Source organism: Candidatus Gorgyraea atricola, assembly GCA_030765235.1.
Classification (GTDB): Bacteria; Omnitrophota; Gorgyraeia; order Gorgyraeales; family Gorgyraeaceae; genus Gorgyraea; species Gorgyraea atricola.
Map to the genome: position 1 here is coordinate 1 of JAVCCW010000030.1, position 57,671 is coordinate 57,671.

60 protein-coding genes, 5 tRNA genes and 1 pseudogene (1 of these 66 running past the window's edge) are annotated in these 57,671 nt (G+C 43.4%); all 66 read right to left on the bottom strand.

The genetic code is table 11. The features are described from left to right. Positions 1-127, bottom strand: a 127-nt coding sequence (locus tag P9L93_07570; protein ID MDP8230940.1) for a GTP-binding protein, incomplete at its 3' end; no start/stop codon positions are given. 31 nt (positions 128-158) lie between these two features. After that, positions 159-231 (bottom strand) — tRNA-Thr (locus tag P9L93_07575). Between the two features lie 111 nt (positions 232-342). Then, a complete protein-coding gene (mgtE, locus tag P9L93_07580) occupies positions 343-1,752 on the bottom strand; it encodes a magnesium transporter (GenBank protein ID MDP8230941.1) in 1,410 nt (469 codons plus the stop codon). A gap of 104 nt (positions 1,753-1,856) precedes the next feature. Next, positions 1,857-1,931 (bottom strand) — tRNA-Thr (locus P9L93_07585). Between the two features lie 130 nt (positions 1,932-2,061). Next, positions 2,062-3,714: a hypothetical protein gene (locus P9L93_07590; protein ID MDP8230942.1), complete on the bottom strand. Its 1,653-nt coding sequence runs from the start codon at positions 3,712-3,714 to the stop codon at positions 2,062-2,064. Positions 3,715-3,887: 173 nt separating this feature from the next. After that, positions 3,888-3,961, bottom strand: a tRNA-Gly gene (locus P9L93_07595). Positions 3,962-4,074: 113 nt separating this feature from the next. Further along, positions 4,075-4,160, bottom strand: a tRNA-Tyr gene (locus tag P9L93_07600). 62 nt (positions 4,161-4,222) lie between these two features. Next, the gene (locus tag P9L93_07605; protein MDP8230943.1) at positions 4,223-5,122 is read right to left on the bottom strand and encodes an NAD(P)H-hydrate dehydratase; all 900 of its coding nucleotides are present in this window, start codon (positions 5,120-5,122) and stop codon (positions 4,223-4,225) included. A gap of 63 nt (positions 5,123-5,185) precedes the next feature. Continuing rightward, the gene (gene acpS, locus P9L93_07610; protein MDP8230944.1) at positions 5,186-5,566 is read right to left on the bottom strand and encodes a holo-ACP synthase; all 381 of its coding nucleotides are present in this window, start codon (positions 5,564-5,566) and stop codon (positions 5,186-5,188) included. Next, positions 5,563-6,273, bottom strand: coding sequence for a pyridoxine 5'-phosphate synthase (locus P9L93_07615; protein MDP8230945.1), 711 nt, complete (start codon positions 6,271-6,273; stop codon positions 5,563-5,565). Before P9L93_07615 ends, acpS begins: the two co-directional genes overlap by 4 nt. A 1-nt stretch (position 6,274) precedes the next feature. Further along, complete coding sequence (locus tag P9L93_07620; protein MDP8230946.1) at positions 6,275-6,454, bottom strand: hypothetical protein; 180 nt, start codon at positions 6,452-6,454, stop codon at positions 6,275-6,277. Then, entirely contained in the window at positions 6,451-7,239 is a 789-nt protein-coding gene (cdaA, locus tag P9L93_07625) for a diadenylate cyclase CdaA (GenBank protein MDP8230947.1), read from the bottom strand. The genes P9L93_07620 and cdaA overlap by 4 nt, the downstream gene beginning before the upstream one ends. Continuing rightward, positions 7,232-8,068, bottom strand: coding sequence for a dihydropteroate synthase (gene folP / locus P9L93_07630; protein ID MDP8230948.1), 837 nt, complete (start codon positions 8,066-8,068; stop codon positions 7,232-7,234). Before folP ends, cdaA begins: the two co-directional genes overlap by 8 nt. After that, on the bottom strand, positions 8,052-9,920 hold the full coding sequence (gene ftsH / locus P9L93_07635) for an ATP-dependent zinc metalloprotease FtsH (protein ID MDP8230949.1): 1,869 nt from the start codon (positions 9,918-9,920) through the stop codon (positions 8,052-8,054). The genes folP and ftsH overlap by 17 nt, the downstream gene beginning before the upstream one ends. Positions 9,921-9,954: 34 nt before the next feature. Next, positions 9,955-10,950 (bottom strand): tRNA lysidine(34) synthetase TilS, encoded by a 996-nt coding sequence (tilS, locus tag P9L93_07640; GenBank protein ID MDP8230950.1) that lies wholly within the window; start codon positions 10,948-10,950, stop codon positions 9,955-9,957. Between the two features lie 113 nt (positions 10,951-11,063). Next, positions 11,064-11,140, bottom strand: a tRNA-Met gene (locus P9L93_07645). Positions 11,141-11,222: 82 nt separating this feature from the next. Beyond that, entirely contained in the window at positions 11,223-12,008 is a 786-nt protein-coding gene (gene larE / locus P9L93_07650) for an ATP-dependent sacrificial sulfur transferase LarE (protein ID MDP8230951.1), read from the bottom strand. After that, a complete protein-coding gene (gene mnmA, locus P9L93_07655) occupies positions 12,001-13,050 on the bottom strand; it encodes a tRNA 2-thiouridine(34) synthase MnmA (protein MDP8230952.1) in 1,050 nt (349 codons plus the stop codon). The genes larE and mnmA overlap by 8 nt, the downstream gene beginning before the upstream one ends. 92 nt (positions 13,051-13,142) lie before the next feature. Further along, positions 13,143-14,576, bottom strand: a complete 1,434-nt coding sequence (gltA, locus tag P9L93_07660) for an NADPH-dependent glutamate synthase (GenBank protein ID MDP8230953.1) — start codon at positions 14,574-14,576, stop codon at positions 13,143-13,145. Next, positions 14,567-15,388, bottom strand: a complete 822-nt coding sequence (locus P9L93_07665) for a sulfide/dihydroorotate dehydrogenase-like FAD/NAD-binding protein (protein MDP8230954.1) — start codon at positions 15,386-15,388, stop codon at positions 14,567-14,569. Before P9L93_07665 ends, gltA begins: the two co-directional genes overlap by 10 nt. Beyond that, on the bottom strand, positions 15,381-16,079 hold the full coding sequence (locus tag P9L93_07670) for a type III pantothenate kinase (protein ID MDP8230955.1): 699 nt from the start codon (positions 16,077-16,079) through the stop codon (positions 15,381-15,383). The genes P9L93_07665 and P9L93_07670 overlap by 8 nt, the downstream gene beginning before the upstream one ends. Positions 16,080-16,081: 2 nt before the next feature. Beyond that, entirely contained in the window at positions 16,082-17,044 is a 963-nt protein-coding gene (locus tag P9L93_07675) for a biotin--[acetyl-CoA-carboxylase] ligase (GenBank protein ID MDP8230956.1), read from the bottom strand. Then, positions 17,041-19,002, bottom strand: coding sequence for an excinuclease ABC subunit UvrB (gene uvrB / locus P9L93_07680; GenBank protein ID MDP8230957.1), 1,962 nt, complete (start codon positions 19,000-19,002; stop codon positions 17,041-17,043). The genes P9L93_07675 and uvrB overlap by 4 nt, the downstream gene beginning before the upstream one ends. Further along, positions 18,995-19,843 (bottom strand): carboxylating nicotinate-nucleotide diphosphorylase, encoded by an 849-nt coding sequence (gene nadC / locus P9L93_07685; protein MDP8230958.1) that lies wholly within the window; start codon positions 19,841-19,843, stop codon positions 18,995-18,997. Before nadC ends, uvrB begins: the two co-directional genes overlap by 8 nt. Then, the gene (locus tag P9L93_07690) at positions 19,840-22,548 is read right to left on the bottom strand and encodes a valine--tRNA ligase (protein MDP8230959.1); all 2,709 of its coding nucleotides are present in this window, start codon (positions 22,546-22,548) and stop codon (positions 19,840-19,842) included. The genes nadC and P9L93_07690 overlap by 4 nt, the downstream gene beginning before the upstream one ends. A 95-nt stretch (positions 22,549-22,643) precedes the next feature. Beyond that, the gene (gene cimA / locus P9L93_07695; GenBank protein MDP8230960.1) at positions 22,644-24,212 is read right to left on the bottom strand and encodes a citramalate synthase; all 1,569 of its coding nucleotides are present in this window, start codon (positions 24,210-24,212) and stop codon (positions 22,644-22,646) included. A gap of 2 nt (positions 24,213-24,214) precedes the next feature. Next, on the bottom strand, positions 24,215-25,441 hold the full coding sequence (locus tag P9L93_07700) for an aspartate kinase (GenBank protein MDP8230961.1): 1,227 nt from the start codon (positions 25,439-25,441) through the stop codon (positions 24,215-24,217). Next, positions 25,426-25,875, bottom strand: coding sequence for a carbon starvation CstA 5TM domain-containing protein (locus P9L93_07705; protein MDP8230962.1), 450 nt, complete (start codon positions 25,873-25,875; stop codon positions 25,426-25,428). The genes P9L93_07700 and P9L93_07705 overlap by 16 nt, the downstream gene beginning before the upstream one ends. Next, positions 25,865-26,140: a carbon starvation CstA family protein gene (locus P9L93_07710; protein MDP8230963.1), complete on the bottom strand. Its 276-nt coding sequence runs from the start codon at positions 26,138-26,140 to the stop codon at positions 25,865-25,867. The genes P9L93_07705 and P9L93_07710 overlap by 11 nt, the downstream gene beginning before the upstream one ends. Further along, positions 26,141-27,349 carry a cofactor-independent phosphoglycerate mutase gene (locus tag P9L93_07715; protein ID MDP8230964.1) on the bottom strand — a complete coding sequence of 403 codons (1,209 nt, stop codon included), beginning with the start codon at positions 27,347-27,349 and terminating at the stop codon, positions 26,141-26,143. Beyond that, entirely contained in the window at positions 27,346-29,526 is a 2,181-nt protein-coding gene (locus P9L93_07720) for a response regulator (protein ID MDP8230965.1), read from the bottom strand. Before P9L93_07720 ends, P9L93_07715 begins: the two co-directional genes overlap by 4 nt. Then, positions 29,523-29,762 (bottom strand): hypothetical protein, encoded by a 240-nt coding sequence (locus P9L93_07725; GenBank protein ID MDP8230966.1) that lies wholly within the window; start codon positions 29,760-29,762, stop codon positions 29,523-29,525. The genes P9L93_07720 and P9L93_07725 overlap by 4 nt, the downstream gene beginning before the upstream one ends. Then, positions 29,763-30,131: a response regulator gene (locus tag P9L93_07730; protein MDP8230967.1), complete on the bottom strand. Its 369-nt coding sequence runs from the start codon at positions 30,129-30,131 to the stop codon at positions 29,763-29,765. Then, positions 30,131-32,341 carry an ATP-binding protein gene (locus tag P9L93_07735; GenBank protein ID MDP8230968.1) on the bottom strand — a complete coding sequence of 737 codons (2,211 nt, stop codon included), beginning with the start codon at positions 32,339-32,341 and terminating at the stop codon, positions 30,131-30,133. Before P9L93_07735 ends, P9L93_07730 begins: the two co-directional genes overlap by 1 nt. Continuing rightward, on the bottom strand, positions 32,338-33,633 hold the full coding sequence (locus tag P9L93_07740; protein ID MDP8230969.1) for a cobalamin-dependent protein: 1,296 nt from the start codon (positions 33,631-33,633) through the stop codon (positions 32,338-32,340). Before P9L93_07740 ends, P9L93_07735 begins: the two co-directional genes overlap by 4 nt. 10 nt (positions 33,634-33,643) lie before the next feature. Then, complete coding sequence (locus P9L93_07745) at positions 33,644-34,735, bottom strand: SDR family oxidoreductase (GenBank protein MDP8230970.1); 1,092 nt, start codon at positions 34,733-34,735, stop codon at positions 33,644-33,646. Beyond that, complete coding sequence (locus P9L93_07750) at positions 34,732-36,123, bottom strand: AMP-binding protein (protein ID MDP8230971.1); 1,392 nt, start codon at positions 36,121-36,123, stop codon at positions 34,732-34,734. The genes P9L93_07745 and P9L93_07750 overlap by 4 nt, the downstream gene beginning before the upstream one ends. A gap of 5 nt (positions 36,124-36,128) precedes the next feature. Then, positions 36,129-36,392: an acyl carrier protein gene (locus tag P9L93_07755; protein ID MDP8230972.1), complete on the bottom strand. Its 264-nt coding sequence runs from the start codon at positions 36,390-36,392 to the stop codon at positions 36,129-36,131. 10 nt (positions 36,393-36,402) lie between these two features. Further along, positions 36,403-37,713: an outer membrane protein transport protein gene (locus tag P9L93_07760; GenBank protein MDP8230973.1), complete on the bottom strand. Its 1,311-nt coding sequence runs from the start codon at positions 37,711-37,713 to the stop codon at positions 36,403-36,405. Continuing rightward, on the bottom strand, positions 37,713-37,907 hold the full coding sequence (locus tag P9L93_07765; protein MDP8230974.1) for a helix-turn-helix domain-containing protein: 195 nt from the start codon (positions 37,905-37,907) through the stop codon (positions 37,713-37,715). Before P9L93_07765 ends, P9L93_07760 begins: the two co-directional genes overlap by 1 nt. 81 nt (positions 37,908-37,988) lie before the next feature. Continuing rightward, complete coding sequence (locus P9L93_07770) at positions 37,989-38,876, bottom strand: histone deacetylase (GenBank protein ID MDP8230975.1); 888 nt, start codon at positions 38,874-38,876, stop codon at positions 37,989-37,991. A gap of 36 nt (positions 38,877-38,912) precedes the next feature. Next, positions 38,913-39,560, bottom strand: a complete 648-nt coding sequence (locus P9L93_07775) for a phosphoribosylanthranilate isomerase (protein ID MDP8230976.1) — start codon at positions 39,558-39,560, stop codon at positions 38,913-38,915. Next, a complete protein-coding gene (gene trpC / locus P9L93_07780; GenBank protein MDP8230977.1) occupies positions 39,547-40,341 on the bottom strand; it encodes an indole-3-glycerol phosphate synthase TrpC in 795 nt (264 codons plus the stop codon). The genes P9L93_07775 and trpC overlap by 14 nt, the downstream gene beginning before the upstream one ends. Before the next feature lie 70 nt (positions 40,342-40,411). Then, positions 40,412-41,422 (bottom strand): anthranilate phosphoribosyltransferase, encoded by a 1,011-nt coding sequence (gene trpD, locus P9L93_07785; protein ID MDP8230978.1) that lies wholly within the window; start codon positions 41,420-41,422, stop codon positions 40,412-40,414. 3 nt (positions 41,423-41,425) lie between these two features. Then, positions 41,426-41,992, bottom strand: a complete 567-nt coding sequence (locus tag P9L93_07790; protein MDP8230979.1) for an aminodeoxychorismate/anthranilate synthase component II — start codon at positions 41,990-41,992, stop codon at positions 41,426-41,428. A 109-nt stretch (positions 41,993-42,101) separates the two neighbouring features. Further along, positions 42,102-43,532: an anthranilate synthase component I gene (trpE, locus tag P9L93_07795; GenBank protein ID MDP8230980.1), complete on the bottom strand. Its 1,431-nt coding sequence runs from the start codon at positions 43,530-43,532 to the stop codon at positions 42,102-42,104. A gap of 10 nt (positions 43,533-43,542) precedes the next feature. Beyond that, positions 43,543-43,848: pseudogene (gene hisI, locus P9L93_07800) on the bottom strand (phosphoribosyl-AMP cyclohydrolase). After that, positions 43,845-44,621, bottom strand: coding sequence for an imidazole glycerol phosphate synthase subunit HisF (gene hisF / locus P9L93_07805; GenBank protein MDP8230981.1), 777 nt, complete (start codon positions 44,619-44,621; stop codon positions 43,845-43,847). The pseudogene hisI and the gene hisF overlap by 4 nt, the downstream one beginning before the upstream one ends. Further along, positions 44,615-45,334, bottom strand: coding sequence for a 1-(5-phosphoribosyl)-5-[(5-phosphoribosylamino)methylideneamino]imidazole-4-carboxamide isomerase (hisA, locus tag P9L93_07810; protein ID MDP8230982.1), 720 nt, complete (start codon positions 45,332-45,334; stop codon positions 44,615-44,617). The genes hisF and hisA overlap by 7 nt, the downstream gene beginning before the upstream one ends. Then, positions 45,331-46,005 (bottom strand): imidazole glycerol phosphate synthase subunit HisH, encoded by a 675-nt coding sequence (gene hisH / locus P9L93_07815; GenBank protein ID MDP8230983.1) that lies wholly within the window; start codon positions 46,003-46,005, stop codon positions 45,331-45,333. Before hisH ends, hisA begins: the two co-directional genes overlap by 4 nt. Next, on the bottom strand, positions 46,002-46,613 hold the full coding sequence (gene hisB, locus P9L93_07820) for an imidazoleglycerol-phosphate dehydratase HisB (protein ID MDP8230984.1): 612 nt from the start codon (positions 46,611-46,613) through the stop codon (positions 46,002-46,004). The genes hisH and hisB overlap by 4 nt, the downstream gene beginning before the upstream one ends. A 94-nt stretch (positions 46,614-46,707) precedes the next feature. Continuing rightward, positions 46,708-48,006, bottom strand: coding sequence for a glutamate-5-semialdehyde dehydrogenase (locus tag P9L93_07825; protein MDP8230985.1), 1,299 nt, complete (start codon positions 48,004-48,006; stop codon positions 46,708-46,710). Then, on the bottom strand, positions 47,948-48,748 hold the full coding sequence (gene proB / locus P9L93_07830; protein MDP8230986.1) for a glutamate 5-kinase: 801 nt from the start codon (positions 48,746-48,748) through the stop codon (positions 47,948-47,950). The genes P9L93_07825 and proB overlap by 59 nt, the downstream gene beginning before the upstream one ends. Before the next feature lie 5 nt (positions 48,749-48,753). Next, positions 48,754-49,713 (bottom strand): GTPase ObgE, encoded by a 960-nt coding sequence (gene obgE / locus P9L93_07835; protein ID MDP8230987.1) that lies wholly within the window; start codon positions 49,711-49,713, stop codon positions 48,754-48,756. Positions 49,714-49,721: 8 nt separating this feature from the next. Continuing rightward, positions 49,722-49,958 carry a 50S ribosomal protein L27 gene (gene rpmA, locus P9L93_07840; GenBank protein ID MDP8230988.1) on the bottom strand — a complete coding sequence of 79 codons (237 nt, stop codon included), beginning with the start codon at positions 49,956-49,958 and terminating at the stop codon, positions 49,722-49,724. 109 nt (positions 49,959-50,067) lie between these two features. Beyond that, positions 50,068-50,382 carry a 50S ribosomal protein L21 gene (gene rplU / locus P9L93_07845; protein MDP8230989.1) on the bottom strand — a complete coding sequence of 105 codons (315 nt, stop codon included), beginning with the start codon at positions 50,380-50,382 and terminating at the stop codon, positions 50,068-50,070. Between the two features lie 42 nt (positions 50,383-50,424). After that, on the bottom strand, positions 50,425-51,918 hold the full coding sequence (locus P9L93_07850) for an Rne/Rng family ribonuclease (protein MDP8230990.1): 1,494 nt from the start codon (positions 51,916-51,918) through the stop codon (positions 50,425-50,427). Beyond that, on the bottom strand, positions 51,900-52,199 hold the full coding sequence (locus P9L93_07855) for a TIGR03936 family radical SAM-associated protein (GenBank protein MDP8230991.1): 300 nt from the start codon (positions 52,197-52,199) through the stop codon (positions 51,900-51,902). Before P9L93_07855 ends, P9L93_07850 begins: the two co-directional genes overlap by 19 nt. Beyond that, positions 52,196-53,602 carry a type IV pilus secretin PilQ gene (gene pilQ, locus P9L93_07860; protein MDP8230992.1) on the bottom strand — a complete coding sequence of 469 codons (1,407 nt, stop codon included), beginning with the start codon at positions 53,600-53,602 and terminating at the stop codon, positions 52,196-52,198. The genes P9L93_07855 and pilQ overlap by 4 nt, the downstream gene beginning before the upstream one ends. Before the next feature lie 14 nt (positions 53,603-53,616). Next, positions 53,617-53,949: a hypothetical protein gene (locus tag P9L93_07865; GenBank protein ID MDP8230993.1), complete on the bottom strand. Its 333-nt coding sequence runs from the start codon at positions 53,947-53,949 to the stop codon at positions 53,617-53,619. Next, positions 53,946-54,503 (bottom strand): type 4a pilus biogenesis protein PilO, encoded by a 558-nt coding sequence (gene pilO / locus P9L93_07870; GenBank protein ID MDP8230994.1) that lies wholly within the window; start codon positions 54,501-54,503, stop codon positions 53,946-53,948. The genes P9L93_07865 and pilO overlap by 4 nt, the downstream gene beginning before the upstream one ends. 14 nt (positions 54,504-54,517) lie before the next feature. Beyond that, positions 54,518-55,096 carry a hypothetical protein gene (locus tag P9L93_07875; protein MDP8230995.1) on the bottom strand — a complete coding sequence of 193 codons (579 nt, stop codon included), beginning with the start codon at positions 55,094-55,096 and terminating at the stop codon, positions 54,518-54,520. 1 nt (position 55,097) lies between these two features. Continuing rightward, positions 55,098-56,069, bottom strand: a complete 972-nt coding sequence (gene pilM / locus P9L93_07880; protein MDP8230996.1) for a type IV pilus assembly protein PilM — start codon at positions 56,067-56,069, stop codon at positions 55,098-55,100. Positions 56,070-56,116: 47 nt separating this feature from the next. Further along, positions 56,117-56,560, bottom strand: a complete 444-nt coding sequence (locus tag P9L93_07885) for a type II secretion system protein (GenBank protein ID MDP8230997.1) — start codon at positions 56,558-56,560, stop codon at positions 56,117-56,119. A gap of 142 nt (positions 56,561-56,702) precedes the next feature. Then, complete coding sequence (locus tag P9L93_07890) at positions 56,703-57,149, bottom strand: type II secretion system protein (GenBank protein MDP8230998.1); 447 nt, start codon at positions 57,147-57,149, stop codon at positions 56,703-56,705. Positions 57,150-57,345: 196 nt separating this feature from the next. After that, on the bottom strand, positions 57,346-57,671 hold the final stretch of the coding sequence (locus P9L93_07895) for a FlgD immunoglobulin-like domain containing protein (protein MDP8230999.1). Its footprint extends 2,863 nt past the window's final position; the window shows 326 of its 3,189 coding nt (coding positions 2,864-3,189); its start codon lies off the right edge, out of view; the stop codon is at positions 57,346-57,348.

Consider the following 57,671-nt stretch of genomic DNA (forward strand, 5'->3'; position numbering starts at 1 on the left):
CTGCAAGGCCCTTTGCTGCCAGGCACATTGTTATAGACGAGGTAAGTGTAGTCTTACCGTGATCAACGTGACCTATAGTACCGATATTTACGTGTGGTTTAGTGCGTTGGAATTTTTCCTTTGCCATGTTACCCTCCGAATTTGCTCCGCCTAAACGGAGCTGCTGATGGGAATTGAACCCATGACCTCTTCCTTACCAAGGAAGTGCTCTGCCGACTGAGCTACAGCAGCAGAACTTACATTTGTATATATAATAATTATTTATGATAACAGATTATATATAGAAATAGAAACGTAATTATATCATATTAAAGTTTCCTGTCAAGAGAAAAATAAAATAATTTAAGGAAGTCCCGTCTGTAATGCGGGGAGCAATGCATGGGCTATCTTGAAGTAAATAATCAGGCCTATGACATCGACAATACTGGTGGTAATCGGACCTGCCAGGACAGCTGGATCAAGCCCGAATCTTTTGGATACGAGCGGGAGAAATATTCCAGTACAGATAGCTAAAAGAACTATTGAAGTCATTGTCACGCCGACCACTACTGCCAATAACGGAGACTGCTGCAGTAAAATCGCCCGGCCAAACGCGACTGTGCCGACTATGGCGCCCATGAATAACGCCGCGATCAACTCGACCTTGACCACTTTCCATGTATTCTTAAGTGTGACATCGCCCGTGCCTAATCCGCGGATAATGGTGATGGATGTCTGGTTCCCAGCGTTGCCGCCTGTATCCAGAAGCATTGGTATGAAGAATGTAAGCGCAACAACTCTACTCAGTGAATGTTCAAATGTCTTAAGGACTGTGCCTGTTAAAAAGTCAAAGACCAAAAGAAACATGAGCCAGCCTGCCCTGCGTTTGACAAGCCCTAAGCTATTCACATGGGCATAGCGTATCTCTTCGCCCTGCTCGGGTGTCATCTTTCCTATTTCATAGATCTCTTTGGTCGTTTCTTTGTGCATCAGATCCACAACGTCATCGACCGTGATTATGCCGACAAGTCGATTTTCTGGATCCACTACAGGCATGTTTAGCAGATCATATTTTTCAAAATTTTTCGCGACCTCTGTATTCGGTGTATCTGTATTGACCTTTATCCAATCAACAGGCGTCATCACATCCTTTATAAGCATATCAGGTGCTGCTATGATAAGTATCTGAAGTGTCACGTCGCCCAAAAGCCTGTGATTATCATCCGTAATATATACTGAATTTATATCCTTGATCTGGCCTGGCCTGTAATTTTCCTGTAGCGACAGAAGCGCCTTCCTTGCAGTCATTGACGGCCGCAGCTCAATAAGTTCTGTTGTCATCAGGCCGCCCGCAGTATCCTCAGGATATTTAAGGAGTCGGTTAAGATCATCCACCTCTTCCTTTTTCATGAGGTTCTTTAATTTTTTTTCAACAGCAGGCCGCAGATCCTTAAAAAGATCTGCTCGTTCATCTGATGCCATCTCATTGAGGATCTGCGAAATCTCTTCGTTCTTGAGATTATTCAAAAGGAATGACTGGTCTTCGAATGGCAGGTTTTCAAAAACCTCGATCGCCATCTTTGGACCAAGGAGTTTAAAGACAAGGACCTTCTCATTTCCCTCAAGAAGCTTGATACCTTCTGCAAGATCCATTGAAGGAATAGTCTTTATTATTTCCTTTAACTGCGCAAAATTCCTGTTCTGAATCCGATCCTTTATCTCAGGAAGAAAAAGCGCAAACACATCGACTTTTTTGGTGATATTATTCTTCATAGCTTATCTGTAACTCTGCCCTTTGACGCGTTCGCTTCGCTCACTTGCTCGGGGTATGGTGAGCAAGCCCTTGACATCAAAGATGTCAAGGGCGCGTCGAACCATGGAGCTGGTGAGAGGAATTGAACCTCCAACCTATGGTTTACAAAACCATTGCTCTGCCTTTGAGCTACACCAGCGAATTTTTCGAAGAAAAATTTATCCTGAGCAAGTCAAATAATGCAAAGTATTATTTGGCGCGTCGAAGGACATCTCTTCATTCTATAAAAGATATACCAAATCCCTTTTAAAGTCAATATCAATTTAATACTAAAGATCTGTTTTGGACCTATCCTGCTGTACCTTGTCGCCAATTCCTTTTCCATCCCACCAGAAAACATTGACCCGCTCGGCAAATTTGCGCTTTAGCGCTTCAAGAGGCCTTGCTCCAAACCTAATGCCCACCAGTTCCCCACCTGTTATGCCATAGGCCTCCTGCCTGCATGATATTTCTTTTTTTAAAATATCGGGCACCTGCGCTAATTTAGATTTGACCCTGCCTGATGAAATAAAATTATAAAGATTTGCACTGCCAACCCATGGGCCAGCGAATAAAACAACAGGTATGCTAACATTATGCTTTGCTGTAAAAAACTTAAGTGCCTCTTCAAAAATATAATATGTGGCTACGTGATCAGGGTGTTTATCTTTGAGCGAAGGAATTGCTATAACTAATTTGCCACTGTTATCTCTGCAGGCATTCTCTATAGCAGCCTTGGTCTTTTCTATTTCATCATTTAAGACATCTTTTCCTATAAGCCTCTCCCCTCCACCACCTATGTAATCATAGAAAGGAAAACGATTAAATATAGTATTTTCTTTCTTAATCCCTATTATAGCATCACTCTTGATTGTCTCCCTTTCCCTGATTTTAATAGAAAGGATTCTCTTAACCAAAATATCATCATCCTCTGACAAAGCAGCCCCTTTCTCAAGATTAATTAATATAGCATCCAAGCCTTCTTTCCATTCTTTCGGCAAATAAAGTTCTTCTACGCTAGCGTCTTTTAAGTCTCCTATCTGCTCTTTGGTAAAATCGCCTGCTTCTTTAAAGTTCTTGTCATCAATCCCATCTATATAAGCCCTGTGACCTGTTGTCATATTAAAATTTATGACATTCCCTTTAAACTTTTGCGCCAAAATAAACAAGGCTAGGGCCAGATCATCCATGTGGGGAATGCCTGCCAATAAACACGTGCCTTTGGAGAAAAGTAATTCTTTTTGTTTATTGTATGCTTTCCACTCGCCATTCTCCATCATACGCACAGTAAATACTTCTCCGTATTGTTTTTTCTCAACGCCGTTAGCCATATTAGAAACTTTTGTTGCCCTGGCAAAGTCAATGCGCTTATTTTGACTTCCATGCGCATGAATGGATTTTTCTTTGCGTGGCCATTCATTTTCAGTATAAAAAATAAGCATCTCATCTCCTTCTATGCTCTTTTTGGTCTCATACTCCATTCCGAGTATTTGTTGTCCTTGTTCTACGGTCCACTTCTCGATAATCTCTCGGATTTCAGTGTCTATTTTGTCAGGAATCATTATAATTGTAGGTTTAAATTTAGACAATATTTTGCTAACGGTGCTCTCTTCTAATGTTTGCATCGCTACATTATTTTTGCACCTTAGTTTTGAAATAAGATCTCCCTGATATACCAAAGCATCGTTTTTCTTTTTTTCAAAAATTAAAATCTGCTCATTTTCAGGACACACAACACTCCTCGTGCCAGGAATAGCCTCTTCTTCTTTCATAACCAGGCGGGTAGCAGAATCAGGATTATCAGCAAGATCACGCATAGATAGCTTAATAGAAGCCTCTGTTTTAGACTCCTCGCCAAACTTAAGCGGCGCGCGAAGCGCATAAGAAGGGCTTGAAAATATTAGCGTAAATATAAATGCTATATAATATGCTTTTTTAATCATAATCGGAATCCAGACATAAAATGGCCGTTTATTTCACGGCCTGCGTATCTATTCTGTTTAATTATAACAGATTATTGAGGCTTGGTCAACAACTTAAAGAGGCCCCTCGACGCGCTCGCTAGAGTTAAGCGTGCGGGCTCGCTTGCTCGGGACAAATTTTGCTTTGCAAAATTTGGAGCGGGTGAACGGGATCGAACCGTCATAGCTAGCTTGGAAGGCTAGTGCTCTGCCATTGAGCTACACCCGCCTACGTTCAAATATAGCGATACTTCGCAGCATACTTCGGCGGGCAAGCCCGCCATCACATATGATTTACCATCCGTAGCATGCTTCGAAGAATAGCCCCATTTGAGCGTAGGATGGTGGGCAGAGAAGGATTCGAACCTTCGTAGGCGCGAGCCATCAGATTTACAGTCTGACCCCTTTGGCCACTCGGGTATCTGCCCTTTTGTCCTGTTAAAACATCGCGTCAGGGACAAGGGACAAGGAACATGTGACAAGGGTGCGATTAAACAGCCTTCCTTGTCCCTTGTCTCTTGCCTGCCCCGTACGAAATCTTTGATTTTCGTATGGGGTCCCTTGTCCCCGACTCTATTGCCTCCGGAACTTTCTCCAGTATGTCGCCTGCTATTAGCCCAGCTTCACCTTTTTCTTTTGCTGCGAGGTCGCCGGCAAGGCCATGTACATGGACTGCCAGTCTTGCAGCATCAAAAGGTTCAAGGCCCTGCGCTAAAAATCCTCCGATAACACCTGTAAGCACATCGCCGCTTCCAGCAGTTGCCATGCCAGGGTTGCCGGTCTTGTTCACGTAAGCTTTATTCTTTTCTGCAACAATTGTTTCAGAGCCTTTTAAAACTACTACAGCATTATGTTGATTTGAGAATTTTTTTGCAATAGTTAATCTGTTTTTTTGTATATAGCGCGTACTTTTGCCAATGAGCCTCGACATCTCGCCTGGATGCGGCGTAACTATGTAAGCTTTTTTTATTTTCTTCAAAATAGATACATCGCTGCAAATTGCATTCAATGCATCAGCGTCGAGAACCAAGGGTTTCTTGATGCTTGCGACGATCTCCCTTATCAATCGCTGTGTATCTTTATTTTGAGAAAGACCAGGGCCTAAAATTACTATGTCTGCATCGTTAGCTTGATGCAATATCTCTTTTTTTGCCTTTAAGGACAGTGTGCCGTACCTTGTCTCGGGCAACGCGCATGTCATGACCTCTGTCAGCTTCCTGGCCATTACAAGGCTCAGGGACGCTGGTATGCCAAGCGTTGCAAGTCCTGCGCCTGAGCGCAAAACCGCGTTCGCGCACAATGCTGCCGCGCCTGTAAGCCCTCGCGAGCCAGCAAGGATAAACACATGGCCATAGTCACCTTTATGGCTATCCTTTTTTCTCTTCTTCATATCCACAGTTCTCCCTCTGTAGGCCAGGTTCAAACCTGGCCTACAGAGGGAGAACTTTAGTCATTAATCATTCCGCCAGAGTATTGCATTGCTCACAGCATAATTGGCTGTGTGAGACATACTTACTATGATATTGTCGAGGCTATTCTTTTCTGCAAACTCCTTTGCCTCTCCGTGCAGGACTATTTCAGGTTTTCCTTTTTTATTGTTGAGGATTTCGATGTTCTTTAACTGTATACCTATCCTTGTATCACCAAATGCCTTTAAAACAGATTCCTTGCACGCGAATCTTGCAGCGAGATTCTCAGAGGGGAATTTCTTGGTATTTACATAATCCATCTCTCTCTGAGTAAACACCCTGTTCAGAAACTTCTCGCCCCATGCATCGAGCGCCTTTTTCACCCGCTCTACTTCGATTATGTCAACTCCTGTCCCAACTATCATATAAGCGCCTTCATGTCGCGCACTGCATTGTAAAGTCCGGTAAACATTGCCCGGGAAATCATTGAATGGCCTATGTTCAGTTCATTCATGCCCTTTATTCTGGCAATCCTTGCTGTATTGGTATAATCAAGGCCATGGCCTGCATTCACCACCATGCCTAAAGAAAGCGCGAAACTTGTTGCCTCTTTTATTTTTTTAAATTCTCTGTCTATGGCCTTTTTTGTTTTGACTAAGCTATATAAACCCGTGTGTATCTCTATAATAGTTGCGCCGATTTCTTTTGCCGCGCCGATTTCTCGCTCATCAGGGTCGATAAAAAGGCTTACGGCAATGCCTTTTTTCGAAAGCGACTCTATTACGCGACCTATCTTTTTTTTATTTTTTGTAACCGACAGGCCGCCCTCAGTTGTAAGCTCCTGCCTTTTTTCTGGGACTAGTGTTGCCTGATCTGGCCGAATCCTCTTTGCGATCTCCACTATCCCTGGATTTATCGACATCTCGAGATTAAATCTTGTACGTATCGTTTTTCTCAGCGCCCTGACATCCGCATCATTTATATGTCGTCGATCTTCTCTAAGATGCGCTACGATACTGTCACACCCGGCCTTTTCGCATAAAAGGGCTGCCTGCACAGGGTCAGGTTCTGTGCCGCCTCTTGTCTGCCTCACTGTAGCGACATGATCCACGTTCACACCGAGCTCAGGCATCTTACTTCCTCTTCTCTGGAATTGATTGGTCTCCGGTGTGTCCTGTATATGAAGATTTATAAAAATCTCCTGAGGCGCGCTTGATCTTACTTAATTCACTATTCACATAAAACCATGTTATAACAGCCAGTATTAAGGCGGCTAATTTTATCCAAAGATTATTAACGATCCAGTTCTTCATGTCTTGCCCCGATTAAAGTTAAAAAATGAGACCTTCTTTTTTCTGTCAGGCCTAAAAAGATTATTTAACACCCTCTCTAACGCGTCCTTGTCAAGATTATGCGTGAGCCTGGCGCCTGTTGCGACTGAGACTTCGCCTGTCTCTTCAGAAATTATAATCACCACAGCGTCGGTCTCTTCGCTCAGGCCCAGTCCTGCCCTGTGCCTTGTCCCAAGCGTCCTCGACACCCGCGGATTTTGCGTAAGTGGAAATAGACACCCTGCGCCCACGACCCTGTTCCCGGAAATCACTACCCCGCCGTCATGAAGCGGCGTATTCGGCATAAATACTGTTATCAAAAGCTCTGTAGAGACCCTGCCATCTATCTCTATGCCACTCTCAATATAATTACTGAGATTCGAATCTCTTTCTATCGCTATAAGCGCGCCTATTTTTCTGCCTGAAAGCGAAAGCGTTGCCTTCATGATCTCTTTTATAACCTCTGACTCCCTGAAAAAAATACCAGACCATTTATGCTGGCCAAGACTGGCTAGTCCGCGCCTCAGCTCAGGCTGAAATATGATTAAAACAGTAATAACAGATATCGCGAACATCTTTGTGAATATCCAGTTTATTGTGTCAAGGCCGAGTTTCTGTGTCACAATAAAAAAGAGCATTATAAAAATTATGCCTTTTAAAACCTGGACACCTCGCGTACCTCGCGCAAAAATGAGGATCACGTAAAAGGCAAACCACAAGATCCCTATCTCAACAAGCATCTTTATTGAACTTAAGTAATCATACATTTACTACCTCTTTTGAGCGCACGATCGAGTCTACGACCATGGCAACCTGTTTCATTTCTCTGACATCATGTACTCGTACAATGTCCGCTCCATTTTTTATAGCTATGGCTGCGGCTGCTGCGGTCCCGAAGATCCTCTGCCTCGGCTCAACACCAAGTATATTGCCTATAAAAGATTTTCTCGACGGACCTACAAGGATCGGTCTACCCAGCGACTTAAAACGCGAAAGGCTTTGCAGAATCTCTAAATTATGCTCGAATGTTTTTCCAAAACCTATACCCGGATCTATTATTATGTTCTCCTTCTTAACGCCTTTATCTTCCGCGTTCCTGATAAGGTCTGCCAGCTTTTCTGTGATCTCAGTCATCAGGTCACTATAGACTGGTTCCTCCTGCATGGTTTGCGGCTCGCCTTTTATGTGCATAATAATGACCTTTGCGTTGTATTGAGCTGCAAGATCTGCCATGCTAGTATCTAATTCGAGTCCTGTTATATCATTGATCATTGAAGCGCCTTTATCCAGTGCCTGATGAGCTACCTCAGACTTTCTTGTATCAATTGAAATCGGGACCCTGACAACCCTGGATAATTTCTCGACGACAGGTATGACCCTTTTTATCTCTTCTTCAATGCTGACTGCTGCGGCGCCTGGCCGCGTTGATTCTCCACCCACATCGATGATATCCGCGCCTTCGCCTATCATCTTTTCTGCCTGCTCGACTGCGCGGCCAACATCTCCATGTATCCCGTCGCCGCTAAATGAATCTGGCGTAAGATTCAATATTCCCATTATATGCGTGCGTGAACCCAACTCAAGCTGGAAGGACAAGATTTTTTACCTCCTCTAAATCCATTACCTCTTTTTCCAATAATTTCTCAGCTAAAAGTTTTAACTTATCTTTATTGCTCGAAAGTTCTTTCTTTGCCCTTGTGTAAGATTCATCAATGATCCTGCGCACCTCTCCATCTATCTCCACCGCGGTCTGTTCGCTGTAATTCTTTTCTTCGGTTATGTCGCGGCCCAGGAATACCTGATGTTCGCGCCTGCCAAAGGTAAGACTGCCTAGCTTCTCGCTCATGCCCCAGCGCATGACCATGTCTCTCGCGATAGCAGTGGTCTTTTCGAGATCGTCCTGCGCGCCAGTTGAAAGCTCTTTAAACACGATTTCCTCGCTGGCCCTGCCTCCAAGTATCCCGACGATCTTCCCAAGAAGCTCTTTTTTAGTAACGATGTGCCTGTCTTCTATGGGGAGTCTCATGGTATAGCCAAGCGCAAGACCCCGCGGTATAATCGAAACCTTATGCAGCGGATCTGCGCCAGGTATAAGAAGCGCCAGAAGCGCGTGGCCTGCCTCATGATACGCGACGATCTTTTTTTCCTCTACATTTATCACACGCGTCTTTTTTTCAGGGCCTGCGATCACCCTTTCTATGGACTCCTGCATATCTTTTATTTCGACACTATTTTTATTTTTCCGCGCAGCTAAAAGCGCTGCCTCATTTACCAGATTTGCCAGGTCTGCGCCTGAAAAACCAGGCGTCTGCCGCGCAATGTCCTTCAGATCAACGGTCTTATCTATCTTTATACTCCTAATATGGACCTTTAGGATCTCTTCTCTGCCAATAATATCAGGACGTGTAATAACAACCATCCTATCAAACCTGCCTGGCCGCAAAAGCGCGGGATCAAGCACATCAGGCCGGTTAGTCGCTGCGATCAATATAACGCCTTCCTGTGTATTAAAGCCGTCCATCTCCACCAGGAGCGCATTCAACGTCTGCTCTCGCTCGTCGTGCCCGCCGCCAATACCCGCGAACCTCTGCCTGCCAACCGCGTCTATCTCATCCATAAAAATGATGGCGCCTTTACCGCCTGTCTTTGCAGCGCGCTTTGCCTGCTCAAAGAGATCCCGAACCCTTGAAGCGCCAACACCGACAAACATCTCTACAAAATCAGAACCGCTGATGCTGAAAAACGGCACGCCTGCCTCGCCGCTAACTGCCTTTGCCAGGAGCGTCTTGCCTGTGCCAGGCGGGCCCATCACCAACACGCCCTTGGGAATTTTTCCGCCAAGCTTCTGAAATTTTTTCGGGTCTTTTAAAAATTCAATGATCTCTTTTAGTTCTTCCTTTGCCTCATCCACACCAGCGACATCCTTGAAGGTGATCTTTGTCTGTCCGCCAGCTATCTGCCTGGCGCGGCTCTTTCCGAATGAAAGGATCTTTCCTCCACCATGCGAAGCGCTTCTATACACAAAGAACCACAAAAATCCTATAAACAAGATCATCGGGCCAAGAGAATAAAAAAGATTTGCCAGTAATGTCCTTGAAGGCCTCACATCAAAATCCTCAACATTCTTTTTCAATAGCCGCAAGAGATCCTGGTCGCTGTCAGGGATATGCACAGCAAAACTCGTGCCACTTGAAAAAACGCCCTTGATCCTAGAGTCAGTCTTAACAGCAGATGCTATGGCGCCTGTATCCATGTTGGTCTCGAGAAGTCTGTAGAATTCGCCGTAGCTTAATTCCTGTGGCACGCCCTGCGCAGAAAAAGAGCCTAGCCTAAGGATGTACGTAAGAAGCAGAAAAAGTCCTACCCACAGAAATATATTCTTGCTCATCTTGTTCTTATCATTGTCAGCCTTCTTAACAGGCTTTTTTACAGGGTTCGTCTTTTGCATAGATAGTATATTTTAGCACCTATGTGTTAAAAAATCAACCCCTCAAACACAAAGATATGCTTTTTTTGTGCTTTACCACATCCACGCCTGAAGGTAGATCGACCTTTGAATTCACTGGCCTTACATAAATCAACTGCTCCAGTTCCTTCCAATGTTGATAGGTAAGTCTCCTCAAGTTCCCTTTGATCTGAAGTAGCGCGGCTCTCAATATCCTCTTTCTTACTGCCTCCGGCTGAGACTTGAATCTCTTAAGATCTATTAGAATGTGGCCGTTGTTAATTTTCGAAGAGCTTTTTAATTTTCTATTCGCGAACTTTTCTAAAAATTCATTTTCAACGCGCAGGTTCTCAGCCATATTAGCCAGGACCTCTTTTATGTTCGCATTAAAATTCTTTTCTAAGTAAGGCATCAATTCACGCCTGATCTTGTTCCTGGTAAAAATGAGTTTTTCATTGGAAGAGTCTTGCCTGAATTGCAAGTCCTCATCTTTTATAAAAGCTTCTATCTCTTGGCGCGAGATCTCGATAAGAGGCCTGATTATTTTAATACCTCGCATCTCTTTTACTGGGTTCATGCCTCCCAGGCCTAACATGCCAGCTCCGCGAATCATCCTCATAAGAACTGTCTCTGCCTGGTCATCTTTATTGTGGGCGACTGCTATTTTTGTTATATCCTTGGCCTTAGCGATCTCTTTGAAAAAATCATACCTCTCTTGCCGGCCAGCCTCTTCAGGAGAAATACCTTTTTCCTTGGCGACCTGCGGGACGTTTATTTCTTTATAAGTTATTTCCAGCTTTAATTTTTTTGCAAGGCCTTCACAAAACTTCCTATCACCCACAGACTCCTCACCCCTAAACATATGATCTAAATGCGCAATATGTATATATAGCGAGAATTCTTTTTTTAATGCCGAAAACGCATGGAGCAGGGCAACAGAATCAGCCCCGCCAGAAAGCCCCACTAAAATCCTGTCGCCTTTCTGCAGCATCTGATACTTTTTAATTGTAGCCCTGATTTTCTCAATAAACATGGTGGTCTCCTACGCTCATGCGTTGCTAATCTCTGTAGCATGCTTCGGAGACTAAAGGTGGTGGCTTGCCATCCAAAGCATGCTTCGAAGATTCGCCCAATTTGAGCGTAGGATGGTAGCGGCGAGTGGATTCGAACCACTGACGCGCCGGGTATGAGCCGACTGCTCTGACCAGCTGAGCTACGCCGCCAATTTTTGCGAAGCAAAAATTGATCCCGAGCAAGTCAAATAATGCGAAGCATTATTTGACGCGTCGAGGGACCTCCTTTGCTTCACAATACCTCATTCAAACTTCCTGTCCTATATCCCTCAAGATCCAGGGCAACATACTTAAAGCCTAGCCCCTTCAAATGCCTTACTATTTTATCACAAAATCTCTGATTAAAAAATTTTTTTACATCTTTTTTCTCAACCTCGAGCCTTGCTGTGTCATTGTGATACCTGACCCTTACCAGATCTACGCCCAGATCCCTGATAAAATTCTCAGCCTTTTCTATTCTTTGCAGTGTTACTTTACTGATCCGCTTACCATAAGGTATCCTTGATGCAAGGCACGGCATTGGAGGCAGATCCCATGTTTTTAGTCCCTGCCTTTTAGAAAATCTGCGTATCTCCTGTTTTGTTATTCCTGCCTCCTGCAAAGGGCTCCGCACCCCCAGCTCTTCTTTTGCCTTAGTTCCCGGGCGATAATCGCTTTTATCGTCGATATTTGACGCGTCAATAACGATACCTTTTGCCATGCGTTTCAGTTTTATAAATAATTCCTTTTTGCAGTAATAACATCTATCCTTTGGGTTCTTGATAAATCTTTTGTCTCTCATCTCATTTGTATAAATTATCTTGTGCCTGATCCCTAATGACTTCGCAAATTTTTTCGCCTGAGCCAATTCTCTCTTCGTATATGTATCTGAAACAGCAGTAACGGCCAGCACATCTTCTTTTGGCAATAGATCTCTCGTCATCTTCAGCAAAAAACTAGAATCCACGCCGCCAGAAAACGCCACCACCACGCTACCCATCTTCCCTAAAACATTTTCTAGCCTCTTAAGCTTATCCAAACACTTTGTCGATCCAGCCGCCGCCAAGCACATACTCACCGTCGTAAAATACTGCTGCCTGGCCCGGTGTAATCGCCTCCTGCTCCTGATTAAACTCCACTTCTAGATCCCCGTCCTTCGTCTCTTTCAAAGATGCCCTTGCTTTTTTATGAGAATATCTTATCTTGACCTCTGCCTCTTCGACCTTAGGCGAAAGCCAATTAACGCCCTTGACCATAAATCTCTTTTTCTTTATCTCGGAGAAATCGCCCACCACTATCTCATTCTCTTCCGGCTTTATCTTTATAACATAAAGAGGGTTTTTGTGAGCTATGCCCAGACCTCTGCGTTGCCCTATTGTGAAATTCCAAAATCCATTGTGAGAGCCCAGTATCTTGTTATTAGAATCGATTATGTCACCCTTCTCAGGCTCTTTTTTTATAAATTTAGCGTAATCATTGTCCAGCACAAAACATATCTCCTGGCTATCTGCCTTTTCGTGAACTTTTAATCCTAGCTCTTTCGCCTTATTCCTCACGCTAAACTTGTCAAAGCCCCCTAAAGGCAGCAAGATCTTATCAATGCTGGGAAGAGAAAATAAAACGTAAGACTGATCCTTGGCTTTATCCGCAGATTCTTTTAATCTTAGCGCTCCATTGCTTTCAATTCTTGCATAGTGGCCCGTGGAAATAAAATCGCATTCCAATTCTCCAGACTTTTTAAGCAGACTTCCAAATTTTATCTTTTCATTGCACACGATACATGGATTAGGGGTCCGGCCCTTGAGGTATTCACTGATGAAATAATCAATGACCTCTTTTTTAAACACCTTTTCAAAATTTAATACATAATGCCTTATACCTAAAACATCACAGACCCTTTTTGCATCTTCTATGTCCTTAAGCGAGCAGCACGACTTATCCCTGTGTTTTCCGCAATACTCCTCTGGCCATATCTTCATGGTCGCGCCTATGACCTCGTAACCCTGCTCCTTTAATATAGCAGCAGCTACAGAACTATCCACACCCCCACTCATTGCAACCAGTACTCGCCTCTTATGCATGCATCTCCTTACCAAATGACCAATGACCAATGACCAATGTCAAATAAATTTCCAATGCCCAATGACCAATTGGAAATTGGATAATTGGGAATTTATTGGGATTTGGTAATTGGGCATTTGTCATTGCGCCTTAGATAGTCATGTATCGCGCGGGCGGCGCGTTTGCCTGCGCCCATTGCTGCGATTACTGTGTCATCACCGTATGTGGCGTCGCCGCCAGCGTACACGCCTTTTAGATTCGTTGCTTGTGTCTCTGGATCCACAACTACCTTATTCCACTTATCGACTTTTAGTTCAGGTGTTGCTTTTAAAAATACTGGATTTGGGCTCTGGCCGACTGCCACTATAACTGTATCGACATCCATAGTAAACTCTGATCCCTCGATTGGGATCGGCCTTCTCCTGCCAGATGCGTCAGGCTCGCCCAGCTTCATCTTCACACACTCCATGCCTTTCACAAAATCCTTTTCATCCCCGAGTATTTTTTTAGGAAGCGTTAATATGTGCAGCTCGATCCCCTCTTCCTTCGCGTTCTCTACCTCTTCTCTTCGCGCAGGCATCTCTTTTTCTGAGCGCCTGTAAACTATATAGACTTTTTCCGCGCCAAGCCTGAGAGAAACGCGGGCCGAGTCCATTGCAGTGTTGCCGCCGCCAATGACTGCCACACGTCTTCCTATATTTATAGGTGTGTCGTATTCTGGAAAAAGATACGCCTTCATTAGATTCGCCCTTGTTAAAAGCTCATTCGACGAGTAAACCCTGTTAAGATTCTCGCCTGGTATTTTCATGAAACTCGGCAGTCCCGCGCCTGTACCAATAAAAACAGCCTTGTACCCCTCTTCGTACAGTTCCTTTAACGTCGAAACCTTCCCTACTATAAAATTCATCTTGATCTCAACACCTAAAGACTTCAAATATTCTACTTCCTTTTTTACAATATCCTTGGGCAAGCGAAACTCAGGAATACCATAGACCAATACTCCTCCTGCAGTATGCAATGCCTCAAATACAGTAACGCGATACCCAAGCCTTGCCAGATCCCCTGCGCAAGTAAGCCCAGCCGGCCCAGAACCAATGACTGCTACTTTAGCCCCACTCGTCCTTGTCCCTTGTCCCTTGTCACTTGCCTGCCCCGTACGAAATCTTTGATTTTCGTATGGGGTCCCTTCTTTAAGCTCCCAGTCTGCAGCAAACCTCTCAAGCCCGCCTATATTTATAGGTGTCTTTTTCGCAGCCAGTACACACACGCCCTCGCATTGATCTTCCTGCGGGCAAACCCTGCCGCACACGCCAGGAAGATTATTTTTCTCTTTGATGATCTTAATGGCATCGTCGAATTTCTTATTTTTTATAGCTTCAATAAAACGCGGTATGTCTATTTCAACAGGGCACTTCGTCGAGCACCTGGGTTTTTTACAAAAAAGGCATCGGCTGGCTTCATTGACAGCCTCCTCCTGAGATAATCCAAACGCCACTTCATTGAAATTCTTGGTCCTATCTTTGGCGTTCTGCTTCTTCACTGTAATATCCCCCTTATCTTGCACGCGTGTTTCTCCTGCTCCTTAAAAAGCCCTTGCCGCGCCATCAGCTCTTTAAAATTCACCTGGTGCGCGTCAAACTCAGGGCCGTCAACACATGCAAACTTTGTCTCGCCGCCCACTTCGATCCTGCATGAACCGCACATGCCAGTCCCATCCACAAGAACTGTGTTTAAAGAGGCAAGTGTCTTTATTTTATGCGGTCGTGTCAGATCCGCAACCACCTTCATCATGATCGCTGGCCCAACAGCATACACTAGATCTATTTTTTTGTCGGAAGCAATAAGTCTCTTCAAGACATCTGAGACAAAACCCTTTTCTCCATCAGAGCCGTCATCAGTAGTAATAAAGATCTTATCGCACGCCTTGCTAAGTTTATCTTTAAATATAACAAGCTCTTTATTTCTCGCGCCCACGATAACGATCACCTCATTACCCGCGGCCTTGTACGCCTTTGCCACAGGATAAAGCTCTGCAATGCCAACACCTCCGCCAATACAACACACGGTTCCTATCTTCTTGTTATCTGTCTTGTGGCCCAATGGTCCAACAACATCCAGCAAAGACTCGCCTTGTTTTTTCTCTGTGAGCCTGTGTGTTGTCACACCAACCACCTGATACACGATAGTGACAGTGTTTTCGCTACGATCAGCTATAGTAAGCGGTATGCGCTCGCCTTTTTCATCGATCCTTACCATGACGAACTGGCCTGCCGCAGCCTTTTTAGCTACTACGCTCGCCTCGAGTTCCATCTTAAAAAGCGCTGGCGCTATTTTCTCATTCGATAAGATCTTATGCATCAGCTTCCTCCCCTATCAATCTCAAGCCTTTTAATGTCAATTCCGGGTCGATTTTATCAACGCTTTTACAATAAGGCGCGATAAGACGCGACATTCCCCCTGTTGCTATAACTTTTTTTCGTCCATATCTCGCGATAATACCATCGCACATGCTGCTAAAACCATACACGGCGCCATTTATCATGCTCTGGCGAGTATCTTTTCCTAAAACACCTCTTGGCTTTCCCAGCTTCACCTTAGGTAAAAGCACGGCCTTGTTTGAGAGCGCTTCAAGTGAGATCTCAACACCAGGCATAATCACGCCTCCGAGATATTCCTTCCTATCGTTTACAACATCTATGGTAATAGCTGTGCCAAAATCTACTATAATACAGCTCCCGCCATACAGCTCGTAAGCTGCCCGAGCATTAACTAATCTATCCTGACCCACTTGTCTCGGGTTCTTATACATATTTTTTACTCCGCTATCAATATCCCTGCCCACAACCATAGCCTTCTTACCCAATGCCTTCTCAACATCCTTGAGCGCCTTTGGCACTACACTTACAGCAATAACAGCGTCGAATCTCTTTTTGTATATTGATCTCAAATTCCTGCTATTAGTAGACACCCTGAAGCTCTCTTTCAAGACCTTGCCCTCAAATATGCCGTTATGAATATACGTATTTCCAATATCTATCGCCAATAACATAATTACCTCAGCATTGTGATATCGCCGGCAAGGACGCGCTCGTTAAAACCAGAATCGAGCCTCAATATAAGGGCCCCATCCCTATCCACATCTATGGCCTGGCCTGATATAAGCCTATTATGATAATTTATCTGGACGCGCCTGTCAAGCACTGCGGATAACTTTTTATATTCGGACAAAATGTCGCCTATCTTGCCTTTATTGAATATTTTATAGTATCTGTCAAGATTGACTAAAACTGTTTTAACAAATTCCAACCTTGAAACCTGACAATGTCTTTCTTCTGCAAGAGATGTAGAGCCTTCAGGCAATAGTTCCTTTTTCGTATTTATATTAATACCTATCCCAGCTATAACAAAATTGATCTTATCTGTTTCGCCATTCAATTCTGTCAATATACCGCACACCTTAAGGCCATTTATAAGAATATCGTTCGGCCACTTAATATATGCGGAAAGTCCTGCTGTTTCCCGCGCTGACTTTGCAACACTAAGCGCTGAGATAAGCGTGATCAAGGACACCTCTCTTGGCAAAATGTCCGGCCTTAATATTATTGAAAAATAAGCACCCTTGCCCCTTGGCGAAACCCATTTTCGCCCGAGTCTGCCGCGACCCTTTGTCTGATACTCTGCCACTACTACTGCGCCCTCTTTTTCGCCAGATATAGCCAGCTCATGCACCGCGTCATTGGTAGAAGATATCTCTTTATAGGAATAGATCTTTTTACCTATTATCTCGGTCTTAAGATCTCGCCTCAACTCGATCGAGCTCAAGATATCTGGAAGCGCCATTAATTTATAACCAAGGTGTGGAGACGCCATGATGTCATACCCTTCTTCACGCAGTTTTTCAATGTGCTTCCATATAGCTGTGCGCGAAACACCAAGCGCCTTGCTCAACTCTTCGCCCGAGGCATATTTATCTTTTCGCTTTTTAAAAAAATCTAATATCTTCTCGTCCATCATGATTTTTTGAGTTGTTTGATCCTGTCCCGCAATTCTGCTGCACGCTCAAACTGCAGGTTTCTCGCGCAGAGTTCCATTTCTCTCTGCATCTCACCGACCAGGCTATCGACCTCATATTCCTCTTCGCTCTGGCCAGTTACATCAACAACAGTGCCCTCTGCTTTTTTGGCGATCTCTATGCCATCTTTAACAGCCTTCTCTATTGACTTTGGTGTAATATTGTTCTTCTTATTAAATTCGAGCTGCTTCTCTCTCCGCCTCTCTGTTTCTTGCATGGCCCTTTCCATGGATTTCGTTACTGTGTCCGCGTACATGATCACCTGGCCGTCGATATTTCGCGCAGCCCTGCCTGCTACCTGAATAAGCGCTGTCTGCGACCTTAGAAATCCCTCCTTATCAGCGTCTAAAATCGCGACCAATGACACCTCAGGAAGATCCAGGCCTTCGCGCAATAGATTTATGCCCACCAGGCAATCGAATTTCTGCTTTCTTAAATCGCGTAATATCTCAACGCGTTCAATCGTCTGTACCTCAGAATGCAGATACCTGACCTTTAATTTCGCATCCTTTAAATACGCTGTAAGATCCTCTGCCATCCTCTTGGTCAAAGTCGTGACCAGCACCCTCTGGCCTTTTTTGGCGCGGTCCCTTATATTTTGCGCAAGATCATCTATCTGGCCATCAGTGGATTTAAGTATGATCTCTGGATCAATAAGTCCTGTCGGCCTTATCAATTGCTCGACGACCTGACTGGATTCCTTTAGCTCATACTCGGACGGTGTAGCTGAAACAAATATCTTTTCATTGATCACGCTGGTAAATTCCTCGAAATTTAGCGGCCGGTTATCCAGCGCGGACGGGAGTCTAAATCCATAATCAACAAGCGTTTTTTTACGCGCCTGGTCGCCATTGTACATGCCCCTTATTTGCGGCACTGAGACATGTGATTCATCAAGAATAGTCAGAAAATCATCTGGAAAATAATCTATAAGACAATACGGCCTTGACCCAGGAGAACGGCCGCTCAGATGCCTTGAATAATTTTCTATGCCATTGCAAAAGCCCAGCTCCCACAACATCTCAATATCATACCGCGTCCTGGAATTAAGACGCTGCGCCTCGAGTAATTTATTCTGAGACTTTAATTCCTCGAGCCTTTCCGCTAATTCAACGCGTATCGAAGCAATGGCCTTCTCTATCTTTTCCTGCGTCGTGACAAAATGCTTCGCAGGATAAATAGCTATTTTTTCCACCTCTCCTAAAACCTCTCCCGTCAATGGATCTATCTCTAATATCTTCTCTATTGTGTCGCCAAAAGAATCCACCCTGAACACTGTTTCCTTATACGCGGGGAATATCTCCACGATATCGCCCCTTACTCTGAAACATCCACGCGTAAAATCAATATCATTCCGCGAATAGCGTATATTTATAAGCTTTAAAAGAAGGGTGTCCCTTTTTATCTTCTGTCCCCTTTCTAAAAATAACAGAAGTTTCTGGTAATCTTCCGGAGAACCCAGGCCATATATGCACGAGACACTGGAAATAATGATCACATCCCGCCGCGACATAAGACTGCTCGTAGCTGAAAGCCTGAGCCTGTCGATATTATCATTGATTGAGGCATCCTTCTCTATATAGGTATCTGTGTGCGGGACATACGCCTCTGGCTGGTAATAATCATAGTAACTTACGAAATACTCGACTGCGTTATGCGGGAAAAATTCCTTGAACTCAGCATAGAGTTGCGCGGCAAGTGTCTTATTATGCGATATTACAAGCGTTGGCCTCTGCACATCAGCAATGACATTTGCCATTGTAAATGTCTTGCCGCTGCCAGTAACGCCAAGAAGGGCCTGAGACCGAACGCCTTTTTTTAGCCCCTGCGTGATCTTCTCAATAGCCTGAGGCTGGTCCCCCTGCGGCTTAAACGAACTGACTAACTTAAATTTAGACATTTATTTCCAAGGAGAAATCTACAGATGGAGCTGAGTGGGTAAGAGCGCCTATTGAAATCCTGTCAACACCTGTACGTGCAATCTTCGCAACATTTTCTAAATTAATGCCCCCAGATACTTCTAACATCACCCTTGTCCCTTGTCTCTTGTTACTTGTCCCTAACCTCGTTGCTTTTCTTATATCTTCTAACGTCATGTTATCCAGCATTATAATATCAGCGCCTGAGGCCAGGGCCTTTTTAAAATCTCCCAGATTATCAACCTCTACCTCGATATTCTTATAATGTTTATTCTTTGCCCTTGCCACAGCATCCTCGATGCTGCACAGAGACAGGTGATTATCCTTGATCAAGACCTGGTCCCATAACCCCATCCTGTGATTAGAGCCGCCCCCCACTCTCACAGCATATTTTTCCAAGACCCTCATGCCAGGCATGGTCTTTCTCGTATCAAATATCTTCGCCTTTGTCTTTTTTATCTTTTCTACAAACTCGGCTGTAAGCGTACTGACACCTGAAAGCCTGCTAAGAAAATTCAATGCAGTCCTCTCGCACGTCAGGATATTCTTTACAGGCCCTTTTATAGAAGCGATCTTCTTTCCCTTTTTAATGGTAGCTCCGTCATTATAAATCGATCTAAAGATTATCCTTTCGTCCAGCGCGGTAAACACCCACTTTGCAACATCTATGCCGCAGAGCACGCATTCCTCTTTCGCGACAATGTCAGCCAGAACGATCATGTCTTTCTCAAAAATCGCTCCAGAGGTGATATCGCCGCCTCCCACATCTTCACCTAAGGCAGCCATTATTATTGGTAGGATTTTTTCTCTTACAGGTTTCATAATGCTTTCAGGGTCTCGCTCAACCTTTTTATCTGTTCTTTCAACTTTAGACTCTTTTCCTTCTCCTGGCTTACTATTTTTTCAGGCGCCTTTTTAACAAAATTCTTGTCCTTTAGTCTTTTTTCAGTAAATCCCAGCTGCCTGTCAAGTTCCTCTCTCTTCTTACCAAGTCTTTTCTTTTCCGCATCAAGGTCTATAATACCTTTTAGCGGCACAAAGATATTAAAATCCTCTAACACTGCCGTAGCGCAGCCTTCAGGTTTTTTCATGTCCTTATCTATCACCAGCTCCTCTAATCGAGCAAGATTCTTTATGTAGTCAATGCCTCCTTTTAATTTACCCTCCGCGCCTTTTTTTAAAGGCGCCAGGTACACTTTAAATCTTTTCGTATGCGGGATATTCATGTCAGCGCGTATATTTCTTATGCTCACGATAATGTTTTTTATGATCTCGACACTGTGCTCGATATCCTTTTTAATCGCCTTTTTATCTACGCTCGGCCATTTCTCTGTAATTATACTTTCTCTTTCCTTTATATTCTGCCACACCGCCTCTGTCACAAACGGCATAAACGGATGCAGTAACTTCAAAGAGCTTTCAAGGATATGTATTAATACGCATTCCGTTACCCGTTGGCCCGTTGGCCCGTTGGCCCGTTGCATTAGTTGCGGCTTTATTATCTCGAGGTACCAATCGCAGAACTCATGCCAGAAAAAATCGTAGACCAATGACTCTGCCTCATTGAACCTGTACTGCTCGAGAGACTTTGTTGCAGCCTCGATTGTCTTATTGAGCCGGCTAAGTATCCACTTATCCGCCAAGCTAAAAGCCGAGGCTGGACCTCGGCTTTTTGAAAAAAGCCGAGGTCCAGCCTCGGCTTTTTGAATGTTCATCAACACAAATCTCGACGCATTCCAGATCTTGTTGGCAAAGTTTCTGCCGATCTCAAATTTTTCTTTGGAGAGAAATACGTCTTGCCCTGTCGCTGTTATGGCTATCATGCTGTATCTCAATGCATCTGTGCCAAATTCATTGATGATGTCTATAGGATCTATGATATTGCCGAGCGACTTTGACATCTTCTTGCCTGTAAGATCCCTGACTGTGCCATGCAGATAGACATCACTGAATGGGATCTCTCCTGTAAATTCCATACCTGCCATGATCATTCTTGCCACCCAGAAAAATAATATCTCTGGCGCGGTAACCAAAACATCTGTTGGATAAAAATATTTGAGATCTTCTGTCTTTTCTGGCCAGCCAAGCGTAGAAAACGGCCACAGCCACGACGAAAACCATGTATCCAGCACATCCTCGTCTTGTCGTATCTTAGTAGAGCTGCACTCTGGGCATCTCTCTGGGTTCACCTTTGAAACAATCACCTCTCCACAAGTTTCACAATAATAGACTGGAATCCGGTGGCCCCACCAAATTTGACGAGATATGCACCAATCCCTGATATTCTCCATCCAATTCAAGTACACCTTTGTCCATCTCTTGGGATAGAACTTGATCTTGCCTTTTTTCACTGCGTCAATGGCTGGCTTTGCGAGCGGCTTCATCTTAACGAACCACTGCTTCGACAAATAAGGTTCCACAGCAGTGTGGCATCTATAGCAATGCCCTACAGCATGATGATGCGATTCTATCTTCACAAGCAATCCTTTTTCTTCTAATTCTTTTACAATACCTTCTCTTGCCTGGAATCTATCTTTGCCGTTGTATGAGCCTGCATTCTCATTCATTGTAGCGTCAGGATTCATTACAAGAACAGGTTCTAAGTCGTGCCTATTGCCTATCTCAAAGTCATTTGGATCATGCGCTGGCGTGACCTTAACCGCGCCTGTGCCGAATTTTTTATCCACAAAATCATCCGCGATAATTGGTATCTCGCGGCCGATTATTGGAAGGGTCAATTTTTTACCAACGAGTTTTTTGTATCTTTTATCCTTTGGATTAACAGCTACAGCCACATCCCCCAACATAGTCTCCGGCCTCGTAGTAGCAACTGTAACCCCTTGTCCTTTGCCTGCCCCGTACGAAATCTTCGATTTTCGTATGGGGTCCCTTGTCCCTTGTCCCTCCGCAAGTAGATACTTGATATAGTACAGCTTCCCCTCAGTCTCCACATGTGGAGCTTCCTCATCAGAGAGAGCGGTCTTGCACCTTGGACACCAATTGATAATATAGTTTCCTCTATATATAAGGCCTTTTTTATGAAGACTTACAAATGCCTCCAAGACTGCGTCGGAAAGTCCTTTATCCATTGTGAAACGCGTCCTTGCCCAGTCACACGAGGCGCCCAGCCTCTTCAGCTGCATGATAATAGTGTTTCCATACTCCTCGCGCCACTTCCATACCTCTTTTACGAATCCCTCGCGGCCCAGATCGTCCCGCTTCTTTCCCTCCTTAGCGAGTTTTTTCTCCACGACGTTTTGCGTAGCAATGCCAGCATGGTCAGTACCTGGTACCCACAAGCTCGCAAAACCCTGCATCCTCTTCCAGCGGATCAAGATATCCTGCAGAGTATTATTCAATGCATGGCCCATGTGCAAAATGCCTGTTACATTCGGCGGAGGAATGACTATGGTAAAGGGTTTTTTGCCAGATTCTGGCTTAGCGCTAAAAACCCCCTGCGCCTCCCATTTCGAATATATAGACTTTTCAACTTCTTGAGGATTATATCGGGCAGGAATCTCTTTCATGGTTTTGTCATTATGCTGAAGTTATTGCGCAGCTTCTGTAGGCCAGGTTTAAACCTGGCCTACAGAAGCGGGAGACTGCTAAAGCGTAAAGATCTCTATTTGATTTTGTCTTTTAATAGTTTGTACTCGACGCTGTCTACTAGGGCTTGCCAGCTGGCTTCGATGATGTTCTCTGACACGCCAACAGTGCCCCAGGACGAACGCTCGTCCTGCGACTGGATCAACACACGGACCTTTGCTGCAGTGCCTGCTTTTTCATCCAGCACCCTTACCTTGAAGTCAGACAAATGCATCTTTGCGAGCGTTGGATAAAATTTGTTCAGTGCCTTACGCAGCGCATTGTCCAACGCATTCACAGGACCATCGCCCTCCGCGGCTGTGTGCTCCTCTTTCCTGTTTACCTTTACCTTTATAGTCGCCTCTGATATAAGGGTGTTATCTTCCCTTTTCTCAATGCTCACCTTAAAACCCTCGAGACTAAAAAATGGCTTATATTTTTTCAGCGCCTTTTTCATCAAGAGCTGAAACGAAGCATCAGCTGCCTCAAAATAATATCCTTGATTCTCAAGATTCTGTATAAGCCTTAAGATCTTCTTGGTCTTTGGGTCCTCCTTTGAAAGATCTAGCTCCATCTCTTTTGCCTTAAGGATGATACTAGTCTTGCCTGAGAGCTCTGAAACAAGGATCCTTCTGTGATTCCCCACTAACTCTGGCTTAATGTGTTCATATGTCTCGGGATTTTTCATGACCGCGTTGACATGCACGCCGCCTTTATGCGCGAAAGCGGACCTGCCAACAAAAGGCTGATTATCCTTTTGTTTCATGTTCGAAAGCTCGCTCACGTACCGTGAAACTTCTGTAAGCTCCTTCAGCTTAGAATCTGACACGCACCTGCGCCCCATCTTTAATTGAAGATTTGGCACAATAACACACAGGTCTGCGTTCCCGCAGCGTTCGCCGTAACCATTGATCGTACCCTGCACCATGCTGCACCCTGCATCCACCGCGGCAATAGTATTTGCAACAGCCATGCCGCTGTCATTGTGTGTATGAATCCCTAAAGGCACCTGAAACTCACTTGCCAGAGCCATAACGATCCTTGCCAGCTCATACGTAATCATGCCGCCATTTGTATCGCACAACACGATCTCGTCACACCCAGCTTTTACAGCTGTTCGCAGCGTCTCCAGCGCATAATCCTTATTATTCAGATATCCGTCAAAAAAATGCTCTGCGTCGTAAAACACTTTACGCTTTTTAGACTTCAGATACTCGACTGTCTCTTTGATTATGTCCAGGTTTTCCTGCAAAGAAACGTTCAGGACGTCTTCTACGTGCAGATCCCAGGTCTTTCCAAACACAGTCACTGTTTTTGCGCCAGAGTTCAGGAGTGACTTCAGATTACCGTCTTTTGCAGGGCTGATCTTTGCCCGTTTGGTGCTGCCAAAGGCAACTACCTCAGATTTTTTAAACCTGGTCTTCATAGCTTCTTTAAAAAATGCCATGTCTTTTGGATTAGACCCAGGCCACCCGCCTTCTATATAATGAATCCCCAGCAGATCCAGCTTCTTCGCGACCCTTAGTTTATCATTCAAAGAAAAGGAAACCCCTTCTCCCTGCGAACCATCCCGTAATGTAGTGTCATATAACTTGATTTCCTGCATATCTATCCCTTCTTCCCTAATCCAAACGCCTTGTGAAGCGTCCGGACTGCCTCCTCTGCGCGCTTCTTCTTTATCACGCACGATATCTTTATCTCAGAGGTCGAGATCATGTCTATATTAATCTTTTTTAAGGCCAGGGCCTGAAACATCTGCGCTGCTACTCCTGAGTGACTCTTCATACCAATGCCGACTATGGAAACCTTTGCAATGTCATTGTTATAAATCGCGCCCTTTGCCTTTACACCTTTCACTATCTTGTGCACAACCTGCTTGGTCCTGGCAAGCTCAGCAAGAGGCACTGTAAAAGAAACATCTGTATAGCCTGTCCTTGATATATTTTGAATTATCATATCAACGTTTATATCTGCCTTTGCCAGATCCTTAAATATGACTGCTGCTATACCTGGCCTGTCAGGCACATCACATATAGTTACTTTTGCTTCGCCTTTATTTGCGGTAACACCGCTAACAAGAACATCTTCCATTGCCTTGACCTCCTCAGAAATAATAGTTCCCTGTTTATTGTTAAAACTCGAACGTATGTGCAGCGGTACGGAAAATTTCTTCGCGACTTCCATTGACCTCGCCTGCATAACCTGCGCGCCCAGCGACGCCAGTTCAAGCATCTCTTCATAGCTTATGCGCGAAAGCTTCTTCGCATCCTTTACGATCCTTGGATCAGCAGTATAAACGCCCTCCACATCGGTATATATCTCGCACACCTTTGCCTTGAGCGTCTTGGCAAGCGCCACTGCTGTAATATCTGAACCTCCGCGGCCAAGCGTTGTGATCTCCTGCTCAGGATTTATACCCTGAAAACCAGCCACGATAACCACCTTGCCTCTTTTTAGTTCTGCCTTTATTTTGCCAGCACTGACACCCACGATCCTTGCCTTTGTGTGGCTGTCATCTGTCATGATACCTACCTGCGCGCCGGTAAAAGAGATGGCTCCCACGCCCATCCTGTGTAACGCCATTGCCAGGAGCGAAACAGAAACCTGTTCACCCGTAGATATAAGCATGTCTATCTCTCGCTTGCTCGGCACAGGCGTGATCTCGTGCGCGAGATTCATGAGTTCATCTGTAGTATCTCCCAGCGCAGAAACCACCACCACAAGTCCATAGCCATTCTTCTTGTACCTGGCGATCCTCCTGGCTACATTCTTTATCCTGTCTATATTAGCGACAGAGCTCCCGCCGTATTTTTGTACGATTAAATTGTTTCGCATCTAAGCCTTCTTTTTTTAACTATCGTAAAAACATCAAAAACCATCGCGCCTGCCATTGCAATAAGCACGATTGAAACACTTACCAGCGCGAATTCTTTGTCTTTTATAAAATGCACTGCCTGATATAAAAGCGCTCCTATAGAGGTAACAAGCATAAAGACAGCTGGTAAAAAAGTAAACTTAATGCTTTTTCCTCTACACAAAAGCCAGCTCGATATCACCACAAAGCTAAGCGCTGCCACCAGCTGATTGCTGGCGCCAAATACAGGCCAGATCTTGCCCCATTTACCGCTTAGGGCCAAAAGACCACTGATAAATATTACCACAAAGGTAGAAAAGAATCTATTCTTTATTTTAAAAAGTTCTTCGGATAAGTACCTGCATATCCTTGTCGCTGTATCTAATGTCGTAAGGATGAATGCGTTAAGTATCATCACTGCTACAAGGCCACCATCCCCAGAGCGCTACACCTATAATAGGCCCTACGATCGGCCCTGCTCCGGCAATGCTCGCAAAATGATGACTAAAAAGGATTAACCAATTCCTGGCAGGTACGTAATCCACGCCGTCATAATACTTGTGGGCAGGCGTCACGTTTTTGGGATTTACTTCAAAGAATCTCTCTATGATCCGGGCATAAAAAAAATACCCGGCTCCGAGGAACACGAGCGAGGCTAGGATTACTGTGAGTGAATTCATCTATCGGATAAAGAATTCCATCAATTCGTAACCGCGGTCAATGCGGAATTTGGTCGAACGGGCCTCTTTCTCGTTAAAATACAGGATATCATCCTGCTCTATGTCAGTACCATACATCGCAAAACACACGTGATCGCGCGAATGTGTCCTGAGAGAGATGGGTGTCGCGTGATCAGAGGTAACAAGTATCCTGAATTCCTCTTTCGAAGACTTAAAATGCTCCAGCACTGTCCCGACGACAAATTTGTCAAACTTCTCAATGCTCGTGATCTTCTCTTTTAGATCCCCGTTATGACCAGCCTCGTCAGGCGCCTCCACATGCACAAATACAAAATCCCTATCCTTAAGAGAATCGATCGCATACTGCGCCTTGCCCAAATAATTCGTATCATAATAACCAGTTGCGCCAGGCACATCGATCACCTTTAGCCCAATGATCTTACCTATACCTTTAATAAGATCCACTGCTGAAATGATAGCGCCTTCTATCTTGTACTTCTCTGAAAACTTCGGCATGAATGGCCTTGTGCCTTGTCCCCATAGCCAGGTCGCATTCGCAGGATTTTCTTTCAGATCCAACCGCACCCTATTTACCTCGTGACTCAGCAGCACATCCCTGGAATCATCCATGAGCCTCTTTAAAAATTCAGCATAGTCACCTTTTTTCGGAAGACGAGGATCTATCTTTTTGCCGATAATGTCATGCGGCGGCGCGCACTTCACCTTCATAAGCCCCTTTAGCTCATCTTTATTGTTGCACCTCAATATAAGCAAATGTCTATAGCTCATGCCCGCATAAAATCTTATATCTTTGGTACTCATCTTGGCATTCAGTTCATCAATAAGATGCCTGGCCTCTTCGCTCGATATATGGCCTGCGCTATAATCCGCCATCCGCCCGTTAGAAATAGTCACGAGATTGCACCTGAATGCTATCTCGTCGTCCTTCATATCTATGTCCATATTCGCTGCCTCGAGCGGTCCGCGGCCTGTATAATACTTGCGCGGACTATATCCTAATATAGAAAGATTTGCAACATCACTTGCAGGCGCAAAACGGCCAGGTATCATATTCGTAAGTCCGACCCTGCCCTTCTCTGCAATAAAATTCATATTAGGGGTCTTGGCTGCCTCAAGAGGCGTCTTGCCTCCAAGTTCCTCCAGCGGCCTATCTCCCATACCATCGCCGACTAAAACAATATATTTCATCTGCGCGCCCTTCTCTTTTTTATCTTCCCTTTTTTCCACGCCCTGAAAAATGCCTCTACTACAGCAGGGTCAAACTGTGTGCCCACGTTATCCTTGAGCTCTTTCAATGCCTGCTTCCCTGGCAATGCCTTTCTGTAAGGCCTGTCAGATACCATGGCATGATATGCATCCACAACAGCTATAATGCGAGACTCGATAGGGATCTCCTCGGCCTTTAGCCCGTCAGGGTAACCACTGCCATCATATTTTTCCTGATGGTGTTTGATTATAACAGCTACCTTTCTTAATCTAGCAACAGGCTCCACGATCCTGGCGCCTACATCACAGTGCTGCTTCATTATGCCCCACTCCTCAGAACTGAGTTTCTTCTTTTTATTCAATATCGCGTCAGGCACGCCTATCTTGCCTATATCGTGCAAGAGAAGCGCGACCTTTAATTCCTCCATATCAATGCTTGATTTCTGTAATTCAGGGAGCTCATTCGCAACTATCATCCCATATTTTGTGACCTCATCCAAATGCCCGCGCGTATAAGAATCCTTCTCATCCACGGTCTTGGCCAGCGCCAACACTGTCTCGAAATGGTTCTTTTTTTCTTTCTCCCTGAGATTTTCCAGTTTGAGAAAATTCTTCGCATTCTCTATGGCAATAGCGACTTCGTTTGAAAGAGTGGAAAGCAGGCTGATCTCTTCACTTGTATAAGGATCTCCCGAGAACTTCTCACCCAGGATCAAAAAACCTGTCAGATCCTTATTCCAGAAACTCGGCATACAAACCTGGCAACCCAACCCCCTTAATTCACGCTTTAGCTTCTTTTCTCCAACGCCCACGCTTGTATACAGGAGAGGCTTTACCTCTCTCTTTAACCACATAGGTACTGGATGATCACTCCCTAAAACACACCCTTCCAGGTCCTGGTTATCGCCTCGACGAAATCTTAAAACAAAGTCGCGCGTTTTCTCGTCATATAAAAAAATACAGACACTGCTCGAACGCATGTATTTTTTTACAATTCGCGCTATTAGATTTATTAATTTCTGAAGATCAGTTATGAGCACCATGCCGCTACTTGCCTGTACCAGCATGCGCTCATATGAAAACCTCTTCTGGAATAAAAATCTGTCTGTCAGCCTTACCAGGAGCCATTCCAGCGGCCTTATTGAAAACACTATGATGAGGACTGCTACGAGTTGAATATGACGCGCCCAGTCAAATCTACTATAAAGGGCCTGCTGTATATGAAACACCGCGGATATAAAGCCAAAAAATACAAGCGTAAAGATAAACCAGAAAATAAGCTTACGGCCGATCAAATGCCGTTTTTTAACAGTGACCTTTTTTTCGAGCCTCTCTGGCTCGACATACAGATTGTGCATTATGGCTGTGGCGCGCACTATCCTGCCGAGCTTATCCATCTCCTCTGGCGCTAATTCAAGAGTAGCTGGATCAAACAATCCTCCTATAAAAGATGTCCCCTCTGTTTTATGTTTATCTTCAGCGCCTGGCGGCATACCATAAAGTATTACATCCTTTGGTGGTTCTGGCAGTCTTGTAAATCTCTCAGCCAGGTCATACAGCCTGAACATCCCTATATCACTTAAAACAATGTTAGGCTTAAACGTCTTTATCTTCTTTAAGACCTCTTCTTTTGTAAAAGCGACGTCCAGCTGATACATGCCCTTGCAGCGCTCCTTATCCTGGAAATACGCAAGTTTTGGACTGTACATTATCTTGTTCGGTTCTATAAAAAGAAGCCTTGCCTTGGTCAAGATATTAGAATCCTCAGTTAATTCTGAAAAACGCCCTCCATCGTATTTCTTTCGAGAAAGGGTCGTTTCTACAATGCTCGCGAGTGTCGCGACTGAAAAGGGTTTGTTTAAAACAGCGTCGCACCCTATTTTTTCTATCTCTTCCTTATAGTCATCCAAAAAACCTGAAAGCATAACAGTCTTGACGTCAGGATGCGCCTCCCTTACCACCTTCAGGACCTCCAGGCCGTCTACATCCGGTATTTGAATGTCTAAGAGGATCAAGTCAAACCTGCGTTCATTCAAATATTTTATTGCCTCCTGACCTGAAAAGACAACGCTGACCTCATAACCCTTTGAAACAAAGAGGTCCTTCAGTGTCAGGGCAATGACCTTTTCATCATCGACTATCAAGATGCGCTTGCTCATCCCTTGGTCAATTCCTTTCTTAAGGACTTTACTATCTCACCTATCTTCAAAGCATACTCCTCAAAATCATTTAAAAGCTGCACGAGTTTCTTCTTCTCGTCTTCTAATTTTTCTGGATCAAGGCCTTTTGTCTCTAACTCATGCCTTGTCAGACCTGAGACTATCGTGATCTTGTTGAGCCAGTTATTCAGACTATGAAACTCTTTTCTCAGCGGACTAAGCACTGTATCCTCCATTTACTTTCCCTCCAGTAGTTTTTCTATGGTTTCTGTTAGACTCTTCAATGATGTGGGCTTGCTTAAAAAGGCATCTGCCCCAAGCGAGAGACAATTATCCTTTGCGTCATCCTCTTCTCCAAAGCCAGTAAACATGATCACCTTTATATCAGGCTTCAGCATCTTTGCTACCCTTAAGATCTGCGTGCCTGTCGGCCCTTCTTTTAAATGCAGATCCAGAACCATAAGATGCGGGTTATTTTTCTTCAATAGCTCGAGCCCTGAATCCCCATCTGTAGACGTGAACACCTGATACCCCTTCACTGTTAAAAAATCTGCTATATTCTTTAACAAGGCCTCTTCATCATCTACTATAAGTATCTTGTGCACTATTCCCCCCTCTTCTTTTTTCTTTTCTCGATAGGTAATTTAATGATAAAAGTCGCGCCCTTGCCATATTCAGACTCGCACCTTATCGAACCGCCGTGCATTTCAATAAAATCCCTTATAACATACAGTCCCAGGCCGCTCCCTTTATTTGAGGTGGCCTTTGTTGTAAAATAAGGCGTGAAGAGTTTTTTCTGGCTTTCCTTTGTAAGGCCTGTGCCATTATCCTTTACCTGGACTGCAAGTATATTGCCTTCTCTTTTTAAGTTTACGATTACCTCGCCCTGGGTCATAACTCCGGCTTTTTCCTTTAAGGCATCACATATAGCATCAAACGCATTATCTATTAGATTGTAAAAACAGTCCTGCAGGAGCGCTTCACTTCCGAATATAACTGGTATATCGTTTAAAAATTTCAATTTAAACTTAGGCTCCTTAAATCCTCCGATCCCTGATCGCGAATGACTTATAAGAACAAGGCGGTATGCGTTTTCAATCAAGTTGCGCACATTCACCTTTTGAAAATCCACCTTTGCCTTTGCCCTTTTTAATATTGCGGAGGTGATCTCTTTACCTTTATATACCTCTTTATCTATAAGTTCCAATGTGCTCTTTGCATCCTTTAAAACAGCCTTCACCTTTTCATCATTCACCTGATCCATCTTAAGCCCTTCAAGTTTCATAAGTAAAAGCTCAGCTGAAGAACTTATGGCGACCAGACGATTATTAAACTGGTGACTCGCGCCAGGCGCCATATCTGCCAGGGCCTCCCTGCGGGATTTCTCGACTAAGACCATCTTTTCCTTTTGGTGAAACTGCGCATTCTCAACTGCCAGGCCTACTTCGTTAGACAAAACCATCAAGAGATTCAGGTCCTCCTGGGTAAACGCTGCATTTGTTCTTTTATTAGAAAGGATCACAAAACCTATAAGATCATTCCGTAAGAATGATGGGATTACGCTGTTTGCTTTTAGATGCGAAAGAGAGTTTATCAGTTCTTTTACATGAGGAGAAACGCCCTTTGGCGCAAAAAGCCTTATCTCTTCTGTTACGATCGGAAGTCTCCTCATATAAAGATCCTTGATCAAAGCAGAATCTTTAGAAAATTCCCTGGTTGGCTCAAAAGTAGAATCCAAAGGCTGCATCGGCCTCCAGTAGTTCTTCAGTATATACTTATCCCTTTTGGCATCGAATAAATATATAGCAGCAAATTTGAGCTTCAAAATCTTGACCAGCTGATGCACTATCAATTTCAAAAGATTATTCAGATTTGCAAACCGAAGCATATTATGCGAAAGCCGCCTAAGGGCCTCTTGCGATTTAAACTCCTCAGCTCTCAATCTGGATTCGATCCTTTTCTGGAGTTTCATATAGATAAACGGGCCAAGGCTAGCCAAAAGCGCCATTAAAAATACAGGCAAAAGCCACCAGCTAGAAGTTGCTCTGGATAAAGGCTCCTTAACCAAACCGCCGAGTCCAAATGGGATGCCTAAGACCACTGCATATACAAAAGCAAAAATACCTGCACGGGTGAGGGCAATGTTTACATTCATTATACGAAAACGGACGATTGCATAACTAATTGTCGCTAAACCTGCTAAAACAAATATAGAGCCAAAAGGATAAAATTCAAACCCATAATTAGGTAAGAAATCTATCGAACCTATGCTTGCAATTATGTATGCTATAAATATATATTTTATTTTATTATATTCTATAGAAGCAATGAACTTGTTTTTCTTGAAACCAGAATACAGCATACCAAGACAATAGAGATATAAAAAGCCATAACCTAATAAAAATATATTATGCAAGAAACCAACTTTCGTTTGATATCCCCAATAAAATTCATAAAAACCTGAAACAATTTGATCAGTTGTAATTGTTAAAATAACAAAAATAAAACCTACTAAATAAACTAAAATAGTAAACTTCTTCTTTATTATCCCTAAAAAAGCAATGGTAAAATGATAAAAACAAACAGGAATAAATATAACTCCTACATAAGCAAATTTACACCAAAAAATGGCATCTTCGGGCTTACTACGCGAATATACGACAAAGTATCCTAATAACCAAACAGAAACACTTATGCATTCAAATAGAAAAGTCCTATTAATAAGCGATCTTGTGTTTTTGCTAAAAGCAAAGAAGCCTATAAATAAATATATGATACTTATGATTAAAGGTTGTATGGTATAAATAGTTATCATTTGTTTCGAGAATAGATTTTTTTAAAATATGAAACATTGTTTAAGAGCACTTTATCATCGTAAATAGTTTTATATACTTTTAGTAGCCCGTTTTGTAATTCGATAGCAGACATATGTTTAGGGATAAAATTTACATCCCAAAAAGTATAATTATCCCAATTAAAAGATAGCAATCTATTCTCGTCTTTTAATCTTTCCCTTAGCCGAGTACCTGGTAAAGGAGTTAAAATAGTAAGTTGTGACGCATATATATGATTATTTATAATGAACTCTGCTGTGTTTTTAAAAACAGTTGTATCATCGTAATCAAAACCTAATACAAATGCTCCTATTATACCCATCCCTGCCTCTTGAATTTTCTGTATATAATCTTTATACTTGTCCAACATCCTAATTTTAAAACCTGCCCTATCTACCGACTCCAAACTTTTTCTTGTAACAGATTCAAAACCTATAAATAAAAAACGACACCCACTTTTCTTCAATAATGCAAGCAATGCCTTATCCTTTGCTATTGAAATATCAGTCTGCGTCATCCATCTAATCTTTAAAGGAATTAATTTCTCTAATAATTCAAAAGCGTATTTCTTGTTCACAAACATATTATCATCACCAAACCCTATCCAAGGATTTTTAAAAATTGACTTTATTAATTTTACTTCTTTAATTACCTGTTTAATGGATTTGTGTCTAAATTTTGTCCCAAAAAGTCTAGACGCAATACAAAATTCACAATTATGCGGACATCCACGTGTTGTTTGTATCCAAATAGTCTTATAATTTTCAGGATTTAATAGCTCATATTTCGGGATTGGTGATTTTTCTAAATCAAAAGAGCGTGTAGAAAAATAAAAAGGTTGTGTATTGTTTTTTAAAAAATCATTTATAAATTGTGGCCAAGTTTCTTCTGCCTCACCTACAATTACACTATCACAATGCTCCTTGGCTTCTTTAGGTAAAATAGTGGCATGAATACCTCCAATTACTACTTTCACATTTCTCCTTCTAAATTCATCTGCAATCTGATACGCCCTCTGAGCCTGCTGAGTCATGGCAGATAATACTATCAAATCATAGCCCATATCAAAATCAATTGGCTCTAAATTTTCATCGATCAATTTACACTTCACATCTTTTGGCATTAATGCCCCGATTATTAATAAACCCGTACTCAGACCAGACCAAAAACGACTATAAAATTGTCTTATTTGATTCTTTTCCCAAAATTCTCTAAATTTAATATCTTTGCTAAAAAATGTTCCCTTTGGAGATATCAGAGCGACTTTTATCATATGTCCTTCTTTATGCTTTCCGTCTAATATACTTCACATCCGCACAATACTTAAAGAGCCGCGAAAGCAGATCTTTGTCGATTACGGGCCATCTAAATTCTTTGCCGTTTATGGCTGCGTCGAAGTTTTCAGCATCAAATATCACTGTACGATGATTAAAATATGGTAAATACGGCTCTATCACCTTTCTCCTGAAACCCTTTAGATCTTCAAAATGAAACTTTTGCTGCAATGTCAACTTGGGCTTTTGAAAACCAAAGTAAGAACTGGCCATCTCTAATAAGAAATCCAAGGCTATTGTATTAGGATTGGTCAGGTGATAATTTCTATTATTATTTTCCTTTTCGGACGATATAAGGTATATTGCCTGGGCCACATAATCTATAGGCACAAGATTATACCCGAGCGTCCTGTCAGCAGGGATCTCGTCAAATATTCCGAGTGAAAATATATGCAGAGGCTGGTAAAACATCTGAAAATTAGAGACCTCACCGGTCTTGGAATCCCCTGTTATTATGCTAGGTCGATATATGGATATAGATAGGCCTTTGTGTCTATATTCGGCTATCAACTTTTCTGCCTCAAATTTAGTCTCTTCATAAGTATTATTGAAACCCTGGCCTACATCCAGAGAGTCTTCATAAAAGATGCCACCAAACTTACCCACCACAGCCACTGTACTTATATGATGAAAAGAATCAAATTGATTATTTTCATTGCACTGCAAGGCAAAATCCAGGACATTCTTTGTACCCAATACATTTATCTTTCTAATCGGCTCAAGCGGCATTCCAAATTCGCATAATGCCGCGCAATGATATATCGTCTCTATTTCTTTGCGTAGCTTATCGAGTGTGAATTTTTTAATCCCCATATCTTTCTTGGTTGTATCTCCATGCACGACCTCAATTCTTTCATTTATGCCATCTCTCTTTGCCTTATCGTAACTCTTATTTATTAGCTTGGTTATCCTATCTTTGGCCTTCATATCTGAGTTTCCGCGGACAAGGAGATACAGCTTAGAATCCTGCTTTTTCAGCAAGTTCTTTACTATATCCCATCCCAAAAATCCTGTGGCCCCTGTAATAAATATATTCTTCATTTTATCTTTACTGAGATCTTTCTGGGAATTTTGTAGATCGCCAGCCTCTCTTTGCAAAACGACTTTACATCTTTTTCTGTCACTTCTTTTCGTGAGGCGATCTCTAATCGTGCATTGATCCTATGTCCCCACAAATCATCCGTTATAACATCCAGTTCTATATCCTTTGCCCCCGGGAAAGAAGACATTACATCTTTCACCTCCTTCAAATCAACATTGTTGCCCCCTATTTTGGCAATATCTTTCTTTAGGCCATTGAAATATATATACCCATCCTCATCCAGCTGCCCGTTATCTCCTGTATAAAACCAGCCTTTTCTCAAAAATTTTTGATTCTCGCCGTTTTTATTATAATACCCCTGCATCACGGTTGGCCCGCCTATAAGGATCTCTCCGTCAGCGATCTTTATCTCTACCTCATGTCCTGACACACCTAAGGAATCCGGCCTATTTCTTGATTTGGGATTACATGCTATCGGCATTGTCTCTGTCAGGCCATAACCCTGCAACAACTCAATGCCCATCTCTTCTTTAATCGCTTTATGAATAGCTAACGGCATATAACTCCCGCCAGTAATGCCGTATTTAAGACTGCTTATGTCAAAGCGGCCCTTACTATAATTTTTAAGAAGAGAGATATACACTGTTGGTACAGCTATAATAAAGTCTATCTTGTGCGCCTCTATTACCTTGAGTATATGACTCGGTATAAAACTTCGCGTTATGACTACAGTAGCCCCGCGCAACAGCGGCACGATCACACAGCTCACCAATGTGAAGATATGCGACATAGGAATGACCAATAAAAAGCGCTGGGCAGTCACGACTTCTGTAAGTCTTACATATCCGATGGCGCCGTGATGATAATTTCCATGCGTGAGCATTGCGCCCAAAGGTTTTCCTATGCCTCGATATGTATAGTTAATCGTAGCGACCTGATTATTGCTGGTGTTAAAATTCGGGAGAGGGCCCTCTTCTCCTATGCTTAACAATTCATTAATCTGTTTATCAATAGCTATTATTAGCCTATCTTTACTAAGTATAGACGCGACCTTTTTGTCGTACAATGAAGAGGTAGTTATTATGCCTTTTGGCTTACAGTCATTGAAGATCTTTTTTAATTCAAAACTCGTAAGCTGTGGATTGAGCGGCACGCTTATGACATTTATCCTTGAAAGCGCATAGAAACTATATATGAACTCCTTGCAGTTTGGAAGAAAGATAACGATCTTATCGTCTTGCCTCAGCCCCATTTTTAAAAAGGCCTTTGCCAATAACTCAATATTCTTCCAAAGCTCGGAGTAAGACACCTTTACGTCATCCTGGATTATGCATGTCTTTTTTGACATCTTGGTTGATACCCAATGAAGTGAGGTGCCTAAGTTCATATACGCTATTTCTCCTTAACATAAAACATGACTAGATCTATCAGATCTCCAACAGTCACTATATCAAACGCCTTTGCCTCGTCAATCACTATACCTAACCTCTTTTCAACTGCAGCCAATATCTCCATTGCTGCTAAAGAATCAATGCCCAGATCATCTCTTATATCAGCGCTCTCCTTGACCTTTTTTACATCCATTCTTGCGATCTCAGCAACTAACCTTTTTATATCTTTCCTGATACCTGCTGCCTTAGAGGTTTTTTTAGCCATTTAGGTCTCCTTAATATTTATAGGTGAACCCCACTGCAAAAATATTCACGAATTGTTCATATCTGCCGTCTATATCAGCATTACTGGTTGAACCTACGCCATTTGCTACATCTCTATCTTCGAAAAACAATGCAAGATATGAGATATCCATTGTCATGTCTTTAAATGTATAACCAAATCCGCAAGTAATTCCATACCTGTCAGAATCAGGCAGAGCAGTGTCAAAATTTGCTTCAGATACAGGAGTTTGTTCATACATATATCCGCACCTTAGCTGTATCTTATCTGATGCGTCATAATTAACACCTATGCCAAGAGAAAACACGTCTTCCCAGTCCTTTGACGCTGGGTTACCGGCGTTTAAGATTTGGAGCTTTATGGGATGAGTTTCCGTCTCCCATTCTACCCAGTCTTGTACAACACTTGACCAACCTGTCCATTCCAAGTCAGCCTCGAAAGTTAATACATCGTTTACATCCCATGCATATCCTAAAGTAACAACCTCAGGAAGTGTCATGTCTGCCTTGATCGAGGTATCATAAGACGCGCCAAATAGTCCTGCAGTGGCATCAGCACCCAGGCCATTCAATGAAAGAGTGCCTTTTTGTGAAAAGTCTACCTCGCTCCTGTATGCTACAGCCAGTCTGTGCGAATCTTTAAAGCTATAAAGCATCCCCAAGTTATAGCCCCAGCTTTCATCATCAGCCTTAAGATAAAAATCACCGTCAGCCTCTACAGCAGAGCCACCTAAAAGCGTATTAACGCGTGTGACATTGAACTTCCTATACTTATTGACATTGCTTATCATATAGTTTAAACCAGCGCCGATTGATAGATTATCATTTACCTTATATGCTACTGAAGGGTTTATATTCTCGACCCTCACATCTGATTCTGTGGCAACATACCGAGAATAGCTGTCATCTGGCCAGTCAGTGCCAAGTCCATATGGAATAGTAACGCCCAGACCAAATGTAAATTCCTCAAGGCCAAAGTCATCAACGAGGTAAAAATTTGGCACAAAAAAGCTCTGGCTTTCCATGTCTACTTCTCCTGCGCCTGTAGGCGTGCCTCTACCAATCGGCATCTCAAGGGTATAGCCTATACTTACTGCAGAACCGTCTAAATACGACATGGCAGCAGGGTTATAGTATACTGCTGCAGGATCATCTATCTGCGCAGCACCTGCTGAGCCCCTTCCCATACCTTTTGCGCTTACCACCTCATTCTTGAAGCCACCTGCGCCAACTGCAAAAGCTACATTAGTCGATACCATGATCAAAGTAAACAATAACAAGCCGCACCATAACTTCCTAAGCATTACCCACCCCCATTTGTTTGCTGTTCACTCTCTTCTATCCACTTACTAATAGAATCCCTTCTTATTCTCCAGCTGGTACCTATCTTAAAAGCAGGGATCTTCCCGTTCTTCACATACTTGTAGATCGTCATAGGATGCACATCCATATAGTCAGCCACATCCTTGATCGTTAAAATGTCCTTTGACTTAGTCACAATATACTCCTTTATATTCTATTAAACCAACGTATAAAGAAGTATACTGATTTTATACCCTTTGTCAAGGGTAGCTGCCCTCTAGGAAAGAAGCGCTTCGAGATGGGAATAGGCTGAGTTTGCTAGACTTAGGAGGTTATAGCCGCCTTCTAGTACTGAAACAATAGGGGCTATATCCTTTATAAGACAGGTCATTTCGTGATATCCGGGTTCTGTTAGATTTATAGAAGATAATGGGTCGTCCTTGTGGCCATCGAATCCTGCTGAGATCAATATGAATTCCGGGTTAAAGTCTTTAAGCTTTGGGATTATGGCTTCTTTAAACGCTTTTATATATTCTTTGTCGCCGCTCCCTCCTGGCATTGGGATATTTAGATTAAATGGCGAGGAAGTTTGGCCTGTTCCTGGATAGTGCGGGTATTGATGTAAGCTTATATAGAAAACACTCTGGTCATTATAAAAGATCTCCTCTGTGCCATTTCCATGATGCACATCCCAGTCAATAATCGCAACTCGCTTTAAGCCATGCTTCCTCAGGACGTGCCTTGCGCCAATAGCAACATTATTGAATATGCAGAATCCCATTGCCTGTGAAGGCCCTGCGTGATGGCCTGGCGGCCGAACCATGCAGAATGCATTGTCAGCATCTCCTCTAACCACCAGGTCTATACCTTTAATTACTGCACCTGCGGCAAAAAGCGCTGCATCAAAGGAATCCTTGGAAATCACTGTGTCAGGATCAAGGTTGCCAGGACCGTGCTCCTTTACGCGCAAAACATAGTCCTTGGCATGCACAGACACTATATCTTCTATAGTTGCGGCTTTCGGCTCAATAAGCTTTAACTTATCAATAAGCCTGGTCTTCTCTAATTTTCTAAGGATTGCCTGCAGCCTGGAAGCACGCTCTGGATGATGCGGCCCTGTATCGTGCTGCAGGAAGATGGGATGATATATTAATGCAGTCTTCATATTGCTAAAAAAAGCCGAGGTCCAGCCTCGGCTTTTTTAGTCCTCTTCTGCGCGGCGGACTTCTTTTATGAATTCCTCCATCAGCTCCACATTTTTCTTGCCTGGACTTGATTCTATGCCGCTTGAAACATCTACAGCGTATGGCCTGATCTCTTTTACTATGTCATAGACATTATCAGAGGTAAGTCCGCCTGATATTATAATGCGCCTGTCATATTCTTTTGCCAGAACAGCTAGCGTCCTGTCAAAACCCTTACCTGTGCCGCCATACACACTGCTTATATACGCGTCCAGTAAAAATGCATCTGCTGGACATTCCTCTATGGAATCAAGGCTTTCTTTATCCTTGACCCTGATGGCCTTTATTAATTTAATGCCTTTGAATCGTAAGGATTTAAATCCTAAACAATATTTCACATCCTCATCGCCATGTAACTGCACAGCATTTAATCCATATCTTTCAACACATTCTTCAATAAATCCCAGATCTTCATTAACAAAAACACCTACTGCGCTTACATAGGGCGGAAGTCTCCTTATTATATCTCCCGCGTCTTTAGGGCTGATATAGCGAGGACTTTCTTTAAAAAATACAAACCCAAGGGCATCTGCTCCTACTGCAACAGCCTTCTCAGCATCCCGCGCCGAAGTTATCCCGCAAAACTTCACCCTAACCCTTATCATCCCCCATTACCTCCCTTATTTTTCCCTCAATATCCTTAGCCCCAAGAAAAGCCCCTCCTATCAAAACCGCATTTACGCCTGCATCCCTGAGTCTGGCAATATCATGGTCTGACGCTATCCCGCTCTCGCTTACCTTTATTATTTGATCCGGCATCTTTGAAATTAATTTGAATGTGGCATCGATATTCACCTTGAATGTATCAAGATCCCTATTGTTAATGCCTATTATTTTTGCATCGCTAATAATAGCCTTTTCCAGATCCTTCTCATCATGAACTTCAACGAGGCACTCCATACCTATCCTCTTGGCCAAATACATAAAGCTTTTTATCTCTTCCTTTGTCAGAATCCTGGCGATCAGAAGGATCGCATCCGCTCCAGCATAACGCGATTCATAGACCTGATACTCGTCTATGATAAAATCTTTTCGAAGCACAGGTAGATCTGTGACACGCCGCACCTCGCTGATATGCGAAATGTTGCCTCCAAAGTATTTTTTATCTGTCAATACGGATATCGCGGCAGCACCTGAGTCTGCATATATCTTGGCGAGACGCGCAACATCAAACTTTTTTGAGAAGCCCTTTTTATGTGAAGGCGATTTGGATTTTATCTCGGCAATGAGATTTACGCGATTGGCTATTGATATTGCTTCCCTGAAAGACCGTACACCTTTAAGAAGTCGTTTTGAATCAACAAAATGCGTAATCGGCCTCTTGACCTTCAAGGCCTCTACTTCTTTTTTCTTCAGATTGATTATTTCTTTTAAAAAATTGGTCATGCTTCTATCCCTAGTAAGCCTGGCTTCCGTAGGCCAGGTTTAAACCTGGCCTACGGAAGCCAGGCTCAAGTTATTTATTTGTAAATACTATCAATTTCTCTAATTTCTCCATCGCCCTGCCCGACGCGATGGATTCCCTTGTCAGCTCAATGCCTTTTTTGAAATCCTGGGCAAGTCCGCCCGCAACCAATGCACTAGATGCATTTAAGAGTACAACATCTTGCTTTGCGCCTGAGACTCCTTTAAGCACCTCTTTTATGATTCGAGCATTATCTTCAGCGCTGCCGCCTTTTATATCTTCAAGCCGCGCGACCTTTATTTTAAAATCCTGAGGCTTCACGCAAAAAGTCTTTATCTTTCCATCCTTTAATTCAGACACCTGAGTCTTTCCTGTAATAGTGATCTCGTCAAGGCCATCAAGTCCGTGAACCACAAATGAATGCCTTTCCCCAAGATTTTTCAATACACTTGCCATGACCTCTGTAAGTTCCTTGCGATATACGCCCAGCACCTGACAATTAGCCCCTGCAGGATTTGTAAGGGGGCCGAGTATGTTAAATATAGTGCGTATACCTATTTCTCGTCGAGGATCTATGGCATATTTCATCGCTCCATGAAAAAGAGGGGCAAATAAAAATCCAATGCCGACCTCTTTTATACAGGTCTCGACTTTATTTGGGGCAATATCGATATTCACCCCAAGCGCCTTTAAGACATCTGCGCTGCCGCATTGGCTTGAGACAGCCCTGTTGCCATGCTTGGCGACCTTTAGGCCTGCTCCGCTCACAACAAAACCAGCTGCTGTCGAGATATTAAAACTACCAGTGTTACTCCCGCCAGTTCCACAGGTATCAATAACTGTATCGCCGCCAACATTTATCTTAACTGCCTTTTCGCGCATAACCATACTAGCGCCAGTAATCTCATCCACTGTCTCGCCCTTTAATCTAAGCGCAGTAATAAAGCTGGCTATCTGCGCAGAAGTTGCCCGGCCTGTCATTATCTCACCCATGCACACGACCATCTCTTCACGCGTCAAATTAACTCCATCAACTACCTTACCTATGGCTTGTTTTATCATAGTCTACCTCATATTAACAAAGTTCTTTAATAGCGTCTTCCCGAAATTGGTCAGAATTGACTCAGGATGAAACTGTACGCCCCACACAGAAAATCTCTTGTGCTTCAATGCCATGATCTCCCTGTCTTTTGTACGGGCAATAATTTGCAAAACCTTGGGCAAGGATTTTTTCTCTACTATCAAAGAATGATACCGCGTTGCCTCAAATGGACTTGCAATACCTTTAAAGATGCTGCCTGTCTTATGATAGATCATTGAGGTCTTACCATGCATCAACTGCTTAGCCCTTATAATTTTTCCCCCAAAGACTTCTGCAATGCATTGGTGACCAAGACACACGCCCAATATTGGGATCTTTCCAGAAAATTCTTTTATAACAAGCTTGGAAATGCCTGCATCTTTAGGCCTGCCTGGACCAGGGGATATAATTATGTGGCTCGGCCTTAAAGCGCGAATATCCTTTAAAGATATCTTGTCATTTCTATGGATAACTAATTTCTCGCCGAGCTCAGACAAATACTGCACAAGATTATAGGTAAAGGAATCGTAATTGTCGATCATGAGAATCATTCTATGATACCTCTCGCATTAAAATCCCAAATCCCAATAAATACCAATACTACCAAATAAATCCCAATTTCCAAATCCCAAACATGGTTTTGGATTTGGGATTTTGGATTTATTCAAGTCCTTCCTCTGCTATTTCAATAGCCTTGACCATGGCCTTTGCCTTATTGACTGTCTCCTGATATTCTCTCGATGGCACTGAATCAGCTACTATGCCAGCGCCTGCCTGTATAAACGCGTCTTTTCCTTTTACGAGTATAGTCCTTATGTTAATGCAGGTGTCCATGTTGCCGTTAAAACTAAAATAACCTACTGCGCCTGCGTAAGGTCCGCGCCTCGAGTTTTCCAGCTCATCTATTATCTCCATCGCGCGTATCTTTGGCGCGCCAGCCACAGTACCTGCAGGAAAAGCGGCCCTTAAAACATCGTACGCATTCTTGCCTCTGGCAAGCTTGCCTACGCAATTGCTTACTATGTGCATGACATGCGAATATTTTTCTACAAACATAAACTCTGACACCTTTACGCTGCCAGCCTTACACACCCTGCCTATATCATTTCTGCCAAGATCAACAAGCATGACGTGTTCGGCCCTTTCCTTTGCATCCTGTAAAAGCTCCTTCTCGAGACGCGCGTCATCCTCTGCATCTTTTCCTCTCGGCCTTGTCCCGGCAATAGGACGCGTCTCAACAATCCCGTTCTCGCATCTTACAAGGACTTCGGGCGAAGCGCCTATCATCTTTACGTCGCCAAAATTTAAATAGTACATATATGAGGAGGGATTCAGGGATCTTAGCTCACGATATACATCCAGTGGATCACAATTCAGGGTAGTGCGAAAACGCTGCGAAAGCACTACCTGTATAATATCGCCAGCCTTGATATATTTTTTAGCCTTCCGCACAGCGTTCTCAAACCCCTTTTTTGTAAAATTTGATTTGATCTTGTGAGGGGTTTTTGTCTTTCTCTCCTTTTTTTCTTTTAGTGGTCTATTTAATTTTTTTATAATCTTGTCTATTTTCTTTACCACGCTATCATAACTCCCTTGTCCCTTGTCCCTTGTCCCTTGTCCCTCAGGATAAGCATTCACCACCACTTTAATCTTATGCGTTGAATGGTCAAAGATTATATGACTATCTGCCATCATAAAGATAGCGCCTGGGACATTTAGATCATCTGGATTTTCATCTGGCAGATCTTCGAAAAACCTAACTGTGTCATATCCCATATAACCTACGAGTCCCCCTGAAAATCTTGGCAGGCCCATTACTTTAGCCGGCTTAAAAACGCTCATGATCTTCGCGATCTCTTTTAAGGGCGAATCTGAGGTCTTAAAAATAATTGACGGCTCTATGCCAATAAAAGAAAACCTCGCTATCTTCTCCTCACCTTCAACAGACTCCAGGAGATACGAATAATCGCCTTTCATCTTTACAAAGGCAGACACTGGCGTAAGTAAATCCGCGAGTATCTCGCGATATACCGGTATTACATTCGCTTTCTTTGCCAGTTTTACGAATTCTTTTTTTGACGGATAATACATCCTACGCCTTCCTATAGAAACAGCTTCTGTTTCCAGTGTGGCATGCCACGCCTTTTTGTCTTACCTTTATAAGGAGGGTGTCCATGTCACAGTCATAATAAACGCCTTTTACGAATTGAAAATTCCCTGAAGTCTCGCCCTTTACCCAGTATTTCTTTCTGGAACGTGACCAGTAACAAGTCTTGCCTGAAGTAAGCGTCCTTTTTACTGACGCCTTATTCATGTACGCCAGCATCAAGACCTCGCGGGTCTTATAGTCCTGCACTATCGCCGGTATCAGTCCATTTTTATCAAACTTCAAATCTTTGATCTTCATGTCCGCACTCCTACGCCTTTCTCTTTCAAATATTCTTTTGTGTCTTTTATTGAATATTCTCTAAAATGAAAAATAGATGCGGCAAGCGCCGCGTCTGCCTTGCCATCTGTCAAAACCTCATGTAAATGCTGGAGGCCTCCTGCGCCGCCAGACGCTATAATTGGGATGTTTAAATTCTCAGAGAATGCCTTTGTCAATTCGATATCGTACCCGTCTTTAGTGCCGTCCTTGTCCATGCTTGTAAGAAGGATCTCACCCGCGCCAAGCTTTTCTACTTTTTTGCCCCACTCTAAAGCATCTATGCCTGTTGGCGTGCGACCTCCATTAATATATACTTCCCAGCTTGCTCCTTGTCCCTTGTCACTTGTTGCTTGTCGCTTTGCGTCAATGGCCACCACAATACACTGACTCCCAAACCTCTCCGAAGCCTTCTTGACAAGTTCAGGGTCTTTTACTGCAGCTGTATTGATCGAGACCTTATCTGTACCTGCATTCAATAACTCCCTGATATCATCGAGATTTCTTATGCCACCTCCGACTGTCAGCGGCATAAAAACCGTCTCTGCTGTGTGCCTCACCACATCCAGCATGATCTGCCTCTTCTCGTGGCTCGCTGTAATGTCCAAAAACACGATCTCGTCTGCCTCTTCCTTGTCGTAAAACTGAGCGACCTCTACAGGATCACCTGCATCCTTCAGGTTCAAAAACTTAACGCCCTTTACGACCCTGCCATCCTTAACGTCTAAACATGGAATAATTCTCTTGGTTAGCATATTTTAATAGCTTCCTCAAGGTCGACCTTGCCCTCATACAGGGCTCGGCCAACAATAACTCCCTCTAAATTCTTGCTTCCAATATCCTTTAGCCTCTTGATGTCCTCCAGGTTCGAGACACCGCCAGATGCAATCACTGAGATATCTACGGAATTCAAAATCTTTTTCAATCTCTCTATATTAGGCCCTTTTAATGTCCCATCCACTGTAATATCAGTTACAACAATTGTCTTTACGCCTATATTCTTGATCTTTTTAAGCATTGCCTCAGGCGTTAAGTCTGTAGCCTCGGTCCATCCCTTTTTTGCTATTTTTTCTCCTGAAAAATCAATACCAAGCACTATTCTTTGGTTGAATCTGGAGATCATGTCCTTTAAAAACTCAAGATCTTCAAAGGCCCTTGTGCCGATTACTACACGGCTAGCGCCCTGTTTTAAAAAATATTCTACATCTTTATCGCTGCGCAGCCCTCCTCCGACTTCACATGACATGTTTACGCTTTTTATAATACTGGTTATGATATCCCTATTCCTGATCTCACCGTATTTTGCGCCATCCAGATCCACTATGTGCAAAAAAGAAGCGCCCTTATTCTGCCACTTGAGCGCCATCTTCACCGGATCCTCTGAATAGAGCTTCTCCTTATTGAAATCGCCCTGATATAACCTAACAACCTTTCCGCCAATTATATCTATTGCAGGAATAACTATCATAGCTTTACAAAATTCTCCACGATCTTTAATCCAACGCCCTGGCTCTTCTCAGGATGAAACTGAAATGCGTATATATTATCTTTTTGAATACCAGAGGTAAATTTCACACCATAATCTGTCTCACAAAGAACCATACTCCTATCCTCAGGCTCCACATAATAAGAATGCACAAAATACATAAAACTCCCATCAGCCACGCCATCTAGAGCCCTTGTCCCGCCTGTCCCGAGCGAAGTCGAGGGATGTCCCTTGCCTGCCCCGTACGAAATCTCTGATTTTCGTATGGGGTCCCTTGTCCCTATCTGATTCCAGCCCATATGCGGAATTTTTAAGCCGCTTCCAGCATTAAACCTCTTGACCTTACCCTTTAAAACATCAAGCCCCTTGATCCTACCGCCTTCTTCGCTCTCTGAAAATAAAAGCTGCAGGCCCAGACATATACCCAAGAAAGGTTTTCCTTTTTTTATTGTTTCCAGTATAGCCTTGATCAAACCCCTTTTTCGCAGTTCTTCCATTGCATTGCTAAATGCGCCCACGCCCGGCAGGATGATCTTATCAGCTGCAAGAATATCGCGGCTAGACGAAGTCACCTTGACATCAGGACAAAAGAGCTCTACTGCCTTTTGCACGCTCCTAAGATTTCCCATGCCATAATCAATAACAACAATCACAGACGTCCTTTAGTGGAAGGGATGCCTTCTATCCTTGGATCGATCTGAGTTGCCTCATCCAGGGCCTTGGCAGCAGATTTAAAAATCGCCTCCAGGAGATGATGCATATCAGAACTTGCCTGCAGAATAGAAATGTGCATTGTAATAGGAAAATTATTTATCAGCGCCTGAAAAAACTGGCGCACATATTCTAGATTATATCCGCCTTGAACATCTTTTTCCTCACGAAGCCCTTCTGATTTAATGCCATTAAAAAACGGCCTGCCGCTTATATCCACTACCACGCGAACATTGACTAGGGTCTCGTCCATTGGAATCGTCTTTTCACCAAACCGCTTGATCCCTTTTTTGTCACCCAGCGCTTTACTAAAGGCCTGGCCCAGACAAATCCCAAGATCCTCATTAGTGTGGTGCATATCCACATTTAAATCACCCTTTGCCTTTATCTTCAGATCAAAAAGCCCGTGCTTTGCAAAGAGCGCAAGCATGTGATCCAGAAAAGGTATACCGGTATTGATGCTGGACCTACCCTTCCCATCTATCACCAGCTCTACAGCTATCTTCGTCTCCCCTGTCTTCCGCTCTATCCTAGCCTTCCTCTTCCCCATATCCCTTCTCCCCTTAGCTTAACTTTACACTTGTGCAAAGCTCCTTCTCTGTAGGCCAGGTTTAAACCTGGCCTACAGAGAAGGAGCTTTAAAGTTATTTTCTGATTTGCCCAGTGCCAAGGACTACATACTTATAGGTACATAGCTCTTCGAGCGCCATTGGGCCGCGCGCGTGGATCTTGTCTGTTGAAATGCCTATCTCTGCGCCCATGCCAAATTGATATCCGTCTGTAAATCTGGTGGATGCATTCCAATACACACAGGCCGAGTCCACCCTGCTCAAAAATTCATCCGCTACCTTTTTATTTTTCGTCACTATCGCGTCTGAATGAGCTGAGCCATACTTATTTATGAAATCAATCGCCTCGCCCGCGTCGCTAACCACCTTGATGGCCAGCGTCAAGTCCAGATATTCTGCATACCAGTCTTTCTCAGTCGCTGCCTTTATGTCCTTCAATATCTTACGCGTCTTTTCGCATCCCCGCAGCTCAACGCCCGGCTCTTTTAAAATATCAGCCAAGAGCGGCAAAAACTTCTGCGCCACAGCCTTATGCACCAAAAGAGTCTCTATGGCATTGCACACGCCAGGTCTCTGCACTTTTGCATTAAATGCGATCTTAAGCGCTTTTTTTAAATCAGCGAAGTTATCAACATAAAGATGACACACGCCCTTATAATGTTTTATGACAGGTATTGTGGAGATACCTGCAACATGTTTTATCAATCCCTCGCCGCCCCTCGGTATTACAACATCCACTAACTCAGGGGCCTTTAGTAAGACCTCCACTGCTAGCCTATCAGCAATATCTATCATGCTGATAGCTGAACGCGGGATACCGAACTTTTCAATATCCTGCGTGATCACCTTATGGATAGCAATATTGGAATCGATCGCTTCACTCCCGCCCCGCAAAACGCATGCATTGCCAGACTTCAGGCACAACCCTGCGCAATCGCTTGTCACGTTGGGCCTTGATTCATAGATAATACCGACCACACCTATGGGCACGCGCACCTTTTTTATCTTAAGTCCATTCGGCCGCTTCCATTGCCTCATTACCTCACCAACAGGATCCTTTAAACCCGCGACTGAACGCAGACCCTCAGCCATATCTTTTATGCGGCTATTTGTAAGAGTGAGCCTGTCTATCATGGCCTTTGAGAGACCTTTTTTCTTAGCAGATGCAACATCCTTGGCATTCCGCAAAAGTATAAATCTGGAATTCTTCAAAAGCGCCTGCGCCATTGCCGCTAGGGCTCTATTTTTATTCTTAGTAGAGATACCCGCCAGCACTCTCGAAGCATCCTTGGCCTGCATCAACATTTTTAAGATCTTATCCTTTAGTCGCATCTGAGACCCTTCCTTTAGCTGGCACAAAAACCGTGCCCACATTTTCTCCTCTTGTGATCTTCAAAAGGATTCCTTTGGTGCGTCCATTTGCAATAACACACGAAACCCCTGAACCTATTACGATCTTACATGCCTCCAGCTTCGTCTTCATGCCACCCAGCGAATATTCTTTATTCGTGCCGCAAGCGGCCTTCTCTATTTTAGCATCAATATTTGCAACAAGATCGATACATCTATCATCAACGCACAATCCATCGACATCTGTCAGCATGATCAAAAGATCCGCGCTCACAAGGTTCGCCACCAATGCAGAAAGTTTATCGTTATCCCCGAATCTTATTTCATCTACAGATACTGTATCGTTTTCATTTATGACAGGTACGACCTTTCTGCTCAACAATGTATTAAGTGTATTCTCGGCATTCAAATACCTGCGCTTATCACGTATGTCCTCCCATGTCAAAAGCACCTGCGCAGCATGAAAACCTAGCTTCCTGAAATGCTCCTCGTAAGTCCTCATTAAATGCCCCTGGCCAACAGCCGCGCATGCCTGCTGCTCAGGTAAAATGCTCGGCCGCTTCTTCATGCCCAATATATGCATGCCCGCGCCGATTGCGCCAGACGAAACCACGATCACCTCGCGCCCCTGTTTCAAAAGAATCGCTATCTGCTTTGCAAAATTCCTTATCCACGCCTTATCCAGGGCAAAGTCCTTGGAAGCGAGCACACTGGTGCCTACTTTTACTACTATTCTTCTGGCTTTTTTTAAAGCTTGTCTATTCATGTCAGCTATTTTAATTTCCTATACGTTTCTTCCAACAACTCCTTTATGCCCTCTCCAGTAGCACACGATATCGGGTATATTTTCTTGCGTGTCTTTTTCTTAAAGTCCTTGAGATTCTCTGAGGCCTGCGGAAGATCCATTTTATTCGCTGCTAGGATTTGAGGTCGCTTCAAAAGTGAGGAGCTGTACAGGCCTAGCTCGTTATTTATAGAATCTAGATCGTGAATAGGAGAACGCCCTTCTACAGCTGCCATATCTACCATATGAATGAGGACCTTGGTTCTTTCGACATGTCTTAGGAATTCATCTCCCAGACCCCTGCCAGAATGAGCGCCTTCTATTAATCCAGGTATATCACAAATAACAAGACTTCTTTCTTCGCCCAAACGCACCACGCCCAGAGTAGGTGTCTTTGTCGTAAAAGAATAACTGGCTACCTTGGGCTTTGCATTGGATACGCGAGAAATCAAACTGGACTTCCCGACATTCGGATAGCCAATGATACCGACATCAGCGACTAATTTGAGCTCCAGTACAAGATCTTTTTCTTCGCCGTCTTTTCCAGGAGTAGCATCCTTGTGCCTAGAATTGCCTCTGCCACCTTCGCCACCCTTGGTAATTACTATTGAACGGCCTGATTTGTTCAGATCACAATACGTAATGTCTTCGTGCTTGTCTTTGACAAGCGTACCAACACTGACCCTTATTATACAATCCCTGCCTTCAGATCCTTTTTTGTGATTGCTGCTGGCATTGGAACCTGACTCAGCCTTAAAATGCTTGCGATAATAAAAATCTACAAGGGTCTGCACATTGTTATCTGCAATAATTACAACATCCCCGCCCTTGCCGCCGTCTCCTCCATCAGGCCGCTTCCATCTTTGAAACTTGCCTTTGGAAAAACTGTGACAGCCATCTCCACCATCACCGGCCTTGATATTGATTGCTGCGTGATCGATAAACATTTGCGCTTTTAAATAATATTTATCTTACGTGCATTGCCGAATTTTACCACACCGTCTTTGAGCGCGAACAAGGTCCTGTCTCTACCCATGCCTACGCCAATGCCAGGAAAAAACTTAGTGCCTTTCTGCCTGACAAGGATGCTGCCAGCGCTCACTAACTGGCCCTCAAAGCGTTTCACTCCAAGCCGCTGTGAGTTACTATTTCTTCCGTTTTTGGAACTTCCCTGTGATTTGGTATGTGCCATCTTACTCCTCCTTGATTTCGACGCTTGTGTAATGTTTAATGTTTAATGTGTAATGAACTAAGCTACCCTACCTACATTACACTTTACACCTTACACATTACACAAATCTTTACGTTGTGATGTTTTTGACTTTAAGCATAGTATACGTCTGCCTGTGCCCGATCTTTTTTCTGGAATTACCAAGCCTTCTTCTGTACTTAAAAGATATTGTCTTTTTGTCGCGCTTTTCTCCTACGACCTCGCAGACAACAGATGCCCCCTTTATATATGGCTTGCCTACTGATATCTCTTTTTCATCAGAGACAAAAAGTACTTTATCCAGTTTTACCTCTTTCTTATCCTTTAAGTCCAATCTTTCGACTTTTAACAAGTCTCCTTTGCCTACCCTGTATTGCTTTGCGCCTGTCTCAACTATTGCGTACATTATAACCCCCCTTTTATAAACTTTTAATTATACACTATTTGCCTATTTCTGTATACGGAAATTTTCTATATGCATTTCTGGCTCAGCTATCACTACAATCCTGGTCCTGCACTGGGATTCGAGCTTGGTTATGGATGGTCTATCCTCATTCAGAAGATAATTCGCCACATTAGGATGCACATACACGCGAATCTCCTTTATGCGAACACGCTCCACTTCCTTCCTTATTGCCCTTAGTGCCTCTATTGCCATTGTGGTAGCTGACTTTACTGCGCCACGACCTTTACAATACGGGCACTTCTGATATGATACTCTCCTCACGCCCCTACGTATGCGCTGCCTGGTGATCTGCACTATGCCAAACTCGGACATCCTGAGTATCTTGATCCTTGCCTTGTCCCTCTTGAAACATGTGACCAATATATTAAATATCTCACGGCTGTGCCTGTCCCTCATCATGTCAATAAAATCTATTATTACTATGCCGCCAATGTCCCTCAGCCGTATCTGCCTGGCGATCTCCACTGCTGCCTCAGAGTTAACTTTAAAGGCTGTGTCTTCCATGTTCTTTCTGCTAAAAGAACCGCTATTTACATCTATAGCAATAAGCCCTTCTGTCTCTTCTATGAAAATATATCCGCCACACTTAATCGGCACCTTTTTTCCGTAAAGCCTTTCTATCTCCTTCTCTATGCCACGTGAATCAAAAAGACTCGTCTTCTCCCTGTAAAGCATGAGTTTTCTCTTCATGCTCGGCATGATATTATTCGCGAAATGCCGCAATTTATTATATTCTTCCTTGCTGTCAACAAGAACCCTGCTTACGTCCTCGCTAAAGGTATCGCGCAGGATCCTGAATGTAAGGCCATGCTCTTCATGCACAAGGCCAGGCGGTTTGACCCGGGTAGCATCGCGCTTTATGTTTTTCCAGAGCGCGGCCAAATATTTCACCTCGCGACTGAAATCATTCTCAGACTTACCAACTCCTGCCGTCCGCACAATAAGTCCCATCTTATAGGCAGGTGCTATCTTTTTCAGGATCTTGTGCAGCCTCTGGCGCTCTGCCCGATCAACAACCTTTTTAGAAACACCTATATGATGGTCAAAAGGCATCAGCACAACAAACCTGCCAGGTATGCCTATGTGTGTCGTAAGCCGCGGCCCCTTATTTCCTATGGGCTCTTTTCCCACCTGCACCAGGACATCCTGTTTTTCCCTTACAAGCCTGTTTATATCTGACGGCTTTGGTCTGGGTATTTTTCTTGGCGCGTGCTTACCCTCTTCATCCAGCACATCGAACTCCCGAGTCGAAGAAAGCATATCAGAAACATACAAAAATCCATTCTTTGACTGCCCTATGTCCACAAACGCAGCGCCTATACCAGAAACGACTGAATTAACGACTCCCCTGTAAATATTCCCTACCATGGTCACTTCAGACGGCCTCTCTATAAAATACTCCTGCAGGACCCCGCCCTCTACGACCGCTACTCTTTTTTCCTGCGATTCAACATTGATTAAAATCTCTTTCTGCACTCTACTATCCTCACTTCCTCAGGTAATTTTCCATTGATCCTATTCATAAATTCGTCCGGTTCGATCCATTTATCTAAAGAAAAACCCGCCTTTTCGCTTTCGCTTTCAACACCCAACTTTAACGCCTGCCCAAAACTTATTTTATAATGAGGGGAAAAACCCTGACTCAGGCTAACCGGAAGAGAGGCCCTTCTCACAGATCTCTGAAAAAGCCTTACAATGTCCAGGTGGGAAATATACCTTAGATCGCCTCTTTTGCAGAACGTCGCCTCTAACTTCATTTAGTTACTGCGACCGCAGTGCTGGAATCAGGATTGACTATGTTAACTGTTATAAAAAATAAAAGGTCAGTAGTATCGACCTCTTTTTCTTTTTTCTTAAACAATAAACTCAATATAGGTATATCCCCCAGGATCGGAATCTTGTACACCCTGTCTATTATCTGCTCTCTTATAAGTCCTCCTACAACTATTGTATCTCCATCTTTTACCATGACCTGTGTTGAGGCCTTGCGCGTAGAAAATCTCGGGGCCTGAATACTTCCTGAGCCACTTGTAAAGGTATCCCATGTTATAAAAGACGATACCTCTGGTTCCATGTTAACAACGATATAACCCGCTGGATTTATCTGAGGCGTAACTGAAAGAGTAATACCCAGTTCTTTCTCGTCATACCCAGTGACTTCTATCCTGCCTGTAGAATCGTCACGTTCATAAGTCGGTATGCTAAATGTAGTCGCAACCACTATCCTTGCTTCCTGATTATCCAAGGTCGTTATCCTTGGGTTTGAGATTATCTTTGTGTTTGCCCTGGACTTCAATACCTCGAGCACTGCCTGAAAAGAGGCAAAACTAAGTGTGCCAAAAGTATAATTACTTGGCAAGGCCAAAGGAAAAGCAGACGCAGGATTATTCACAAATGTTCCAACGTTTGTGCCTGCCTCTGCGCTAGAATCTCCGTCAGGATAAAAATGGCCCCCGTAGTCTCCAGTATGCCACGGCGCTGTTATGGGCCGCGATGCCCCGCTCGCGCTTATCTGTGATGTCCATCTAATGCCGAGCTTGTCGTCTTTATCAAGTGTTGTCTCTATGATCTTGGCCTCTATGTTCACCTGTTGTGTGCGCTTGTCGATCTTTTCTATGACCTGCTTGATCTTGTATATATTCGTAGGGATGTCTGTCACTATTACCAGGTTTGCTCGTTCATCAAACTTCACGCTCCCCCTGTCGCTCAGCATCTCTTCTATTACTGCTGGCACATCCCCTGCGTTTGCATAATTAAGCGAGAATACCTCTGTCGCGAGCTCTTCCTTTGCCAGGTTTTCTGTCGTAGTAACTCGAATAATATTCCCCTCTCGCTCGTATGTATAGCCGTAAGTCCTGAGTATGACATCCAATGCCTTTTCCCACGGCACATCTGTCAGCCTTATAGTCACAGGCCCTGTAACATCCTTGCCAGCAACAATGTTTATGCCGCTCTTATAGGAAAGTATCCTGAGTACATTTGTGATGTCAGCGTCTTTAAAATCCAGGGTCACATTGCCGGGCAATGTACTCACCTCACCAGCAGCTAACATACCTGTCTGCGGCGGCGTCTCGGCCTGTTCAGCATCTTCTGCAAAAACCAGCCCTGTAATTCCAAAAAATAAAACGACAAAAATAACAAGACATTTTAATTCTTTCATATCTCTCTCCTTTTTTAGTCGGTGACTAGCTCTACCCTTACCTCGTCACCTTCTACTTCAAAGACCACAGCGCCTTTTTCTATTTTTAAAACCTTTACAATGCCTATTTTCTGACCTTCCTCAGCGATCTCTCCGTTTATAATAGCGATGGAACCATTTGCCTCATCCCAGACTATTCCTTCCAATCTGATATCCTTTATGCTGGTTATCCCGTATGCGTCAGAGACATACATGCCGTCTTTTGAAATAAGCGGAATAAACGGATCCCTCTTAGCCTTAATATCATACTTAAACCCTGATATCAACAATATAGCAATGAAACAAAAAATGATGTATGTTTTTTTCATAGTGTCTTTGTAATATATGTACTGACCCTTAACCTTATGTCATGACGCCTGGGATCTTCAGACCTACCCTTTATGTCCACATCGTCTATCCTTATGAACGTAGTCATGCTTTCAAGATTGTTCACAAATACGCCGCACTGATGATAACCTCCTCTTGCCTCTATCAAAATCGGGAACTCAGAATAAAGCCCGCCTGCCTGAGAAATATTGTCCAGCGTCTCAAGGGGCTTGATCCTGAGTATCTTTACGCCCGAAGACTCCGCTACGCTGGAAAAATCCTCGAGCAGGACAGCTATCTCATCATGGCCAGCCAGCTGCTGCTCGGAAAGCCTCACCTGCTTGCTTAACTCATCATGTTGTTTTTTTATCCTGGCCTCATTTGTAATCAAATTCTCAGAGTTTCTTACTCTGACCCTTACTGCGCAGTACTCCCTGTTATTCGCGATAAAACTTCTAAACTGCGGTTTCAGTAGAAGATTAAAATAAATCACAAGCGCTGCAATTCCAAAAATCCCAAAAAGTATATATAGTTTTTGTTTTTCTTTAAGCTCCATATTAACTCGCCCTGTTATTTAAGATACAACACGATCCTGAAATCCACTATGTCCCTCTCATCTATGCTTTTTCTCTGCACAGATTCGAGCTTGATGTTACTGAAATCTTTAAAGAATGTCTTATTATCGCGTACATTTTTCATGAACTTGCCTACTGTTGCCATAGCCTCTTCCTGCTTAGGTATCACACTGCCCTCTACTACCAGCTTATCTTCTGAATCTGTCCGGATCCTCGTAAACCAGATCCCCGGCAGAATCAGATCAGAAAGATAGTTCAGCTTCTCTGCCCATAAAAATCTGCGGCTGGTGACCCCATCCATCATGTTCATCTTTGCCTTTAGGGTGACTATCTCTTTATTGATCGTCTCTATGTCTAATGTCTCTGCTGCAAAATTTTGCTCCTTAAGAAGCAGCCTCTGCGTCTGCTTCTTTCTGACGAAAGAGCCCACCAGACAAAACAGAACGAGTATTATTAATATGCCTGCAGCTGCAGCGCCTCCTATGACCTTGACTTTTTCCATCTCAAGGTCCAGCTTAAACTGCGGCTGCCTTTTCTTACGCATCTCCTCCGGCAATAAATTTATCTCTATCATATCACTGCCTCAGCGCCAGGCCGATTGCTACTGCAAATAAGGCCGGCGATCCTTCTGGCTCGCTAACAGGACCCGCTAATGAAACAGCCTCAAACGGATCCCACATCACTACAGGTAAGCCTAAATTATCTTTAAGAAAATCCAGCATATTAAAGAGATACGAAGTCCCGCCGCTTATGTAGACCTTTTCAACGCCCCTGCCGAACTGACTTTCAAAATAATCAAAAGACATCCGCATCTGCGACGAGAGCCTTTCAAGCACAGGATTAATAACGCTTATCACTTCTTCCCTTTTCTCAGCAGGGTTCTTCTTTAATGCCTCCGCGTCTTCCAGGCTGAGCGCCATTGCATCCCTGATCCTTTTTGTAATATCTGCGCCGCCCCACAATATATCCCTTGTAAAATATACATTTCCCTTTGTTACGATATTCATATTGGAAAAACGCTCACCCATATTGATAAGACCGTATGCCGCGTCTTCCTTTTTCTCTGCCGCTGCATGGAAACAATTTAAAAATGCAAAACTGTCTACGTCTATAGTGCCTATCTCGAGTCCAAAATTTTTAAAAAGCTCTATCAGTCTATCCACTTCCGGCTTCTTTGCCGCGACCAGCAAAACCCTTTGACTCCCGGAACTCGTCTTGTCAAGCACCGCACAATCTATTATGGACTGATCTATGTCAAATGGTATATACTTCCCTGCCTCGAACTTTATTGCGCTTTCTATCTCTTCTTTTTTCATGGGCGGCATCTCGATGTAGCGCACTATCACTGACGGGCCTGCGAGTGAGACATTTACACGCTTCAAAGACAGCTTTGCCTGGCCCAGCAGTGTCTTGAGCGCTGAGGCTGGATTTCCATCAGCTACAGACGTGATGAGACACTTGGAGACTACAGGCTTGCCTTTTTTATGCTCCAGCTCCACTAACTTTACATTATATTGCCCGAGATCTATTCCAATGACTTTTTTCACTCTATAGCTCCTATATATAAAAAATATTTAATATATACTTACCACATTTATTGCACTACTGGATCATTTACGCTTGCCGGACCATTAGGATTTGCTTTTATTATGCTGGACTCATCAGAAAAAAAGTATCTCGTGCCTGTTTTTCCAGCAGAAACAGGATTGGCATTCAATGTAAAGGTCTCGCTGTCAACAAGGGCATAATTAAACGTATAGCCCTGCTTTGTGCCACTGGCAAGTATAGTATCAATGTATGGCGGAATAGAAATCGGCGGAACAAGATCCAACATGCTAGATGGATAGGCATGCGGGTAAGAACTCGCGTAAAAGTTCTGTGCCGCAGTAACAACGGTCCTGCATGAAGCCACTGCAGCCATCTCATTCGCATTATGCCTGGCGCGCAATACGCTAGAAATAGCCAAGGTCGCAAGCGTCATAACCACTGCGACAACTATCATTATTTCAACTAGGGTAAACCCCTGACGCCCTTTCATTTATAACAAATCTATACTAATATAGACAAAAAGTCAATAAAAAAAAGTGCCACGTACTAATTTTCCATCGTACGTGGCACTATAACAAAACAGAAAAAGTAGACCAGGTTTAAACCTGGTCTACTTTTTTATTCCTTACTAATTATTCTATCGGTACGCCAGCAGCATTAGTAAGTCTGATAACACCGCTCTCATCCACGAAAAATACTCGCGTACCTGTTGTCCCGCTGACAGCTGGTGAAGCAGTGCATGTAAACTGGTTCGCGTTTACAAGTACATAGGCATAAAAATACCCTTGCTTTGCATTCGCGGCCGCAGTTGCTCCTCCAAGTCCTCCATCGATGTATGCTGGAGTCGCTCCACTAAGCGCTGCTAAGTTAGCAGGATACGTGGGTGGCGTCTGCGCTGAACGGAAGCTCTCGCATGCAGTGCTAATGGTTCGGCTAGCTGCAATAGATGCTGCTTCGTTAGCGTTGTGCCTTGCTCGTAGCAAATTCGGTATGGCAATTGCTGCCAATAAAGATATGATTGCGACGACTATCATGATCTCTACGAGCGTGAAACCATGCCTTTCTCTTAATTTAAGCATATTTCATCCTCCTTTCCTTTAGTGTGCAAAAAGTATATCATGCGATATGCGGTTTGTCAAGGCAGGGTCGGCCTCCGCAACCCCGGAGGTTCTTTATATATTAGACACATTTGGGAGGGTGGTTTCTTTCAAATTTTTTTGAAATATTTATAAGGAGGGTTAAAAATGTGAAATGTGTAGGCCTACTTCTAGATACCTAGATATTATGTATAAAACCTTTTGCTCTCTTGAGAATTTCGGGTATAAAAGGTACCCCGATAATAAAACTACGCATCATCTTGTTCTCAGGTTTATTTCTAATTCTAATCATGTCGCCGTTTTTGTCTTTAATAATGTAATCTATAATATATAGGCCGCGTTTCGTTTTCTGTCCTTGATTATTTAAGCCGTTCCATTTTAATCTATATTTACCAACACCTTTTGACAAGTTATTAAAACTTCTGACTTCTTTGCCTTCTATATTATAAATCCTTATCTCTAGGCTTTCAATAGACTCATCTATGCTATAAGGGATAGTAGTCC

What these genes read in the sequence shown, in the direction of transcription:
- mgtE (MDP8230941.1), bottom strand. Translation starts at nt 1,752, where the DNA reads ATGAAGAATAATATCACCAAAAAAGTCGATGTGTTTGCGCTTTTTCTT.
- P9L93_07590 (MDP8230942.1), bottom strand. Translation starts at nt 3,714, where the DNA reads ATGATTAAAAAAGCATATTATATAGCATTTATATTTACGCTAATATTT.
- P9L93_07605 (MDP8230943.1), bottom strand. Translation starts at nt 5,122, where the DNA reads ATGAAGAAGAGAAAAAAGGATAGCCATAAAGGTGACTATGGCCATGTG.
- acpS (MDP8230944.1), bottom strand. Translation starts at nt 5,566, where the DNA reads ATGATAGTTGGGACAGGAGTTGACATAATCGAAGTAGAGCGGGTGAAA.
- P9L93_07615 (MDP8230945.1), bottom strand. Translation starts at nt 6,273, where the DNA reads ATGCCTGAGCTCGGTGTGAACGTGGATCATGTCGCTACAGTGAGGCAG.
- P9L93_07620 (MDP8230946.1), bottom strand. Translation starts at nt 6,454, where the DNA reads ATGAAGAACTGGATCGTTAATAATCTTTGGATAAAATTAGCCGCCTTA.
- cdaA (MDP8230947.1), bottom strand. Translation starts at nt 7,239, where the DNA reads ATGTATGATTACTTAAGTTCAATAAAGATGCTTGTTGAGATAGGGATC.
- ftsH (MDP8230949.1), bottom strand. Translation starts at nt 9,920, where the DNA reads ATGCAAAAGACGAACCCTGTAAAAAAGCCTGTTAAGAAGGCTGACAAT.
- tilS (MDP8230950.1), bottom strand. Translation starts at nt 10,950, where the DNA reads ATGTTTATTGAGAAAATCAGGGCTACAATTAAAAAGTATCAGATGCTG.
- mnmA (MDP8230952.1), bottom strand. Translation starts at nt 13,050, where the DNA reads ATGCATAAGAGGCGAGTACTGGTTGCAATGAGTGGGGGTGTGGATAGT.
- P9L93_07665 (MDP8230954.1), bottom strand. Translation starts at nt 15,388, where the DNA reads ATGCATAAGATCTTATCGAATGAGAAAATAGCGCCAGCGCTTTTTAAG.
- P9L93_07670 (MDP8230955.1), bottom strand. Translation starts at nt 16,079, where the DNA reads ATGTTATTGGCGATAGATATTGGAAATACGTATATTCATAACGGCATA.
- P9L93_07675 (MDP8230956.1), bottom strand. Translation starts at nt 17,044, where the DNA reads ATGATGGACGAGAAGATATTAGATTTTTTTAAAAAGCGAAAAGATAAA.
- uvrB (MDP8230957.1), bottom strand. Translation starts at nt 19,002, where the DNA reads ATGTCTAAATTTAAGTTAGTCAGTTCGTTTAAGCCGCAGGGGGACCAG.
- nadC (MDP8230958.1), bottom strand. Translation starts at nt 19,843, where the DNA reads ATGAAACCTGTAAGAGAAAAAATCCTACCAATAATAATGGCTGCCTTA.
- P9L93_07690 (MDP8230959.1), bottom strand. Translation starts at nt 22,548, where the DNA reads ATGAAAGAGATTCCTGCCCGATATAATCCTCAAGAAGTTGAAAAGTCT.
- cimA (MDP8230960.1), bottom strand. Translation starts at nt 24,212, where the DNA reads ATGCAGGAAATCAAGTTATATGACACTACATTACGGGATGGTTCGCAG.
- P9L93_07700 (MDP8230961.1), bottom strand. Translation starts at nt 25,441, where the DNA reads ATGCGAAACAATTTAATCGTACAAAAATACGGCGGGAGCTCTGTCGCT.
- P9L93_07705 (MDP8230962.1), bottom strand. Translation starts at nt 25,875, where the DNA reads ATGATACTTAACGCATTCATCCTTACGACATTAGATACAGCGACAAGG.
- P9L93_07710 (MDP8230963.1), bottom strand. Translation starts at nt 26,140, where the DNA reads ATGAATTCACTCACAGTAATCCTAGCCTCGCTCGTGTTCCTCGGAGCC.
- P9L93_07715 (MDP8230964.1), bottom strand. Translation starts at nt 27,349, where the DNA reads ATGAAATATATTGTTTTAGTCGGCGATGGTATGGGAGATAGGCCGCTG.
- P9L93_07720 (MDP8230965.1), bottom strand. Translation starts at nt 29,526, where the DNA reads ATGAGCAAGCGCATCTTGATAGTCGATGATGAAAAGGTCATTGCCCTG.
- P9L93_07725 (MDP8230966.1), bottom strand. Translation starts at nt 29,762, where the DNA reads ATGGAGGATACAGTGCTTAGTCCGCTGAGAAAAGAGTTTCATAGTCTG.
- P9L93_07735 (MDP8230968.1), bottom strand. Translation starts at nt 32,341, where the DNA reads ATGATAACTATTTATACCATACAACCTTTAATCATAAGTATCATATAT.
- P9L93_07740 (MDP8230969.1), bottom strand. Translation starts at nt 33,633, where the DNA reads ATGATAAAAGTCGCTCTGATATCTCCAAAGGGAACATTTTTTAGCAAA.
- P9L93_07745 (MDP8230970.1), bottom strand. Translation starts at nt 34,735, where the DNA reads ATGAAGAATATATTTATTACAGGGGCCACAGGATTTTTGGGATGGGAT.
- P9L93_07750 (MDP8230971.1), bottom strand. Translation starts at nt 36,123, where the DNA reads ATGAACTTAGGCACCTCACTTCATTGGGTATCAACCAAGATGTCAAAA.
- P9L93_07755 (MDP8230972.1), bottom strand. Translation starts at nt 36,392, where the DNA reads ATGGCTAAAAAAACCTCTAAGGCAGCAGGTATCAGGAAAGATATAAAA.
- P9L93_07760 (MDP8230973.1), bottom strand. Translation starts at nt 37,713, where the DNA reads ATGCTTAGGAAGTTATGGTGCGGCTTGTTATTGTTTACTTTGATCATG.
- P9L93_07770 (MDP8230975.1), bottom strand. Translation starts at nt 38,876, where the DNA reads ATGAAGACTGCATTAATATATCATCCCATCTTCCTGCAGCACGATACA.
- P9L93_07775 (MDP8230976.1), bottom strand. Translation starts at nt 39,560, where the DNA reads ATGATAAGGGTTAGGGTGAAGTTTTGCGGGATAACTTCGGCGCGGGAT.
- trpC (MDP8230977.1), bottom strand. Translation starts at nt 40,341, where the DNA reads ATGACCAATTTTTTAAAAGAAATAATCAATCTGAAGAAAAAAGAAGTA.
- trpD (MDP8230978.1), bottom strand. Translation starts at nt 41,422, where the DNA reads ATGATAAAACAAGCCATAGGTAAGGTAGTTGATGGAGTTAATTTGACG.
- P9L93_07790 (MDP8230979.1), bottom strand. Translation starts at nt 41,992, where the DNA reads ATGATTCTCATGATCGACAATTACGATTCCTTTACCTATAATCTTGTG.
- trpE (MDP8230980.1), bottom strand. Translation starts at nt 43,532, where the DNA reads ATGTATTATCCGTCAAAAAAAGAATTCGTAAAACTGGCAAAGAAAGCG.
- hisF (MDP8230981.1), bottom strand. Translation starts at nt 44,621, where the DNA reads ATGCTAACCAAGAGAATTATTCCATGTTTAGACGTTAAGGATGGCAGG.
- hisA (MDP8230982.1), bottom strand. Translation starts at nt 45,334, where the DNA reads ATGATAGTTATTCCTGCAATAGATATAATTGGCGGAAAGGTTGTTAGG.
- hisB (MDP8230984.1), bottom strand. Translation starts at nt 46,613, where the DNA reads ATGGGGAAGAGGAAGGCTAGGATAGAGCGGAAGACAGGGGAGACGAAG.
- P9L93_07825 (MDP8230985.1), bottom strand. Translation starts at nt 48,006, where the DNA reads ATGTGGGCACGGTTTTTGTGCCAGCTAAAGGAAGGGTCTCAGATGCGA.
- proB (MDP8230986.1), bottom strand. Translation starts at nt 48,748, where the DNA reads ATGAATAGACAAGCTTTAAAAAAAGCCAGAAGAATAGTAGTAAAAGTA.
- obgE (MDP8230987.1), bottom strand. Translation starts at nt 49,713, where the DNA reads ATGTTTATCGATCACGCAGCAATCAATATCAAGGCCGGTGATGGTGGA.
- rpmA (MDP8230988.1), bottom strand. Translation starts at nt 49,958, where the DNA reads ATGGCACATACCAAATCACAGGGAAGTTCCAAAAACGGAAGAAATAGT.
- rplU (MDP8230989.1), bottom strand. Translation starts at nt 50,382, where the DNA reads ATGTACGCAATAGTTGAGACAGGCGCAAAGCAATACAGGGTAGGCAAA.
- P9L93_07855 (MDP8230991.1), bottom strand. Translation starts at nt 52,199, where the DNA reads ATGAAGTTAGAGGCGACGTTCTGCAAAAGAGGCGATCTAAGGTATATT.
- pilQ (MDP8230992.1), bottom strand. Translation starts at nt 53,602, where the DNA reads ATGAAAGAATTAAAATGTCTTGTTATTTTTGTCGTTTTATTTTTTGGA.
- P9L93_07865 (MDP8230993.1), bottom strand. Translation starts at nt 53,949, where the DNA reads ATGAAAAAAACATACATCATTTTTTGTTTCATTGCTATATTGTTGATA.
- pilO (MDP8230994.1), bottom strand. Translation starts at nt 54,503, where the DNA reads ATGGAGCTTAAAGAAAAACAAAAACTATATATACTTTTTGGGATTTTT.
- P9L93_07875 (MDP8230995.1), bottom strand. Translation starts at nt 55,096, where the DNA reads ATGATAGAGATAAATTTATTGCCGGAGGAGATGCGTAAGAAAAGGCAG.
- P9L93_07885 (MDP8230997.1), bottom strand. Translation starts at nt 56,560, where the DNA reads ATGAAAGGGCGTCAGGGGTTTACCCTAGTTGAAATAATGATAGTTGTC.
- P9L93_07890 (MDP8230998.1), bottom strand. Translation starts at nt 57,149, where the DNA reads ATGCTTAAATTAAGAGAAAGGCATGGTTTCACGCTCGTAGAGATCATG.